Genomic DNA, 57,671 nt, shown 5'->3' on the forward strand with positions numbered 1-57,671 from the left:
GTGTCCTACTTGGTGTTTAATATTATCTTTTCCAACGAAAGCACCTAATTTTTCAAGTTCATGTATTATTAAAGCTCTTGCCTCTTTAACTGTTTTACCTTGATAATTAGAAGGTGTATTTTCATTGAATGTACCGTCTGCATTAAGTATATTTATTATTTCTAAATTATGTCTTTGAGCTATAGCAAAGTCATTAGGGTCATGTGCTGGAGTGATTTTTAAAGCTCCTGTACCAAACTCTTTATCAACATAAGTATCTTTTACAAGTCTTAATTTTCTGCCTACTATAGGAAGTATTAAAACATCTTGTTCTGTAAGATGTGCATATCTTTCATCATCTGGGTGAACAGCAATAGCAACGTCAGCCAAAATAGTTTCAGGTCTTGTAGTAGCTATTTCAATATATTCATCTTTTCCTTCTATTTGGTATTTAACATGGTATAAAGCACCGGCAACTTCTTCGTGTTCTACCTCATCATTAGCTAAAGCAGTACCGCAGCTAGGACAGTAGTTAATAAGATATTTTCCTCTATATATTAAACCTTGATTATAAAGCTCAACGAATACCTCTCTAACAGCATTACTAAGTCCTTCATCAAGAGTGAATCTCTCTCTATCCCAATCGCATGAGCATCCTATTTTCTCTAATTGTTTTACTATGATAGAGTGATGTTCATTAGCTACTTCCCAAGTTTTTTTAACGAATGCCTCTCTTCCTAAATCATGTTTATTTTTGCCTTCAGCCTTTAATCTTCTTTCTACAACGTTTTGAGTAGCAATACCGGCATGGTCAGTACCAGGCATCCATAAAGTACATTTTCCAAGCATTCTATGGAATCTTATAAGTATATCCTGAAGAGTATTATTAAGACCATGTCCCATATGAAGTACGCCTGTAACATTTGGAGGAGGTATGACTATAGAATATGGCTCTTTATTTTTATCCATAACAGCATGAAAAAATCCATTCTCTTTCCAGAAATTATATAATTTGTCCTCAATATTTTTAGGGGTGTATGACCCTTCTAAAGTGTGTTTCATATTCTTTTCCTCCAATCAGTCAATAATAATATTAAAAATTGATAGTATATTTTATACTATATAGAATATTTTTCAATTATTAATTTTTATTTGCATTGATTTATTAATGATAATAAAAAATATTGAAATTATAATTTTATTGATTTTTTGTTTGATAGATTTTATGGTTTTATATTGCAGTCTTTTTTAAAATATGATATTCTTATTTTTTTGAAACTATGTTAGATAATGGAAACAAATTATGAACAATATGAATGAAGCTTTAGACTATATATACTCATTTATGGGTAAGAAAACACTGCATAAAAATAGTTTTAATCATATAAACAATGTAAAAGGTATATTAAAAATTTTAGGATATAAACAGATTTTTAAAGTTATACATGTAACAGGAACAAAAGGAAAAGGTTCTACTACATTAGTATTATCTAAAATGCTTTCGTCTATAGGCTATAAGGCAGCAGCTTTCATATCGCCTCATATAATAAATGAAAGAGAAAGAATATCTATAAATGAAGAATGGATAAGCGAAGAAGATTTTATAAATATAACAAAGAAAATAAAGAATATTATAGATAATAATGAAATATATAGTAATGTAACTGTATTTGAAATATTTACAATAATGGGGCTATATTACTTCTTTATAAAAGGCGTTGATTATGCATGTATTGAAGTTGGCATAGGAGGAAAATTAGACTGCACTAATATAGTAGAATCTGATATAAGCATTCTCACATCAATATCTTATGATCATATGGAAATATTGGGATATACTATAGAAGAAATAACTACTCAAAAAGCTGGCATCATAAAACATAATTCTGTTGTAATATCAGCATGTCAGGAAGAAAATTCAATAAAGATAATAGAAGATATATCAAAAGAAAATAACTGTAAATTATATGTTTTTAAAAGAGATTTTGATGCAGAAATAATATTAAACAGCAATGAAAAATTAGAATTTAATTATTTGGATAATAATAAGAAATATAGTTTTTCAACTGTTTTGCTTGGAGAACATCAGGCAGAAAATATATCTCTTTCTTTTAAAGCATTAAATATACTTCTTAAAGCAGATAATAATCATACAGAAAAAAATATTAATAAGGCAGTAAAGTCTTTAAAAGATTTTCGTATAAATGCAAGACTTACCTTTATGCATAAAAATCCTGATATAATAGTAGACGGAGCACATAATTCAAAATCATTAGAAAGGATACTTAACACTATATATAAATGGTATGATGATATTATAATATTATTTGCACCTTTGAGTCAGAAAGATATAAAAAATATGGCTGAAGTATTAAAAAAACATGATTCATTAATAGTACTAAGTTCGCCTGATAATATAGCCCATAAAGAAACAGACAGCTATAAAACTTATAAATATTTTAATGATAATAGCAATGTTAAGCATATACCTAATTTTCATGAGGCAGTTGAAAATTTAAAATCAATTAATAAAACTGATAAGCCTGTACTTGTAATAGGTTCATTGTATGCAGCTAGTGAATTTATAAGTTTATATAAAAATAGGGATATATAAAAATATATCCCCATCTGCTATAAAACTTTTTCTATTATATAAATATGAGATCTTGTCTTTCTTTTTTTCCAAATTGGAATATATCTAAATGTATGCCGAACTGAACTCCTACATCAACAGAAAATAATTTACCAGGATATTTATATCCTTCTCCTAATGAACCTAAATTATCTTTTACTGCCATATTTGGAATATCAAAATTAACATATAATGATAAACTTAAAACAATTAAATTTATACCTGTATAAAGTTTTATATATGGTATAATTAGATTATTAAATCTTGATGATAAATCTTTGTAACCTAATGCTGTATAATTCTTTCCTGTCCAATATTTACCGGACAATGGAACTTTAACACCTCCTCCTATACCTAATTGAAATATTAAAGGCCTCCACTCAAAATTAAGCCCTGTCATAAGGCTGTCAAATTCATGTGTGAAATCTTTATAAGCATATTGAAATTTGAATGTATCTCTATACCAACCTATATCTAAACCTATAGAAATATGATGAATACCTTTTTTATCTACTTTAAAATTAATTCTAGGATGAAATATAACTCCTACTTCAAATGCACTTTGCGGAGATAATATTAAATTTGGATCTGCATTATTATTATTTTGATAAATACTAGGAATGCTTCCTCCTAATGGAATATAAAGACCTAATCCTAAAGAGTTAGAGTAGGCTAGTGATGATGCCATTATAAATATAGTAATTAGTATAATAATTTTTTTCATATTTTTCCTTAATCCTTAAACTAATAAAATGTTTAAAGATACAAAAAAACATAATATTTTAAAAAATACGAATAAATATTTTTTTTATATATATTTAAATACTTCATAAATTAACTATGCAAAATTTTTTATGATCCTATTTATTTATGCTATTTCTAAAATCATGATCATTATTTTTACCAAATTCTATAATAGGTAAATGTAAACCAATCTGAACACCTAGATCAACAGAAGTCAATTGAATAGGATATCTATACCCTCCGCCTAATGAAGCTAAATTATCTTTTATTTGTGATGTTGGCAGATCAAAATTAGCATAGAATGTTAAACTCACTAAAGCAAAATTTATACCAGTATAAAGTTTTATATAAGGTATAATTAGATTATTAAATCTTGATGATAAATCTTTGTAACCTAATGCTGTATAATTCTTTCCTGTCCAATATTTACCGGACAATGGAACTTTAACACCTCCACCTATACCTATTTGGAATATTGAAGGTTTCCATTCAAGACTAAGTCCTGTAATAATACTATCAAATTCATGTGTAAAGTCTTGAGAATTGTCATGAAATTTAAATGTATCTCTATACCATCCAAAATCTACTCCTAATACTATATAATGAAATTTATCTATCTTAAAATAAATTGACGGCTGAAATATAACTGCTACTTCAAATGCAGATTCGGCCTGATCCGTTAAATATTCTGATAAAATACCATTTTCATAAAAACTAGGACGGCTTCCTGCCAAAGGGACATATAAACTCATTACGAAATTATGTGAATATGCTAATGCTGATGTCATTAGAAATATAGTGATTATTATAATACTTTTTTTCATATTTTTTCCTTAAAACTAATAAAATGATTATACAATATATAATCATTTAGAATGTTTTTTTTTGATAAAGAAAATAGTAAAAGAATAAACGAATATTTTAAATTTGAGAATATAAAGATAGAATTTTTAGAATAGAAATTTAAATATTGCATAAATTAATTCCATAAATTTTCGTAAACCTATTTCTAATGTAAATGTTTTTCATATAAAAGTCAATATAAAAATATGTAATTTTGTTATACTGTATATTGGTATTTGTGTTTTTTTAAATTATATTTTGTATAATTAAACTATATTAGTTTATACAACAATAGGGATATATAAAAATATATCCCCATTGTTATAAAACTTTTTCTATACTGAATTATTTGATAGTTTGTTAATTAATAGGTTATTGATTTTCTCCGAATTTGAATATATCTAAATGTAAACCTACCTGAACGCCTATATCAACAGAAGCTAATTTTCCAGGATAGCTATATCCTTCACCTAATGAAGCTAAGTTGTCTTTTATCTGCATATTTGGTATATCGAAATTAACATATAATGCTAAACTTACAAGGAATAAATCTATACCTGTATAAAGTCTTACATAAGGTATAACAGCATTATTGAATCTTGATGAGAAATGTCCTCCGTTTAATGCTATATTATTGTTTCCTTCCCAATATTTACCTAAGAAAGGAAATTTAACACCTGCTCCTATACCTAATACAAATAGAGAAGGACTCCATTTAAAATTAATACCTGTCATAACAGTATCAAATTCATGTGTAAAATTTTGAGAACCTGTTTGAAATTTAAATGTGTCTCTGTACCAACCTACATCTATACCTATAGATACATTGTTATATTTATCTATATCAAAAGTAACTCTAGGGTTGAATATAACACCTACTTCAAATGCTGTTTTAGGACTCAATGAGGCAGTTGGATTTAAATTATCATTTTGATATAGGCTAGGAATACTTCCTCCTAATGGGATATAAAGTCCTACACCTAAAGAGTGAGAGTAGGCTAATACCGATGTAATCAGAAATGTACTGATTAATATAATACTTTTTTTCATATTTTTCTCCTTAAAACTAATAAAAATGTTTAGGGATATGATAGAAACATGAAATAATTTAGAATATTCTTTTTTGATAAAAAAAATTGTGAAAGAATAAACGAACGTTTTAATTTTGAGAATACAAACGTAGAATTTTTAAAATAGAAATTTAAATATTGCATAAATTAATTCCATAAAACTTTTCATAAACCTATTTCTAATGTAAATGTTTTTTATATAAAAGTCAATATAAAAATATCTATTTTTATTATACTATGTATTGGTATAGATCTTTTATAATATATTATGTTAATTTTTGTGTGATTAGATTATTGATTATATAAAAATGGGAATATATAAAAATATATCCCCAATATGTTATAAAACTTTTTCGATTATGATGATTTCTTAATAATATGTATATGCTTCTTCTTCCGCTTCTTCTCCGAATTTGAATATATCTAAATGAATACCTACCTGAACACCAACATCAACAGAGCCTAATTTTCCAGGATATTTATATCCTTCACCTAATGAAGCTAAGTTATCTTTTATCTGATAATATGGTATATCAAAATTAACATATAATGATAAGCTTACAAGGAATAAATCTATACCTGTATAAAGTCTTACATAAGGTATAATAGTATTATTAAATCTTGCTGAGAAATTTCCTCCGCTTAATGCTATATTATTATTTCCTTCCCAATATTTACCTGTGAAAGGAATTTTAACGCCTCCGCCTATACCTAATTGAAATAGCATAGGATTCCATCTGAAATTAAGGCCCATCATAACAGTATCAAATTCATGTGTGAAGTTTTTAGAATCAGTTTGAAATTTAAATGTATCTCTATACCAACCAACGTCTATACCTATAGATACATTATTATATTTATTTACTTTAAAAGTAACTCTAGGGTTAAATATAACGCCTACTTCAAATGCTGTTTGAGGACTTATTGAGGCAGTTGGATTTAAATTATCATTTTGATATAGGCTAGGAATGCTTCCTCCTAATGGTATATAAAGTCCTACACCTAAAGAGTGAGAGTAGGATAATGCCGATATCATCAGAAATAGACTGATTAGTATAATACTTTTTTTCATATTTTCTCCTTAAAACTATTATTTTTAATAATTATGATAGAAACATAAAATAATTTAGAATATTTATTTTAGATAAATAAAATGATAAAAGAATAAACGAATGTTTAAAATTTGAGAATACAAATATAGAATTTTTAAAATAGAAATTTAAATATTGCATAAATTAATTCCATGAAACTTTCATAAGCCTTATCTTAAGGTAAATGTTTTTTATATAAAAGTCAATATGAAAATATCTAATTTGTTATACTATACCCTGATATTTATTTATGATATCTATAGTTTTTTTGGAAGCACCGTTATTTTGTATGAGTAAATTATATGCTTTATCTGCTAAACTATTTCGAAGCTCTTCATTTTGATATGCTTCTTTTATTGTATCAGCTAATTTTTCTTTATCATTGCAAGTGAGTACAGCTTCTTTCATATACTCATATATTTCAATAAAATTATACATATACTTTCCAACTATAACCGGCTTTTTAAAATAAATAGCTTCTAATATATTATGTCCGCCCATAGTTCCCATAAAAGTACCGCCCATTATAACTAAGTCAGAAAGTTTATACCAATTCAATAATTCACCTATTGTATTTATTATTATTCCGTCTTCAGATGTTTTATCATAATCAGTATAAAGAGGCATTTCATAATCTAATTTATTAGCTAATTTTTGTATATCTTCGCCTCTTGTTATATCTCTTGGTACTATAACTATATATACTTTATCTTTAATTCCTAAATCATTTATAGCTTTTAATATAAGTTCTTCTTCTCCTGGATGTGTGCTTCCTGCTGTTATAACAAATTTATTTACAGGGATCATATTTTCTAAATCATCTATCTTTTTTTCATCTACATAATAATTGATATCATATTTTAAATTTCCTGTAACAGTTATAAGAGATTCAGGCATTCCTATGTATATCATATTTTTTTTATCAATATTGCTCTGTGCCAATATTTTAGTGTACATATTGAAATAAGGCTTGAAAAAGAATTTAAAGTTTTTATATCCTTTTATTTCCTTTTTACCTATCCTTCCATTAATCATATATAGGGGTATAAGTTTTTTATGAAGTGAATATATCAGAGTAGGCCATATTTCTATTTCTGCTATCATTACATATTCAGGTGAAATTAAATTTATAAGTTTATTAATCATATGAGGATAATCTAAAGTAAGATAAAATAGTTCTACTTTATCTCCATAATTCTTTTTAGCTATATCATATCCTCCGACTGTAGTGGTAGATAAATAAATTGTGTAGCCTTTTTCTATTAAAGTAAATACTATTTCTCTAACTGCTACTATTTCTCCAACACTTACAGCATGTATCCATACAGCATTCTTATTGTTTTCTTTTGGATATATGAAACCTAATCTTGATAAGGCCCCTTTTCTAATACTTTTATTGAAGATCATCATAATGGAAAAAACTATAAATATTACAGGATAAAAAATGTATCCGAATATTGTGTATACAGACATTAAAAATTTCTGCATATATTATTTCCTTTAAATTATAAAATAGCCGCTAAAGTCATTATAATAATAATTAAGTATACAATAAAAGAAATTCCTGCCTTTACTAAAGCATGATGTTTTCTTGTACCCCATTCACATTTGAAATATATTACTATAAATGAAATAAATAATAATATCTCAATAGCATTTACTATGATAAATATTGCTTCATATATTCCTGTTTTTATATTATTATGCTCTATTATATAGAAAGCTGCTATAGGGAAAAGCATAAATATAGACGCATTTACTATTCTATGTATTAAAATATATTTATTCATAGCTTAAATTATACTAAAATATATATAATTGTCAAAGTAAATTTTCAATTTTTAAATCTAATTAACTTTTTAATGTTATAATATTATAAAGTATTTGATTTGTTAATCTTTATTCTTATTAATATACCTGCAAATATTATCATAAACGTTGCAAATATTGCATAATATAAATTTAAGTTTAATTCATATTTTAGGAAATGTATATTGCTGAATTTATTTGCCAATTCTATTAAAGTATAAGAAAAAAATTCTGACGTTTTGGAAGGAAAAACTGATAATGGTTCATATATTTGATATGTTATTATTGTTATTAATGATGATGAGAGTATTATAAAAGATATAGGTACAGCAAATATATTTGATATTAGAGATGTAATATTTAATATTGAAAAATGATATATGCTTAGCGGAAGAACAGTTATTAGTGCAAATATATTTATAGATAAAAATGCTAATAGTTTTATAGAAATATTTTTTATTAAGTTTGTAATTTTATTATTTGTATTTATATTCTTTATGTTTTTAATTATATAAAAATTGAATATTGGATAATAAATAATTATTCCTAAAGTTGCTAAAAATGAAAATTGAAAACTTATATCTTTAATTGAATTTGGATTTAACAGTAATATAATTAAAGCAGATAAAAATAATGCATTAATAGAATTTCTGTTTCTGTCAAAATAATATGATATAAGCAGACAAAAAAACATTATGCTTGCTCTTATTATGGAAACTGAAAACAATGTTATAGGCGGATATATTATTATGGTTATGATTGTTGATATTAATATCCTTTTATAAAAGTTTATAGGAAAGAATGATAGTATTAAAAATAAAATTGAAAGTATCATCGAAATATGGAGACCTGATATAGAAAGTATATGAGATATTCCAGCATCTATAAAGTATTGTCTTATATGATATGGTATTATGTTTTTATCTCCTATCATTATTCCTTGTGCTATGGAGTAGGGTATAGCTTCCATATTCGAGCCTAATGATTTTTTTATTATGTTTCTTATTTTTGTAGAATGAGCATTTATATAATTAATAATAGAAAATCCGTTTTTTTGAATAACAAAATTATTATATCTGTATATACTTGCAGCGCCGTAAAGCATTCTGTCTGATAAAACTTCTATTATTATTTTAGAATTATAAATGTCATCGTTAGTTAATATATTTTTGTATAAATTTATTTTTGATGATACTGTTATTTCATCGTTAATGAATAATGTTTTTAATGAATCATTATAAAGTCTTATATTTCCTGCATAATCATACCAATTAGTACCGTCATAAACTTTATTCACATAAGCAATGTATCTTTCTCTAAAACCAACAACTCCGTCATAAGATAATATTTTTGCATTGTATGCTTCTATTGGCTTATCAAAATTATTAAGAGGATTTTTTAATATATTATAGTACCTAATAATTGTATAGCTATATCCTATAAATAAACATGAAAATATAAGCGACATTATAGAAATATTTAATTTATTTTTTAATGCTGATATTATTGATAAAATTATAAGTATCAAAGCTATTATAATAGAAATATGAAGAAATTTATTAGTTTTGAATGCTATTGCTGTACCAACTGCAAATGATAATGTAATGTATATTATATATGTGAGAGGATATAGGAAAAAAATTTTATTATAATTTTTAATCTCTTTTAACGATTCCATAGAAAATAATATTTATAATAGTATCTAAATCTTTTTCATAAAGCTCTGAATTTTTATTTTTAGCCCATTCTAATTCAAAACCTTTTATTATGGCGAGAATAGCTTCAGTGGCAAGTCTTAAATCTATATTGAATAAACCTTTTTTTACTCCGCTTCTTAATATCATTTTTATAGTATTATATTCTTCTTTATGATATTGTGCTCTCATATGTTCTATAAGAGTGAAGTCTTCAAATATTTCGCTGTGAAGTGCTTCATAAAGATTGGCAAGTTTTATATAACCTTTTTGTCTCGTGAGAATGTATGCTCTCAATTTTGCTTCTGCGGTATCTTCTTTTTTTATTGCTTCATATAATTCTTTTTTTAGGTCATTGGCTTCATTTTCTGCTATGGCAAAAAATATTTCTTCTTTACTTTTGAAATAATGATAAATACTGCTTTTGGATTTATGTACCATCAATGCTATATCACTCATAGATGCTTTTTTGAATCCGTACTTTTTAAATAGTCGTTTTCCAGCATTTACTATCTGTTCCCGAGGAGTCATTTTCTCAACCTTTAACCCATATTTAATTATATTATATACTCTATTTTTTATTTGTCAAAGTTTATTAAAAATTAAAGAACATTAATAGTATGTATATATGAAAAATATTTTTAATTATAGTATTTTATTAAATAAATTTTTATTATAAAATGTTATATTATTAATATAATTATAAAGTAATTTTTTTATTATATATATTAATGTTGATGTATAAAGATTTTTATGTTAATATAGAAATATGTGCAATAAGTTTGATACAAATATGTTTGATGATATTGATGTTTTAAAAGAACTTTCAAAAACTTGGCATGCTTATTATAATTTTAGAATGTCTTGTATTTCATTGAAAAATTCAGAATATCTTTTAAGTATATTATCATTGATATTAAATCCTGCAAATCATTATGAATATAAAGATATTGGTATGATATCATATGGTATTTTAGAAGAATATCATTCTAAACATAAAGAATTTAGTATATTAAAAGAATTTTTAAATAGCGAATATAATTCTGAAATTTTATCAAGAATAGTAAGTTTATTAGAAGGAACAGATATTGTTATTGATAAAACTTATGACGAAGATATTAATTATATAGATAGTTTAGATTTAGATCCTATTTTTAAATTATTAGTTTATCAAAAAGTATCTTATGAATATGTTAAAAATTATCAGAGCAGTTTTATAATATGCCGTGTTATATTTAATATATATTCATATAAATTAAAATTGTTGGATACTCCAATATTGTATCCATATCAATTTTTTGAAGCTAGTATGAATAGCACATCAGATAAAGAATCTATAATAAGATATTTAAAGTTTTTAAGAGGAATATGTTTATATGCGGTAGATACTATTAGTTTTGTACATAAGAATTTATTAGTATTAAAAAATAAATTACTGCTTAATAAAAATTTTAAGAAATTAACAGATTCTAATGTATTTTCTATTATATTTATTACTCCTTATGTAAGGATAGTTGATTTAATGGAGATGTTTGGATGGAAAAGAGATAAAGCTGCTAGATTATTATCAAAGTTAAGGGAAGAAGGATTATTTAGCGAAACTAAAGTAAAAAAAGAGAAAATATTTGTAAATAAATATATAATAGGGTTATTTGAGTCAGGAGAAAATGAAAAACCAGAAGAGTTTTTGGATAAGTTTATATAAAAGTGCTTGACATTTTTCTAAAAACATGTAAAATGCTTTAATATTTAATAATTAGACATCGCGGGGTGGAGCAGTTGGTAGCTCGTTGGGCTCATAACCCAAAGGCCGTAGGTTCAAGTCCTGCCCCCGCTAATAGCCAATAATAAAGGCTTATTTATTTTGGCGGCGTGGCTCAGGTGGTTAGAGCATGCGGCTCATATCCGCAGTGTCAGGGGTTCAAGTCCCTTCGCCGCTAATAATTTTATAAAAAGGCAGGTGAGTGAATTGGTAAGAGTATTCGCTAATGAAGGCGAACCAGTAGAAAGCGTTATTAAAAGATTCCGTAGAGCTTGTGAAAATGAAGGCATATTGCAGGATCTTAAAGAAAAACAATTCTATAAAAAACCTTCTCTTGAGAAAAAACTTCAGAGAGAGAAAGCTCTTAAGAGAATGAAAAGAAAAATCAAAAAAGAACGCAGACTTGGTTTGTTATAATTCATCTGTTTTTATTTAAAGCATTGATATCTAGTATCAGTGCTTTTTTTTAATCTAATTGACATATATACTTGAAAATATTTGTTATTTAATGTATAATTTTCACAATTTTAAAATGAAATAATTTTAAAAGTTCAATAATGATAATAATTTAATTTAATAATACTGAAAAGGAGAAAATGTATGGCAGCAAAACAGCTATTATTTGATGAAGAAGCTAGACGTGCCCTTATGAGAGGAGTAGATGCTTTAGCTAATGCCGTAAAGGTAACTTTAGGACCACGTGGACGTAACGTTGTAATAGACAAAAAATTCGGTCCTCCTACTATAATAAATGATGGTGTAACTATCGCTAAAGAAATAGAATTAGAAGATCCATTTGAGAATATGGGTGCTCAAATAGTTAAAGAAGTAGCTACTAAAACTAATGATGTTGCAGGTGATGGTACTACTACTGCTACAGTTTTAGCTCAGGCTATGGTAAAAGAAGGTTTGAAAAATGTAACTAGCGGTGCTAATCCTATGCTTATTAAAAGAGGTATAGAAAAAGCTGTTAGTGAAATAGTTGCTCATATTAAATCTGAAGCTAAACAAATTAAAGGTAAGGAAGAAATCGCTCAAGTTGCTACTATTTCTGCTAATAATGATAAAGAAATAGGTTCTTTAATCAGCGATGCTATGGAAAAAGTTGGTAAAGAAGGTGTTATAACTGTTGAAGAAGCTAAATCTTTAGAAACTAGTCTTTCTTTAGTTGAAGGTATGCAGTTTGATAGAGGTTATATTTCTCCATATTTCGTAACTAATGGAGACAGCATGACTGCTGAATTAGAAGATGCTTTACTTCTTATTTATGATAAAAAAATATCCAATATGAAAGAACTTCTTCCTATACTTGAGAAAATTGCTCAAACAGGAAAACCTTTCATTATTATTGCTGAAGATATTGAAAATGAAGCTTTAGCTACTTTAGTATTAAACAAAATGAGAGGAGTATTAAACGTATGTGCTGTTAAAGCTCCTGGTTTTGGCGACAGAAGAAAAGCTATGTTAGAAGATATAGCTATTTTAACTGGTGGACAAGTTATCAGCGAAGATTTAGGTATGAAACTTGAAAATGCTGCTATCGAACAATTGGGTAGAGCTAAAAAAATCACTGTAGATAAAGAAAACACTACTATAGTTGAAGGTGCTGGAAGCAAAGAAGATGTTAAAAACAGAGTAGCTACTATTAAAAAACAAATAGAAGAAACTGACAGCGACTATGACAGAGAAAAATTACAAGAAAGATTAGCTAAACTTTCTGGTGGTGTTGCTGTTATCAATATAGGTGCTGCTACTGAAGTAGAAATGAAAGAGAAAAAAGCTAGAGTAGAAGATGCTTTATCTGCTACTAGAGCTGCTGTTGAAGAAGGCGTAATTCCTGGCGGCGGTATTACTTACTTACATGCTCAGCATAAATTAGAATCTTTAACTGTAGAAAATCCTGATGAACAAGTTGGTGTTAATATAGTTAAAAGAGCTATAGAAGAGCCTATCAGAATGATAGCTACAAATGCTGGTTTAGACGGTTCTGTTGTTGCTATTGAAGCTAAAAAACAAAAAGGCAATATGGGTTTCAATGCTCTTACTAATGAATGGGTTGATATGTTAAAAGCTGGTATTATTGATCCTGCTAAAGTTTCAAGAAGTGCTTTACAAAATGCTGCTTCTATTGCTAGCCAAGTATTAACTGCTGAAGTTATTATTACAGATATACCTGAACCTGAAAAACCAATGCCTCCAATGCCTGGCGGCGGAATGGGCGGTATGTATTAATAAATAGCCTATATAGAGAAAATATAAATTATAGTAATTAAGTTTATATAAAAAAGCCTCAGTATTTTTACTGGGGCTTTATTTTTTATTAATTATTTATTTTATTCTAATGAAAAATACTCTAAATCTTTTACCATCGCCTCTGTTTTTTCTGATACATTTTTACTGAGATTAGCACTTTCCTGAGCCATATAAGAATTCTCTTGAGTAATATCATTTAAAGAGTTAACTGCCATTTTTATTTGAGTGATATTATCATCTTCTTCTATTATAGCATTTGTTATATTAGATAAATCTTCAGATACTTCAAATACAAAAGCTTCTATATCGCCTAATAGTTTAGCAGATAATTCTACAGCCTCATTTCCTACATTGATTTTATTTATTGTATCTGATGTGATATTGGTTATTTCATTGGCAGCATCATTAACATTTTGTGCTAATGTCCTTATTTCAGAAGCAACAACTGCAAATCCTCTTCCTTGCTCTCCGGCTCTTGCAGCTTCTACTGCTGCATTTAAAGCCAATATATTAGTTTGAAATGCTATGGATTGTATCATCTTTGTTATATCAGATATTTTTTTACTTGCTTCAGAAATATCTTGCATATCTTTTAATGTTCTATTAGATGCTTCTACTCCATTTCTTGTAGCTTCAGCAGCTTTTGTACTTACTTCTTTAGCTTTTGATGAGTTTATAGAAGTGTCTCTCAAAGAATTTGATAATGCCTCTATAGAACTTGCTAATTCTTCTAAAGATGCTGCTTGTGATGAAGTTCTGTCGGATAGATGTATGCTTCCATTTGATATTGTAGCTGCATCGCTATTTATATTATTGATTTCCTGTTTAAAATTGGATATGACTTCGGATATATGAGCCTGCATATCATTTATAGAATTAACAACTCTTCCCATTTCATCTTTCTTTTTGTTGTATTTATCATCAAATTTTATATGGAAATTACCTTCAGCCATTTTACTCATATTCAATGCAACTAAATTTAAACTATTTGATATAGGTCTTGCTATCACCATAACTAATATAGTTTCTAAAAGTATAAGAAGCAGTATAACTAATAATAATGAAATTTTAAAAAATGCTAATGACTTATTTAGTTTTGTATTATCTCCATAACTAGTACATATCCATGATACGGAAGGAATTTGCATACTTATTATCCAATTCTTATTGTCCAAATTATAAAAAATTTCTTTACTTGTAACATCATTAATATATTTTGAAAATAAATTGTTTTTTAATAATGTGTTTTGTTCACTAAGTAAATAATTTTTATCCTTATGATTCAAATATATTCCTTTATCTGTAATAATATTAATAGTAGCATTATTTTCACTGCCATATTTATCAGATATTGTTTCTAAATTTTTTAAAGATATGTCCATACCTATAACACCCTTTAAAGCATTATTAGTATAAACAGCTTTTGCAAATGTAACAACAACTTCTCCTGTAGTTGCTGCTATGTATGGTGCACTTACATAGAAATTTGTAGTTTTTAATGCTCCTTGAAACCATTCTCTAGTAGTTTGATCATAATCAAGAGGTAAACTTGCTTCTAAAAGATTTATGAATGAACCTCCATCTTTAAAAGGTATATCATTTGCAAAATACAAATCTACCATTCCTGGATCTTTTAATATTTCTCCAAATGCTATTAACATATCATCTTTTGATATTGGAGCAGTATTGTATGATTTTATAACTTCTATCTTTGAATTAAAATATAATAACCAATTTGATATGTCTATTCTTACATTATGCATAAAATTGATATTGTCTTTCATGAAATTTTTTTTGTATATAGGTTCATATATAAATAATATAATTATATATACTATAAATAAAAAAGCAGAAAATGGAAACAAAAATTTAAACATTAAATTATTAATGTATTTTATAATGCTTTTCATAGATTGACCTCTAAATATTATATTATAATTTAATTATAGTAATATAAATTATTCAAGTCAAATAATATCGTATTTTTTGTTATATATTTTTTATTTGCGATTTTTTTGATGTAATATATCTAAGAAATTGGTATTATAATCCTTTCTTGATATTTCTTTATTTTTATATAATAAATTTTTATATTTATCATCTGTTTTTATATTTTTATTTCTGAATCCTCCTTCCATTCTAAGAGCATATAAAATATCTCCTATACTGATAGATTCCGGAGGACATCCCAAAGAATATGATATATTTGCTCCATTAGATATTTTTATAACATACATTGATTTTTCTAATGGTTCTGATATTTCTGTAATAATTGTAGGAGCTGTTCTAAGTTCTTTTGCTAGTTCATACATAGTTATAGCTTTTTTTCTTTTTATAAATCTATAAGATATTATATCCATAAATTCTAATGCTATAAGTTCTTTTTCAGCAAATGATAATTTAATACTGTTTTTATCAACTCCATAAGATCTAAAATATTGTATAGAGTAGGTGAGTTCTGCTCCAAATAATATTATAAGCCATACTATATATAACAATAATAATAATACAGGTATTTGAGCAAATGAGCTGGCAGAAGATAATTCAGCAGGCATTATACTTGTAAGCATATTGTTTTCACTACTTATAGTAACTATATCATCTATTTGAAAATTATATTTCAATAATTGTTCTGATACATTTGGAGAAAAAGTTAAAAATTCAAGCATATTAGTTTCTAGAGGTTCTTTTTTATAAGTTGTAGCACCTATTCCTGTTCCAATATTCTGTATAATAGCATAGCTTATTCTTTCTATTTTTATACTTGATATGTTATCAACATCAATTTTTTGATTCTTTTGAAGCATATTTTTATTTGTATTTATCATTTCTTTATAATCATCATTAGTAATTGTTTCTATATTATTATTAGTATTGTTATTAATAATACCAACATCATTTGTTTCTATAATGTTATTTTGCTGGTCTGCAGTATTTATTTCTTTAACTAAATATTCTATTTTGTATTTATCATTATCAAATATTTGTTTATAATTTTTTACATCTATATTAAGTTTAAAATATACACTGAATAGAGTTATTATAGCAATTGCAACCAATACTGATGATATGGTGGCATTAGACCAATTTACTTTAGTCTGAGGTACTAATACATATAAAAATAATACTAATAATGAAGTAGATATTATAGGGGTAACCCAAGATAATAATATTTTAATTAATGCAGGAAGGCTATGAAGGCTTATAGAAGTATAAGTAATTAAAGTAAATGATATACCAATAAGTATAGGTATCAGAAATAATAATGCTATGTAATTAGCTGCTACTCTTGGTATAGAAGTTTTAATTTTTACACGCCATATTTTTATTAATGATCTTTGTATGCTATGAAGTATTAAAGCAACGCTGACTATAGTTGATATAATACCTATTATCCCAAAACTAGCTAAATCAGTATTATCAGCTATATTAAGTATTTGCCTAACCATAGGCTCATAGAATGGAGCATTTTTTTCCATCCAATCAAATATGAAAACAAATATATTTTGATATATATTGAATATTCTTAATATAAAAAGTCCTACTATTAATGTTGGTATAAAAGATAACGTTACAAGATATGTTAAAGCTGCCGCTCTTATTGTACAGTCATCTTTAAAGAAGTCTGTTACGGCAAATACTATTATTCTATAAGAATTGAGAAAAAACTTTTGTATAGGATTAAATAATTTAGGATCTGTATAATATATCTCTTCATTGAAAAAAATCTTCAATTTTTTGAAAAAATTTTTAATTTTTTGAATTTTAGTCATATAACACTTCTTGCAAAAAAAATTATATAATGTATAATATATAAACATTAAGCGAGGGTGGCGGAACTGGCAGACGCACTAGACTTAGGATCTAGCGCCCTAGGCATGAGGGTTCGATTCCCTCCCCTCGTAATCTTTTATATATATCATTATTTATTACCATCACTTTTATCATTATTTATTTCTACAGAAAATTTACATTTATTACAAACTTTCTTATATCCAGTTGATGTTTTTATTATTCTCATAGAATTTTTACAATTACAAAATGGACAATCCTCATGATTTCTAAATACTATCATTGATATAAAATCTACTATTTTACCTATACCTGATACAAAGAATAGTATTCCAAACATTAGTATAAATATAATTATAATAGCTATGAAAAATATAATAACTAATAAATCCACTTTATATATCCATTAGTAGTTTTGCATATTATATCTTAAATGTAAGATTTTTTAAAGAAGTCTGAGTATATTTTTATCGTATTTGTATTGATATATTTTATTGGAAAATCTGACCAACTATCAAGTTCATTATTCCATAATCTGTAATAATAGTTGTCGCCTTCCTTTTTCCATTCATAAGTATAAATCTTTTTTTCCTGACCATTACTGCTTGTATATTCTATTTTATTATTATTAAAAAAAGTGTATTTTTCATTTCCGTTTATTAATTGCCAGCTTCCAGTGAATCTATGGTCAACAACTCCTTTTTCTACACTTATAATTTCTTTTTTCTCGCAAGAACCTATAATTATTGAAAAAGATAATATAATCATAATAAATATTTTATACATTGACAGTCCTTTAATTTAATCTAGTATCATATATAGTATCGTAATAATTATCATAAAATAAAAATTGTATATTACTAATTATACATACCAATATTGATAAAATATTTTAAACATATATAATAATGATTCTGTAACAATATAGATATAATAATATTAGGATTATTTATGCAGAACTATTTAGAATTATTAAGAAAAGTTTTAGAAGAAGGTGAAGAAACTAAAGACAGAACAGGAGTAGGTACAAGAAGAATATTTGGTCCTCAATTAAGATTTAAATTTGAAGGAAATAAAATACCAATCATAACTACTAAAAGAGTTTTTATGAAAGGTGTTATTATAGAATTACTTTGGTTTTTGCAGGGATCTACCAATATAAAATTTTTATTGGAGAATAATGTTCATATATGGGATGAGTGGGCTGACGATATGGGAGAGCTTGGCCCTGTATATGGAAAACAATGGAGAGCTTGGGAGACCAAAGAAGGAAACAAAATAGATCAAATATCAAATATAGTAAATACATTAAGAAATAATCCAACAAGCAGAAGGATCATTTTAAATGCTTGGAATGTAGGAGAGATTGATCAGATGCATCTTCCACCATGTCATATGATGTGTCAGTTTTCAGTTAATAGCAAAGGCGGAATAATTACTCATTTATATCAAAGATCTGCTGATTTATTTTTGGGAGTTCCTTTTAATATAAGTTCTTATGCTATACTTACAAGACTTTTAGCTATGCATAGTGGACTTCATGCTTCAGAATTAATAATGACATTCGGAGATGCACATATTTATAATAATCATATAGAGCAAGTAAAGACTCAGCTTTCAAGAGAACCTTTTAATCAAACAACAGAATTATTTATAGAAAATCGTTCTAATATATTTAGTCATATTTATGAGGATTTTAGATTAGAAGGTTACAAATATTATCCTACTATAAAAGCGGAGGTGGCTGTTTGATAGTTTCATTAATTGCTGCAGTAGATTCTAAAAATGGTATAGGATTAAATGGTATTATGCCTTGGGGACACATAAAAGAAGATATGCAGTTTTTTAGAAGCACAACTACAGGATATGCAGTTGTTATGGGCAGAGTTACTTTTGAGTCTTTAGGTTCAAAACCTCTTCCTAATAGAAAAAATATTGTTATATCTTCTAATATTAATAATGAGCTTTCAAATAAATATGATAATCTTTTTTATGAGAAATCTTTTGAAGATACTATTTCTAAATTACTTTTGGAAAAAAATAATCAGATATTCATTATAGGCGGAGAATCAATTTATAAAAAGTCTTTAGACTATGCTGATATAATATATCTTACTCATATAGATAAAAATTATAATTGCGACAGATTCTTTCCTGAAATAGATACGAGTTTATTTAAATCCGATAAATTAAAAACATTTTTATATAATGATATAAATGTGAATATAATAAAATACACCAGATATTGTATGTAAATATAGTTAAATAAAATAGTTGAAAAATATGGAAACTATTATACAATTTTTTCAGATATATATCTATTAAAACAGTTCTTTCCGTCATTATATATCTTTCAATTGATGTGCTAAGTTATAAAATATTTTATAACTTTAATATTTGGGGTTATTATGAATAGTATAGATAATTTGTTGGAATTAGCCAATAAAGCTTTCGATAGTGCTGATTATAAAAAATCTTTAGAATATTTTGATCAATTAATTTTTTATTTTGGAGATAGTGTCGAACTTTATAATAATAGGGGACTAGCAAAAAGCAGTTTGGGAATGCATGAAGAAGCTATTTCCGATTTTGAAAAGGTTATTAGTATTGATTCTCAATATGTGAATGCTTATAATAATATAGGATTAGTTAAACATAATTTAGGAATGTATGAGGAAGCTATTAATTTTTATAAAAAGGCTTTGGATATAGATAATAACTGTATTCAGGCCTGCAATAATATAGGATTAGCTAATCATAATTTAGGAATGTATGAAGAAGCTATTAAATATTATATAAAGGCTATAGAAATTTCTCCTAATGTTCATACATATAATAATATAGGATTAATAAAGAATGACTTAGGAATGTATGAAGAAGCTATTGAATATTTCAATAAAGTTATACGATTGGATAATCATTATACGAAAGCATACTATAATATAGGATTATCAAAATATAATTTAAAAAACTATGATGAGGCATTAGAATATTTTAATAAGGTTATAGAATTAGATTCTAAAAATGTATATGCCTATAATAATATTGGAATAATAAAGCAGGATTTAAAATTACATAATGAAGCATTGGAATATTTTAATAAAGCTTTACTATTAGATAGAAATTATTCTAAGGCATATTATAATAGAGGTCTTTCAGAATTGGAATTGGAATTATATGAATGTGCTTTAGAGGATTTTAGCAGATGTTTAGAATTAGAGCCTAATTATTATCCTGCACATTGCAAAAGAGGTGAAGCAAAATTAAAATTAAAAAATTATAAAGAAGCAGTAGAGGATTTTAATCAATATATAGAACATAGTAATCCTGATAGTAAAATATATTTTTATAGAGGTTATGCTGAATATAAATTGAAAGATTATAATAATGCTTTGAAAGATTTTAATATGTCTGACAATAATATAAAAACATTTCTATTAAAAATTATATTAAAATTTAAACTTCTATTTGTAAAAAAATAGCTATAAATTATTTCTTATTATCATTATAAAAGTTTTATTATATTTTAATAAAATAGGTTTAAATTTATTATATATAATATATAATGTTTCAAATTATATTTATGTGAATTCTTTTAATTTTAAGGAGATAATTTGAGATTAGAATTAATGCTTGGCGTCAGGTATTTGAGAGCCAAAAAGAAATTTTCATTTGTTTCAATTATTACAATTATATGTGTACTTGGAATATTAGTTGGAGATATGGTAATGATTACTGTACTTTCCGTTATGAATGGTTTTCAGGACGATATAAGAGATAAAATACTTGGAATGAGAGCACATATAAATATCAGTGCTTACAGTGATCAGCCTCTTACAGATTATAAATATGTTGTTGATAATATAATGGATAATAAAGAAATAACAAGTGCTTATCCTTATATAGTTTTACCTTGTATAATGCGTTCTTATGGTTTTACTACTCTTATAACAGTTCGTTCATTTGAAGATAATATATTCACTACAGATAAAGACTTCATAAAATATTTTAATTTTATTGAAGGCAATAATAAAGATATGAATACTAATGATGCCTTAATAGGATCTGAAATGGCAAAGGACTATGCTTTATCTATTGGAGATACTATAGATATAATTTCAGCTTCAGGAAGTTTTGAGAGAGGATTTAAACCTCAAAAAACTACTTTTACTATTAAAGGTATTTATAAAACAGGCTACTATGAATATGACAGCAGAATGGTAATAGTTCCTCTTGCTACAGGTCAGAATATGGTTGGATATGATAATGCTGTTACAGGAGTTGCTGTAAAAGTAAGAAATTTTTTTGATGCGGATAAAGTTGCTAAAAAGATAGATACTGATTTGAAAGAATTTTATAATGTTATGCCTTGGATGCTATTTGATAGAAATTTCTTCCAGGCTTTGCATACAGAAAAATTAATGCTTGCTTTGATACTTTCTTTTATAATATTGATAGCAGCTTTAAATATTGCTTCAAGCCAGATAATATTTGTTAAAGATAAAAGGCGTGATATTGCTATAATAAAAACATTAGGTTTAAGACCCTCAAATGTAGCTAAAGTTTTCTTTTTGGAGGGAGCTATAATTGGTTTAATAGGTACTGTACTTGGTGTAATATTCGGTATATTACTTGCCAATTATGTTAATGAAGCTTTGGAAGGATTAAGAATAATAATGCAGTTTGTAGTTAATATTATTTGGTTTATTCCTTCAAAAATAAGCTCAGGAATATCAATACCTATAGTACCAGATTTCTTTCCATCAGATATATATTATGTAAGCGGAGGACTTCCTTCTATAATACATGCTTCTCAGGTAATAATGGTTGCTAGTATATCATTCTTACTTTCTGTTTTATTTGCTATAATACCTGCTTATATAGCAAGCAGATATAAACCTGCGGAGGTATTAAGATATGAGTGATAATAAAGAAGTTTTAATTAATATAGAAAATTTAAAAAAGACTTATGTTGGACCTCCTAAAGTAGAAGTGTTAAAATCTATAAGTTTAAAAGTTTATAAAAATGAAATACTTGCTATAACAGGAGAATCTGGAAGCGGAAAAACTACTCTTTTAAATTTAATAGGCGGAATAGATAATATTACTGAAGGCAGTATAGATATATTAGGCAATAATATTGGTAAAATGAATGAGGGACAATTAGCGCATTTTAGAAATAGTTCTCTTGGATATGTATTTCAATTCCATAATTTGCTTGGTGAGTTTAGTGCTTTAGAAAATGTTATGATACCGTCTTTAATGCTTAAATATAATAAAAAGGAAGCAAGACAAAAAGCAGAAAGTCTTCTTGAAACTGTAGGATTAAAAGATAGAATGGAGCATAGAATAGGCGAACTTTCAGGAGGTGAGGCACAGCGAGTTGCTATTGCAAGAGCTTTGATAAATAAACCTAGTGTTGTATTAGCCGATGAGCCTACAGGAAATTTGGATAAGAAAAATGCTGAAGTAGTAAGAGAATTATTATGGAATATGACAAAACAAAGTAATGCTTCTCTAATAATTGTTACGCATTCGGTTTCTATTGCAAATATGGCTGATAGAAAATTACGTTTGGAATATGGAGAAAATTTAATAGAATATTGAAATATACAATATTTTAATATAAAATATACAATATTTAATTATTAAAAATAAAATTATATTTAGGAATATAAGATTATGATTATAAAAAAATTGAAAGAATTTTTCAAAAAAGATAACAGACCATTTGATTATGGTGCTGTTACAGAAGAACATATACAAAAATATTATTCAAAAGTTGAAAAACATCCTTATAGAAGAATGTTTTCTTATGCTATGAGGCATAAAAAATTATTTATACCATCTTTTATTTTAAGTATAGGCTATACTATTATAAATATACTTCCTCCATTTTTTGGGCAGTTGGCAATATCTATTACAGGCGGAAAAAGGGTTGATCTTTTGGATAAAATTCCATTGGTAGCGGATTTAACAGCTAAATTTAGTAATTTAAGTACTAAAGATTTAACTCAGCAGCTTTTAAGCGGAGATTCTATTGGAAATCCAGTAATAATAGCACAATTTGCATTTATTATAATCATTGGATTTATATATGTTTTATTCAGAGTTGCATTTGATTATATAAAAACTTTTCTTTTTGCTTTCACTGCTCAAGAGATTGGAAAAGATGTACGTGCTGATATGATGAGAGGTCTTCTTAATACAGATATAGCATATTTTAAGCAGGAAAAAGAAGGTGATTTGATGAGCAGAGTTATCAATGAATCTGGATCAATAGAAGGCTTTCTATCTGGTACATTACCAAATATGATAACAGTGCCTTTAACATTAATACTTACTTTATGTGTATTACTTCTTTTAAATGTAAAACTTACAATAGCTTGTTTTTTAGCAGCTCCGCTAATAGGATTAGGTATAGATAAAGTTTCAAAATTAATAAGAACAAGAATTTCAGCTCAGCAAAACTTTTTAGGAAGTACAACATCGGTTATACAAGAAGATATAAGAGGAATAGAAGTTATTAAAATATTTTCTAAAGAAGATCAGGAAGTTAATAGATATAGAAGTTTATATAGTGAATTAATAAATATAATGAGAAAAATTAGTTTGCTTACTTCACTTAATAGACCTATGACGGAACTTGTAATGATAGCTGCTATGCTTGTAATACTTGCTTACGGCGGATTTTTGATATTTAAAGGGGAAATGCCTTTTGAATTTTTATGGGGATTTTTGCTTTATATGCTTAATATATCCACTCCTGTAAGAGATTTATCCGGTATATTTATTAATTTACAAATGACTAAAGCAGTTGCTATTAGGGTTTTCCAAATAATAGACTTACCTGCTGAGAATGTTGATGACCCTACTAAAAAAGAAATGAAGCCTTTAGAACATTCAATTACTTTTGAAAATATACATTTTGAATATCCAAGAAGAAATGATGCCCAGCCTTTCCATTTAGGACCTATAAATTTTAACGTTAAAAAAGGTGATGTAGTTGCTTTTGTAGGTAATTCAGGCGGTGGTAAAACTACTTTGATAAGTTTGATTCCAAAATTGTTTACCCCAAGTGAAGGTGTTATAAGATTTGATGGTATTGATATAAATGAATTAAATACTAGAAGTGTAAGAAATCAAATAGGTGTGGTATCTCAGGAGAATATTTTGTTTTACGGCACAGTAAGAGAAAATATTTTATATGCAAATCCTGATGCTACAGATGATGATTTGGTGAGAGCAGCAAAAATAGCACATGCTGATGAGTTTATTCTAAAATTACCTAATGGTTATGATACACATATAGGACCAAGAGGTGTAATGCTTTCTGGTGGTCAGCGTCAAAGAATAGCATTAGCAAGAGCTGTAGTGAAGAGACCTTCTATATTAATACTAGATGAAGCTACTAGTGCTTTGGATACTGAAAGCGAAATGTACGTACAAAAAGCATTAAATGAAATTATTAACCTCCAAACTACTTTCGTTATAGCTCATAGACTTTCTACTATAAAAAATGCTACATATATATGTGTTGTGGAAGATGGTAAAATAACAGAATCTGGTACTCATAATGAATTAATGAAAAGAGGCGGAAAATATCAATATCTGTATTCACTACAATTTAGAGATGAATAAAATTATAGTTTAATAAAAATAAAAATGCTGTTTTAATACTAAAGTTATTATTAAAACAGCATTTTTTATTATAAAATAAATTATTTAGTTTTTATTTTGTTCTTGAGTTGCTATGCTAAGTCTTGTAAAACCAGCATTTTTAACACTATCTATAACTGATATTAATGTTTGAGTTCTAACATCTTCATCAGAACGTATTTCTATAGGCTTTTCCAATTCTCCTTCTGTGTCTGCTAATTTTTTAAGATCAGCATCTATGTCTTCAGATAAATACCCGTTTATATATTTTTGTCCGTCTTTTGATATACTTATTACTACAGTTTCATTTTTTTCGGATCCCACTGCTGATGTAGATTTAGGCAAACTAATTTCTATTTGAGGTGTAACTATAATTGTTGAACCCACCATGAAAAATATAAGTAAATTAAATACTATATCTATCATGGGGGTTAAATCTATTCCGCTTTTTATATTGAATCTTCTTCTAAACTTCATATGCGCACACTGCATTATTAAAGTTATTCTACTGTTATAGTTCTTACATTACTTAAGAAATGCTGACCTTTATATAGAATAGAAATTTTATAATCGCCTTTTCCATATTCAGCCTTGAAAGTTCTTCCTAATATAGAGTTGCCCATATCTTTAACATCATATATTACTTTTCCTATATATGTTTTTCCATCATCTCCTGTGATTCTAGCTTCAGGATCAGCCATTTCTATAGCTAATTTAAAATCAGTAAAAGCAGCTCCATTTAGTATTCTATATTTTACAGTTATTTCATCACCTTCTTTAGCTTTAGGTGAGAAGTCAACAGATTCAGCAACTATGTTGGCAAATGTTACTGTAGTATAAACACCAACTCCTCTTTTTACAGCACCAACTCCTATAGCATTATATTCTTTACTTAATATATTCTTTTTGCTGTCAGGAGTTTTCATCAAATCTTTAACAATGCTTTCAGCTGCTTTTTTATCAGTGAATGGAATAACATCTAATTTATGCAAACTTTCACTTATATTTCCAACCATTTCAGGATATAATTTTATTTGTCTTGCTTTTGAATCTAAACCGTCTAAATCTGTATTACTAAAAAATTTATTTTGAGCCATATTATCAGCATGATATAATGCTAAAGAATGAAGTCTTTGATTATTTGGAAGAGGTGGCAAAGACACCTTACTTCTTTCTAAATTTATTAATCTTAGTACCTCATCTTCTATAGTATTAGCACTAACTATTAAAGTTGATAAAAATATAAATATTATTATGAAATTTAACTTTTTCATTTTTAATCTCCAAAAAAAATTTAAAATTGTATAATTATAAATCTAATTTTATAATGATTTTGTAAAAAATAAAAGAAAATAAATAAAAAATAATATTATTTTTTTATGTAAATATTGTTTGTATTTATTATTGACTTTTTTTATTTAATATACTAGATTATTAATTAGTATTAAATATTATTTATATGTTTTAGTATTATATATGTAAAATGGAGAATAATGGTTATGAAGAAAATATTTTTAATGATCGTTTTATTAATAGTTTTGTCATCTTGTAAAGAAGTAGCAAATATTTTAGGGGTAAATATCGATAGCTCATTGACATATTCTGATGGAAGTATGGGAAAGGCATCTTTTTATGCTAATTACAAAGAACGAGGAAATAGACGTTATAATTTTAATAAAATAGCAGAATATGATAAATTAATTATATATTTAAAAGATGGAGCAGGATATAAGCCAGAAAGTGTGGATTATATAGCTAAAGTATTTAATGATAATTATGATGAAGAAGTAAGAATATATGGAGAACATACAGATGTTGATAAGAATGGTAAAATTATAATTTTATTATTGGAATTGAATGCTAGTTATTCAGGTGGAGTAATTACTGGTTATTTTTATGGTGAAGATTTAATTTTGAATAAAAATAATAATGCTGAGATATTATATATGGATGTACAAGTTCTTAATGATGATCCTCAGTATATGGCTGGAACTATACAGCATGAATTCCAGCATTTAATTAATTATAATGTTAATTATATTAAAAATAATAGAGAAATGTCAACTTGGCTTAATGAAGCTCTTTCAGAATCTACATCTATATTATTCAGCCCAGCTACAGTTAATTCAAGAATAAATGAATTTAATAATATGAAAGGATATTATTGTTTTTATACTTGGAATCTTCCTTTAAATGTATTTGCTAATTATCCATCTGTTTCAGTATTTATGAATTGGCTTTATCAAAAAAATGGTAAAAATTCTTCTGTATTCCAAAATATAGCAAAATATTCATCATTAGATGATTATAATAGAGTTTTAAATAATGTAAGTTTTACAGGAGCATCTAGCTGGGATGATTTATTATTAAAATGGCTTGAAGGAGTCAAAAATAATGAAGTTGCAGGAGCTAAGTTACAAATTCAAAAAGGCGGATATCCTATTCCATTATTCCCAGGGGCAGCAGTAGTTTATAATGGTACTTTGAGTCCGTCAGGTAATTTAGTAACAAGAAAGTTATCAAGCGGTTTGGAATTAGCTTTGAATAAAGATACTTATGTAGGTGATAATCCAACTCCTATAAATATTACAACTCCTCAAGTATCATCAATACAGACATCAAAAATGTATAAGACAGTTAGTGAAGATGATAAGACTTATACACCTAAATACAGACATATATTGTTTGATAAAGACGGTAAAATTAAAGAATATTAATTTATAAAAGGAGAATTAATGAAAAGAATTTACAAAAACATTATAAAATATTCTTATGTTTTTATGATAGTTTTTTTCCTTTTAATTTTTGCTAAGAAACAGGAGATTACTGGTACTATTAGAATGGTAGGTACAGCTATATTTCCAGATATAGTTATAACTACAGAAGAGAGAGATTATTATTTCGATAAGCGATTTTTTGATGAATACGCTAAGTATGTAGGACAAAATATGACTATAAAAGCTAAAGTAAAGAAAGAGACTATATGGCTTGCCGACAGAAGCAAATCATTTGACAGATATACTATTATGTGGGTAGAAAAGAAATAATAATAAAAAATATAATTACAAGGCTTTAAATATATCTAAATATTTAAAGCCTTTATTTGTAATAAAGTAAAAATTCATTGATAAATATACGGAGTATGGTATAATAAGATAATAATAAAATAATCAAAACTATGGAGTCATTTTATGAATGTATTGGTAATAAATTCAGGAAGTTCAAGTATTAAATATCAATTATTCGCTATGCCTGAAGCAAAAGTTTTAGCTAAAGGACTTTTGGAAAAAATTGGCGAAGAAATAAGTGCTTTAAAACACACTGCAGTAGAGAAAGGAAAAGAGAAAAAAATAGAACAGAAGGTTGCTGATCATAAAGCAGGTATGTCTTTAATTTTCTCTCTTTTAACAGACAAAGAAGTTGGGGTTATAGCTGATATGAGCGAAATATCTGCTGTAGGTCATAGAGTTGTTCATGGTGGTGAAGCATTCAATAAAAGTACATTAATAACTGATGAAGCTATAAAAGCTATTGAGGCTTGCTGCGATATAGCTCCTTTACATAACCCAGCTGGTTTACAAGGTATAAGTGCTTGTAAAGAAATATTAAAAGATGTAAAAATGGTAGGTGTTTTTGATACTAGTTTCCACCAAACAATACCTGATTATGCTTATATGTATGCTGTTCCACATGAATGGTATGATAAATATAAAATACGTCGTTATGGTTTCCATGGTACTTCTCATAAATATGTTTATGGTGAGTTTTGTAAGGCAGCAAATAAACCTAATGCTAATGTTATAGTATGTCACTTAGGAAATGGTGCTAGTGTTACAGCTGTTAAAAATGGAGAATCTATTGATACTAGTATGGGTTTAACTCCATTAGAAGGTTTAGTAATGGGTACTAGATCAGGAGATATGGATCCTGCTGTTCCTACTTTTGTTATGGCTAAAGAAAATTTATCTGCAAAAGAAATGGATAATATTTTAAATAAAAAAAGCGGTCTTTTAGGTGTTTCTGGCGTAAGTAATGATATGAGAAACTTGGAAGAAGCTGCTAAAACTAACCCTAAAGCTGAACTTGCTATTACTATGTTCTGCTATAGAGTAAAAAAATACATAGGTGCTTATATGGCTGCTTTAGGACATCTTGACGGTATAGTATTCACAGGCGGTATAGGTGAAAATAGTGCTTATATTAGAGGAAGAATACTTGAAGGTTTAGATGAGCTTGGTATTAAATGCGATGCTGATAAAAACTCTAAAGCTAGAGGCTGTGCTAATTTTGAAAAAGATGGTGCTGCTATTAAACTTTATGTTATAGCTACTGATGAAGAAAAAGCAATAGCTATGGATACTTATAATCTTGCTTTAAAATAAAAATAATTGTTTATATAAACGTTTTTATATAGGGTGTCTTAATTAATTATTAAGATGCCCTATTTTTTTAATTTTTAAGTTAGATAATTATAATTTATTTCGATACTATAAAATATTAATACCATATTAGGAAGTATTATCTTATGAAAAAGAATATATTAATTAAATTATTTTGTTTATTTTATGCTGTTTTTATTTTATCATGCCATAAAGAGCCTAAAAATATTTTGAATGAATTAATGGTATCTGTTGGTCCTGAACCTCAAACTATAGACCCTACTAAAAATTCTGCAGTAGATGCTATGATATATACAACACATTTATTTGAGAATTTAACTATAAGAGATGAAAATAATAATATAATACCAGGTGCTGCTGAAAGCTGGACTTCATCTAATAACAATACAATATATATTTTTAATATTAGAAGCAATGCAAAATGGTCCGACGGAATGGATTTAAAAGCTAATGATTTTGCTTATGCTTGGAAACGTATAGTTGATCCTAAGAATGGGGCTTCATATTCTATACTTTTAGATGTTATAAAAAATGCAAGCGATATAATGATGGGGAAAAAAGATAAAGAAACATTAGGAGTTAAAGCATTAGATGATAAAACTTTATATGTAGAATTAGAATATCCTGTGCCTTATTTTGCAGAGATGGTAGCTCACACTGCTTATACGCCTTTGAGAGAAGATATAGTAAGTAAAAATGAAGACGGTTGGACTTTAGATGTTAATACTATGGTTGGAAACGGAGCTTTTCAAATTGTACGTTGGGATCATAATTCAAGATTAGTTGTTCGTAAAAATACTGACTATTGGAATTATAAAGAGATAAAACCTGATATTATTAATTTTGAGTTTATAGATAATGACAATACAGCAATGTCAGCGATAATTAATGAAGAAATATATTTTTATCATAATACGCCAATAAATGACAGAGAAAAACTTTTAAAAGAAGGCATAGCAAGACCAGTACCAAATATATCACTTTATTTTTATGAAGTTGATAATAGGAAAAAACCTTTTAATGATGCTAGAGTAAGAAAGGCTATTTCTTTAGCTATAGATAGGGAATATATAGTAAATAATATTATGAAAGGTGGAGAGAAGCCTGCTGCTGGTATTGTTCCTTATAATATAAAAGATGTTGACAGTACAAATGATTTCAGAAATAAAAGAGATGGATATTTTTCTACTAAAAGCGAGGATTATCAAAAGAATGTAGAAGAGGCTAGGGCTTTACTTGCAGAGGCTGGTTATCCTAATGGAGAAAATTTTCCAGTATTTGAATTTATAAGTAATCCGGGCTTTCATATCACTATTGCTGAAAGCATACAGGCTATGTTAAAAGAAGCATTAAATATAAATATGGTTATAAGGCAGGAAGAATGGGCTGTGCTTTTACAAACTAGAAGAGATGGAAATTTTGACATGGCTAGACAGGGCTGGATTGGCGGATATAATAGCCCTGCTGCATTCTTATCTTTAGTAAAAACAGGATATGTATTGAATGAGGGCAGATATAGTAATCCTGAATTTGATAAAGCTTTGTTAAATGCTTCCCTTGCTGAAAATGATTCAGATAGAAGTATGTATATGCATGAAGCTGAAAGTATTGCTATGAATGATATGGCTATTATTCCAATATATTATTATGCCGGAACTGTAATGCAAAATTCAAAATTAACAAATGTTATTTATGATATATTCGGTATATATAATTTTAGTAAGGCTGAGATTATAGAAGAAACTAATTAATATTTATATTCCTTTTCCTTCTATTGTTCTTAATTGATTTACAGGAATATCTGAATATTTATTAGATTCTTCTTTTGAGAGTCTTGTCCATTCTACGGTTGCTCCTACTATGCCTTTTTTATCTAATGACGCTTTTAGATATAATGTTTTCTTATCATCTGATAAGCTTATTTTGGCATAGTATGTGCTTCCTTGATCTGTATGATATATTCTTCCTGTTTGCCACTCACCATCTTTGAACTCTATATCATATATGAATATTAATCCTTTCAAATCTTTATCTCTTAGTGATTTGTTCGGATTATGTATATCTAATGTGCTTTTTATATCGTCATGCAATGCTATACCATAAGCATATACTTTATTATCAATAACTATTATTTTGGCTATTTTCATTCTACCTTTAGGTTTTTCAGGCATAGCCCAGAAACCTTCAACATCTTTTGCATTATTTTGCCCATACAATAAAGAGCTGAATATAATTATAAATATTATAGACAATATATTATTTTTCATTTTATAATCCAAATTTATTTTTTATAAATTATATATCTAAATAATATTTTTTCTATAGCGTTTTATTATTTATATATTGATTATTATTTTTTATTATGTAAAATTAATTAATCTAAAATAAATGAATTAAAATTATTAAGGAAACATTTTATGAAAGATTCTAGAATAGAAAAATTAGCTAAAAATATAGTTACTTATTCATGCAAATTAAAAAAAGGCGAAAAAATACTTATAAAATGCTATGGTGAGGGAGAGGAAAGAAATTTAGTAAATGCCATTATTAAAGAGGTTTATAAAGTAGGGGCTAGTCCTTTTGTTTGGAATCATGACCCTCATATACTTAGAGAATTATTGAAGCAATGTAATGAAGAGCAGATGAAAATTTGGGCTAAATCTGATTTAATGCTTATGAAAGAGATGGATGCTTATGTTGGTATATGGGGCGGATTAAATAGTTCAGAAAGTTCTTCTGTAAAAATGGAGAATCATGCTATATATGAAAAGTTTTATCTTGATCCTGTTCATATGAAGGAGAGAGTAAAAAATACTAAATGGGTTGTTATGAATTATCCTACACCAGCTATGGCACAGCAGGCTTCTATGAGTACAGATGAATTTGAAGATTTTTATTTTAAAGTTTGTAATTTGGATTATTCTAAAATGTCTAAGGCTATGGATAATTTAGTAAAACTTATGAATAAAACTGATAAAGTGAGAATAGTTGGAAAAGACACTGATTTAACTTTCTCTATTAAAGATATACCTGCTATAAAATGTGCTGGCGAACTCAATATACCTGACGGAGAAGTATACACTGCTCCTGTGAAAAATTCTGTTAATGGTGTTTTATCTTATAATACACCTTCTTTATATAGTGACGGATTTACTTATGAGAATATTAAATTCGAGTTCAAAAACGGAAAGATAATAAACGCAACTTGTAATGATACAAATAGAATAAATAAAATATTAGACAGTGATGCAGGTGCTAGATATATAGGAGAATTTGCTATAGGAGTTAATCCATATATTACAGAGCCTATGAAAGATATATTATTTGATGAAAAAATTATGGGAAGTTTCCATTTCACTCCTGGTGCTTGCTATGATGATGCTAGTAATGGAAATAGCTCTAAAATACATTGGGATTTGGTATGCATACAGACTAAAAAATACGGCGGCGGAGAAATTTATTTTGATGATAAATTGATAAGAAAAGACGGATTATTTGTTATTGATAGTCTTAAATGCTTGAATCCTAATAATTTAAAATAATATAAAAGGTTTGTAAATGAGTGATAAGAAATTTAATATTAGATTTGCTGCTGTAGAAGATTGTGCTTTAATACTGAAATTTATAAAAGAGCTTGCCCGTTATGAAAAATTAGAGCATGAGGTTACTGCAACTGAGGAGATACTTAAAGAGTGGATATTTGAAAAGAAGAAATGCGAGGTTTTAATAGCTTCAGAAAATAATATAGAAATAGGATATGCATTATTCTTTCATAATTTTTCTACATTTTTGGGAAAGGCAGGTGTATATTTAGAAGATTTATATATTAATCCTGATTATAGAGGATTAGGTTACGGAAAGAAGCTTTTAAAAGAGGTAGCAAAGATTGCAGTTGAAAGAGGATGCGAGAGATTGGATTGGCAGTGTTTGAATTGGAATAAATCTAGTATAGATTTTTATTTATCACTCAATGCAATTGAGATGTCAGATTGGAATTCTTACAGGCTAAGCCATGAAGTTTTAAAAATATTTGCTGAAGAATGATTTGTTAAATAATTATTATAAAATTTGAAGGTTTGTATAGATGAGTGATAAAAAATTTAGTATTAGATTTGCAGCTGTTGAAGATATACCAACTATAATGAGATTCATAAAAGAGCTTGCTGTTTATGAGAGCTTGGAGCATGAACTCAATCTTACAGAGGAAAGTTTAAAAGAAAATATTTTTGATAAGAAAAAGGCAGAGGTTGTTATTGCTTTTGAAGATGATATTCCAGTGGGGCATGCTGTATTTTTTGAAACTTTTTCTACTTTTGTAGGAAGGCATGGACTTTATTTAGATGATTTATATGTCAATGAAAAATACAGAGGCTTTGGATACGGTAAGAAACTATTTGAAGAAGTTGCAAAAATAGCTCTTAGCAGGAATTGCGGAAGACTTGAATGGCAATGTTTGGATTGGAATAAATCTAGTATAGATTTTTATTTATCTACAGGAGCTGAAATGGTTAAGGATGCCAGAGTTTACAGACTCACTAATGATGCTTTAAAAAAATTTTTAGATTTTTAATATATGAAAATATTTTATTTAATGATATGAACTATTAAATCTTGATTATATATGAAAAAAATAGTATAATTCAAAAAATTAACTTTATAAAGAGGTCAATAATGAAAAAAAGAGTATTGCTCAAAATATCAGGCGAAGCTTTACTTGGTCAAAAAGAATACGGTATAGATAATAATGTTGTTGATAGAATAGCATTAGAGATGAAAGAGGCTGGAAGTGATACAGAAATAGCTGTTGTTGTAGGCGGAGGAAATATTTTCAGAGGTATGCAGTTATCTGATAAAACAGGTATGGTGAGAGCTACTGCAGATTCTATGGGTATGCTTGCCACTATTATGAATGCTATAGCTTTGAAAGATAGATTTATGGCAGCCGGCACTCCTACTCAAATACTTTCTGCTTTTAATATTGAAGGTATGATAGAAGGTTTTGAAAGAGACAAAGCAATTCGTATATTAGAAAGAGGAAATGTGTTGATAATAGCAGGAGGTACTTCTAATCCTTATTTCACAACTGATAGTACAGCAATACTTAGAGCTTTAGAGATCGGTGCTTCTATAGTATTAAAAGGCACTAATGTTGATGGTGTTTATGATAAAGACCCTAAAAAGAATCCAGATGCTAAAATGTATAATGAAGTAACATTTAAAGAAGCTATTAATCAAAATTTAAGAGTTATGGATATGACAGCTTTCGCTATGGCTAATGATAATAATATGCCTATAAGAGTATTTAATATGCATACAAATGGAAACATTACAAAGGCTCTTTTAGGCGAGTCTATAGGAACTTATGTACATAATTAATTTATATAAAAAATAGGAGGTTTATTTTATGCTGTTAGATTTTGGCTATATTCCTGTTATTCCAATGTTTATTGGTATTATCATAATATTAATATTTATCATTATTTTCTTACGTTTCTTCCCAATAGGTTTATGGGTTACAGCTTTATTTTCCGGTGTAAGAATAAATATGATAACATTGATTACTATGCGTTTGAGGAGAGTTAATCCTTCACTTATAGTATTAAATCAGATAAAGTTATGGAAAGCAGGTTTAAAAATAGGAAGCAATGAGCTTGAGGCACATTATTTAGCAGGAGGAAATCCTACTGCAGTTGCTGATGCTTTGATTGCTGCTGATAAGGCTTCTTTGGATTTAAGTTTTGAAAGAGCTGCTGCTATAGATTTAGCTGGAAGGGATTTAGTTGATGCTATAAGAACTTCTGTTTCTCCTAGAGTTATTGCTACACCTTTAATTGCTGCCGTTGCTAAAGACGGTATACAAGTGAAGGCTACTGCAAGAGTTACTGTTAGAACTAATATTAACAGACTTGTTGGAGGTGCCGGAGAAGAAACAATAATCGCAAGAGTAGGTGAAGGTATTGTTACTACTATAGGTAGTGCTGCTTCTCATAAAGAAGTTTTGGAAAATCCTGATAGAATCTCTCAAGTTGTACTTGCTAAGGGGTTAGACTCTGGTACTGCTTTTGAAATACTTTCTATTGATATAGCTGATGTTGATGTTGGAAGCAATATTGGTGCTTTCTTACAGATTGACCAAGCTGAAGCTGATAAAAAAATTGCTCAGGCTAAAGCTGAAGAGAGAAGAGTTATGGCTATAGCTAGAGAACAGGAAATGCGTGCTCAGGTTGAGGAGATGAAAGCTAAAGTTGTTGAAGCTGAATCTCAATTACCTCTTGCCATTGCTGAGGCACTTAAAAAAGGAAATATCGGAGTATTAGATTATTATAATATGAAGAATGTTATGGCTGATACTGAAATGCGTTATAGTATATCCGGTATGGATTCAATGAGCAAAAATAATAATGCTTCAGGAAATGTGAAACAGTAAATTATTATTATAAATAAATTTTTTATAGGCTGTATATTTTTTATATGCAGCCTATTTTTTTGTAATTTTGAAAAATTAAAATTAATGTTATATTTATATATATTTATTTTTTATTTAGGATTATTTTATGACAATAGAACAATTTAATGATGAATATTTGGTGAGCAGAGAAGGCACAAATTCAGAAAAGTGGGAAACAAAAAAAGATAAAAGATTCAATACAGACGGATTGCTTCCTATGTGGGTTGCCGATATGGAGTTCAAAGCACCCAATGAAGTAATAGAGGCTATAAATAAAAGAGTTATTCATGGAGTTTTCGGATATACTGTTTTATGGGATAGTTATTTTGAGGCTTTTTTTAATTGGCAGAAAAGCAGATACAATATAGATTTAAAAAAAGAATGGATAAGTTTTTCTACAGGAGTTGTAACTTCTATATATTGGCTTGTGAATGCTTTTACTCAAAAGAATGATTCTGTTATTATACTTACTCCTGTATATTATCCTTTTCATAATGCTGTTAAAGATAATGGAAGAAATTTAATAGAATGCGTATTGAATAATGATAATGGTATTTTTTCTATAGATTTTGATAGATTAGAAAATGATATTGTAAAAAACAATGTTAAAATGATGATATTCTGTAATCCTCATAATCCTCTAGGAAGAGTATGGACTGATGAAGAAATAGATAGAGCTTTTGATATATGTAAAAGGCATAATGTTTATATAATTTCAGATGAGATACATCAGGATATAAATTTGGGAATTCGTCCTTTTATATCTGCACTTTCCATAAAAAATAAAGATAAGTATATGGATAAATTGATAGTAGTAACTTCTGCATCGAAGACTTTTAATTTAGCATGTCTTTTGAATTCACATATTATTATACCTAATGAAGACACTAGAAAGATATACAATGATTATGTTAATACTATAAGTAAAACTGAATTAAGCTTACTTGGTATGGTTGCTGCGGAGGCTGCTTATAAATATGGATCAGATTGGCTTGACGGATTATTAAAAACTATAAAAAGAAATTATGATTATATTAAAAATGAATTAAATGAAAAGGTACCTGATATAATAATAAGTCCTTTAGAAGGTACATATTTGCCTTTTATAGATTTAAGAAAAGTTGTTAATCCCGATAGAGTGAAAGAGTTTATACAAGACGATTGTAAAATAGCAGTTGATTTTGGAGAATGGTTTTCTAAAGATTATAAAGGTTTTATAAGATTGAATATTGCTACGAATTTTGAATATATAAGAATTTTTACTGATAATGTCATTTTGCAGCTTAAAACTAAAAATTATAAATAAGGCTTTTATTTTTTGTATAAATTAAAATTATGAAAAAATTATATTTTTTAGTAATTTTTACTAATATAGATACTTTTTTACTTGACAAAAACTATTATTTAATGTATTGTTAGAGTATACAAACAATAAATAAAAGGAGTTATAATATGAGTTTAATCAATAAAAAATTAATAGATTTCAAGGTTGAAGCTTATCAAGATGGTGAATTCAAAACAGTTGAAACTAAAGATGTTTTAGGAAAATGGAGTGTATTTTTCTTCTATCCAGCAGACTTTACATTTGTATGTCCTACAGAGTTAGCTGATTTAGGTACAGTATATGATGAATTAAAGAAAATTAATTGTGAAGTATATTCAGTTTCTGAAGATACTCATTTTGTACACAAAGCTTGGGCAGATGCTACACCAACTATTAAAAATCTTAAATATACAATGTTAGGTGACCCAACAGGTGTATTAGCTAAATTCTTTGAAGTATATGTAGAAGAAGAAGGTAAAGCATTACGCGGAAGCTTTATCGTAAACCCACAAGGCGAAATTAAAGCTTATGAAGTACATGATATGGGAATTGGTAGAGATGCTAATGAATTATTACGTAAAGTTCAAGCTGCTCAATATGTAGCTGAACATGGCGGTGAAGTTTGTCCTGCTAAATGGAAACCAGGTGCTAACACTTTAAAACCAGGAATCGATCTAGTTGGTAAGCTATAATCTATTAACTATATAAAATATTAGGACATATAATTAATTTTATATGTCCTTTTTTATTGCATGATTTTTCGCAATATAAAAGACAAGAAATATTTAATAAAATAAATCTTGTCTTTTTTATTTTCAATTAATTATATTATTGAATAGCAGCATTTAAAGAATCAATATCAAATACAGGCAATGCTGTTATGTCAGGAGTGATTTTTTTAGTCATTCCAACTAAAACTTTTCCAGGTCCGCATTCAAATATTTTTGTTATTCCTTGTTTTTGCATATTAAGCATGCTGTCATACCATCTTACAGTTGAGAACATTTGTTTATATAAATTTTCTTTTATAGAATTAAAATCATGAACTTCAGCTGTAACATTTGATAATACTTTATTATCATTGTTGTGTAATTCGATTTTTTCTAAGAATTCTTTTAAACTGTCTGCAGCAGGTTTCATAAATGGAGAATGGAAAGCTCCGGATACTTTTAAAGGAAGTACTCTTTTAGCACCAGCCTCCTGAAGTTTAGGAGTAACCGCTTCTATTGCACTAAGTAATCCTGATATAACTATCTGATCTTTTAAATTGTAATTAGCAGCAACAACCTCTTTATTTTCAGGCATACATTTAGAAACTGCATCATAATCTAATCCCATAACTGCAGCCATACCATAAGGTGCATCAGCCCCAGCTTTAGCCATTAATAAGCCTCTAGTTCTTGCAATTTTTACAGCATCTTCAAATGATATATATCCTGCAGCTGAAAGAGCAGTAATTTCACCCAAACTATGACCAGCAAATAAATTTCCTTTAACGCCTTTAGCTTTTAAAGCTTCATAAACAGCCATACCCACTGTAACCAAAGCAGGCTGAGTATTTTCTGTTTTTTTAAGATCGTCTTCGCTTCCTTCAAAACATAATGCTTTGATATCAACATCATCTAAAATATTAGCTGCCTTATCGAATATTGCTTTAGATTCAGCAACATTATCATACAAAGATTTTCCCATACCGGCACATTGAGAACCTTGACCTGGAAATAGAAATGCTATATTTGACATATTTTATTCTCCTTTTATTAAAAATATTTTATTTTCTTAAAATTAAATAATATAAAATATTAACAAAAAAATTAACTTTTATCAAGACATTAATTTGATTTTGATGATTCTTATATTAGTTATATTATTTTAATTAAAGTTAAAAGATTCTAATCTGTAAACAACAATTTATATTTGAATAATTGACATTTTATATTAAATTGATTATCTTTAATGCAATGTTTAAAATTAATTTGGGGTTATAAAAATGAATATGAGTAATGAGAAGAAATCTAAATATATGATAATAGAGGGTATAGTATCTGTAATCATCAATATATTATTATTTGCTTTCAAATATGCTGTAGGTTTACTTACAGGTTCGCTTTCGATTATGGCAGATGCATGGCATTCATTAAGCGATTGTATAAGCAGTATAATAGTCATAATAGGCGGAATATTTTCAAAAAGACCTCCAGACGAAGAACATCCTTTCGGACATGGAAGAATAGAGCTTATAACAAGTTTTATAGTTGGGATAATGCTTGTATTTATAGGGTATAGTTTTTTCTCTGAAGCTATTCAAAACATTATGAATAAAAAATCAGCTTCATTTACAACTATAGCTATAATTGCTATGGTTGTTTCAATACTTGTTAAGGAATTATTAGCACAGTATTCTTTTTGGGGATACAGAAAATCCGGTTCTAAATCATTATATGCTGATGCTTGGCATCATAGAAGCGATAGTGTTACTTCGATAATTATATTAGTTGGTATTTTGTTTGGTAAAAGTTTTTGGTGGTTAGATAGTGTATTAAGTATATTAGTTTCACTTGTAATATTTTATGCTGCTTTTGATGTTATTAAATCCAGTGTAAAACCTTTGATAGGAGAATACCCTTCTAAAGAAACTATAGAGAGCATTAAAAAAATAGCTGAAGAAATGAATATAGATAATGCCGATTTAAATCTTCATCATTTTCATATACATACTTATGGAGATCATAGCGAAATAACTTTTCATATGCGTTTTCCTAAAGATATGACCGTTTTTGATGCTCATTCAAAGGCTACATTATTTGAAAATGCTATAAGAGAAAGATTGAGTATAGAGCCTACTATACATATAGAAGCATATAAATAAAATGCTAATCTAATAAAAAATAGGGGCGGGTGGGCGGGCTGAGTAGATTTTCATTGATATTTTTCATTTTTATTTTATCATAAACACTATGATAGAGAATGCCATTTTAAATGATAAAAATTTAGAAGAATATTTTTTATTTACTGATGATTCTAAATTAATAAAGTATAATAAAAAATATAATTCATATAAATATTTAATAAAAATAGAAACTATAAATTCCAAAGAAGAAGTTATAGTTTTAAAATTAATGTATCCTTATATATCTATAACAGAGGAGAAAGGATTAAATTCTGCTGTTATCAATATAGAAACATTGGAAGTAATTTATTTAAAAATAGAAGATTATCATTCTGAAGTATCAAGCTATTCTAATGAATTTTGTATTATTAATGATGAAATACATCTTATCACTCAAACTAAATGGAATACTATTAATATAATGAAATTAAAAACTAAAGAGATGATAACAGATATTAACCGAGATGATGAAAAGTTTGGTATAGATTATTTTCACAGCAATTTATTAGTATCAAAAGATTATAAGCATTTTCTTTATTATTGCTAGCGATAAACTCGCTAAAATTCAGCTAACAACTAAAGTTATCAGCTGCTCGTTTATCGCTTTAAAAAATAAATAATAGAATTAATCTCTGATTTTTATTAGTAATATAAATAATAATTTTTAAATATTAGAATTAAAATATAAAAAGCGAGTCGTAGCCCTTCCCATAGGGACACAGGCGTGTAACTTAATTTATTAAGTTAAGCCTTTAGTCGTAGACGAGCATAGCAATAATAAAAGAATATGAGAAATGTCAAGTGGATGTTGTTAATGAATATATAAGCGGTTATAATTGGGACAGACCTCTTGCTTTTATAGATAATAATAGATTTGTTTTGGCTTGTGATAATACAAATTTTAATGATGAAGATTTTATTTATAATCAATTAAGATTATACAATATAGATGATATAAAAATAGATGATAGCGATAATAGTAAGTATAGATATTTAGAAAGCTATAATAGTATTAATATTAATTTATTTAGTTTAGATGAAAATCATGAAGTTCATGGTAAGCTATATTTTTATAAGGATAATTTAATTGCATTTGATTTCAATAAAGATTATATAAATATTAAAAGTTATAATATAAAATATGAATCCGCAAAAAATATTATTAGCATAAAGAATAGCAATTGTTTTTTCAATGATGATTTCGGTATTATATATTATATTGATAATGATACTATAAAAGAGATTGATGTAAATATATAGATTTATTATTATGTAAATATTAATTTTTATCTTTCAAGTGAGAAATTATTATAAATAAATCATTTAAATTTATCATTATTTTGTTATAATTAGTTTTTATAAAAATAATTGTTTGGTGTTAAAATGATTTTAGATTTGAATAAAACTTATATAAAAGTATTGAAAAAACAGAATATATTAATTTTAGGAGCTACTGTAAGAAGCGGAGTAAGTATTGCTAATACTCTATATGATATTAACAGAACTTTTAATGTTAATATCAAATATGCTTTAAGCGATAGTAAAACAGAAGAACAACTTAAAGATAGTATAGAAGCATTAAAAGATAAAGATGTTAAATTATTTTTCGGTAATCAGGATATATCTATTTTGGATAATATTACTTTGATAATAATTTCACCGGGTATTCCCCATACTATACCTATAGTTGAAGAAGCTAAAAGAAGAAATATAAAAATTATAGGTGAAATTGAATTTGCTTATAATTTTCTTCCTAATAGAAATTATATCGCAGTAACAGGAACAGATGGAAAAACTACTACTGTTACATTAGTGCATGATATAATAAAATCATATAAAAAAGCAAGACTTCTTGGTAATGTCGGCAACACTTTTTCAAAAGAGATTGAAACTATAGAGCCTGATGAAGATATTATATTAGAGCTTTCAAGTTTTCAATTAGAGACAGTTGAAAAATTTCATGCTCATATAGCTGCTGTATTAAATATAGCTGAAGATCATCTTGACAGATATAAAGATATTGAAGATTATTTCAATACAAAAAAGAATATAACTATTAATCAAAATAAAAATGATTTTTTAATACTCAATTATGATAATATATATACTAACATTTGGTATAATGAGCTTAATGGTAATTCTAAAATGAAGCTTCTTACATTTTCTTTAAAAAGTAAATTTGCTACAATATATTATAATGAAGAAGATGAATGTATATATTATGAAAATGAAAAATTATTTTCCATAGCTAATAGAAAAGTTATAGGTAAACATAATATAGCTAATATATTGGCGGCAGTTTTAATATGTTTAAAAGATGATATACCGGTAGATTATATAGAAAAAGCTGTGAATAATTTTAAAGGAATAGAACATAGAGTTGAGTTAGTTGCAACAATTAACGGAGTAAAATATGTTAACGATTCAAAAGCCACATCAATGAATTCTGTAATGAGTGCCTTAAAATCTTTTGATAAGGATATTATTCTCATAATGGGCGGAAGAAATAAAAATATAGATTTTACTCATCTAAATAATATTATAAATGCTAGAGTAAAAAAGCTTATACTTATGGGAGAAGCGGCAAATGCTCTTTCAGATATGCTTCATTTTGAAAATAAAATTATAGTTAAAGATTTGACAGATGCTTTCAATTATGCTTCAGCTATATCAATAAATGGAGATACTGTTTTATTATCACCAGGCTGTACTAGCTTTGATATGTTCAAAAATTATGAGGATAGAGGAAAATATTTCAAGAGTTTGGTGTATAAACTTAGTGAAATTTCTAAAGAATAATTTGATAATTTAATGTAATTATTTCATTTTTATATTTGAATATTTTTTAAAATTATTATAGAATTAATGTTTAATAATAAAGAAAAATATTTAAGTTAACAATAAAAATATGGCTAAAAGTATTATAAATATAGTTAATATATCAAAAAGATTTGTTCATAAAGTATTGCTTGATAACGTCAATCTTCTTATAGAGGAAAAATCTAAAATAGGAATGATTGGAAGAAATGGAGCAGGAAAGACTACACTTTTGAAGATTCTTATGGGACTTGAAGAGGCTGATGACGGAGAAGTAATATTTTCAGATGATGTAAGAATAGGATATCTTCGTCAGCAGGGTGATTTTGATGATAATGAAAAGGTAATAGATTATCTTACAAGAGTTACAGGAAGAGAATCTTGGAAATGCTCTAAAATAGCAAGCAGATTCGGAATAGATCATATAAAAGTTAATAATAATTTAGGAAGTTTATCTAGCGGATATAGAATGAGAGTTAAACTTTCTGAGATGATGCTTTATGATCCTAATTTTTTAATATTAGATGAACCTTCAAACTTTTTGGATTTAAATACATTAATAGATTTAGAAAATTTTTTAACAGATTATAATGGAGGTTTTTTAATAGTTTCGCATGATAGGGAATTCTTAAAAACAACATGCGAAAAAACTATTGAAATGGAAAATTCAAAAATAACATATTTTCCAGGAAATATAGAAGATTATTTTGAATACAAAGAAGAAAAAGAATATACAATAAAAAAATATAATAAAAATATAGAGGAGAGAAAGGCACATTTAGAGAGATTTGTAGAGAGATTCAGATATAAAGCCACTAAAGCAAAAGCTGTACAATCCCGTATAAAGCAAATAGAAAAATTAAAAACAATAGAAATTAATCACCCAGCAAAGAATGTAAGAATAAAACTTCCAGAAGTTCCTGAAAAGAAAGGTTTTGCTCTTATATCTGATGATTTGGCAGTTGGATATGGAGATAAAATAGTTGCTAAAAGCGGAAGAATAGAAATACCAAGAGGAAGCAGAGTAGCGGTGCTTGGACAAAATGGTGAAGGTAAAACTACATTTTTAAGAACTATAGCTGGGAGACTTAATCCTGTATCAGGTGCTTATAATTATTCTTATGGTATAAAGATAGCATATTTTGGTGAGGATACTTATAAAAATGTAACTTCTAATGATACAGTATTATCTTATTTAAAGAAGAATGCTAAGCAGGAATTATTAACTCAGGAACTTTTAACTCTTTTAGGAAGTTTCTTATTTTCAGGCGATGATGTTAATAAAGATGTAAAAGTATTAAGCGGAGGAGAGATGGCTAGACTATCACTTCTTGCTGCCATCACTCAATGTGCTGATGTACTTATATTGGATGAGCCTACTAACCATTTAGATTTTGAAACAGTTGAGGCACTTGCTAATTCTTTGAGAGATTATGGCGGAACGATATTCTTTACTTCGCATGATAGAACTTTTGCTAGTTTACTTGCTGATACAATTATAGAAGTTAAAGATAAAAAGCTTTCTCTTTATTCTGGAGATTATGAGGCTTATGTTTATAGGGTAAGGCTTGATGCTTTAGAAGAGGAAGAAAAAGAATTAGAGTATCAAAATAAAAATAATGCTAAAGAAAACATCAGTAATGATGATAAAAACAGTAACAATTATGAAGAGAGAAAAAAAATTAGAAACAGACTTTCAAGATGTGAGTCTTTGCTTAAAAAACATGAAAAACAAATAGAAGATTATAAAAAAGAAGAAGCTGAAATATTGAAGTTTTTTGAAACATCTGTAAATTATGATGATGAAAAAAGTAAAAGGCTTTTGGAAGTAAAAAAACTAATAGAAGAAACAGAGAATGAATGGCTTTTAGTTAATGAAGAGATAGATAATATAAAAACTTTGTTATAATATTTAATGGAGGATATAAATGAGGATTTTTAAAAATGCTAAAATTTATTCTATGGACAGAAATGATAGTATCTATGAATCTTTAGCAGTTGATAATGGAAGAATAGCTTTTGCCGGTACTAATGAAGAAGTAGCAAAAAAGTTTCCTAATGCTGATGATATAATCGATTTGGAAGGTAAAACAGTTGTTCCAGGATTTAATGATAGCTGTGTTAATTTTGTTGAATACGCTCGTTTTAATACGATGCTTGATTTAAGCAAATGTATGTCTATAAGAGAAGTATTAGATTTAGCTCAAAATGCACAAAAATATGAAGGCTGGATAATAGGATGGGGATGGAATCAGGATTATTTTGAAGAAAAAAGAATGCTCACCAAAAATGATTTGGATAATATATCAAAAGAATATCCTGTTGCATTCAGAAGATGCTGCGGTGAAATGATAGTTGCAAATAGCAAGGCTCTTGAAATCTGCGGTATTACAGAAGAAATGAAATCTGATAGTATAGATTTTGAAAACGGGCTTATAAGTTCTAAAGATATGATATTAATATTATCAAAAATAAAATCATTAGAAATAGATACTCTTAAATCAATAATATTAGATACTCAAGAGGCTTTTTTCAAAATGGGAATTACTTCAGTTCAAACAGATGATTTGAGAAGTTTGCCTGATTTTGATTATAGAAAAATTATAGATGCCTATCAAAAATTGCATAGAGAGAAAAAATTAAAAATAAGAGTATGCGAACAGGCCCAGTTTATTAATAAAAAAGATATAGATGCTTTTAGAGATTATTACTATTATCAATATATTAATGATGAGAGATTTAAAGTAGCCCGTATAAAGCTTGTTATAGACGGAGGTATAGGTTCAAGAACAGCATTGCTAAGAGAAGATTATAATGATGCTCAAGGTTTTAGAGGAGTTTCTCAGTATACTCAAGAAGATCTTGATGAATTGGTTTCTTATGCTAATAGTTTAGATTATTCTTTAGCTATACAGGCTACAGGAGACGGTGCTATAGATATGGCATTAAATTCAATAGAAAAAATCAAAAATACAAAAGATTTTAAATATAGAAGAAATGGTTTGATATATGCGCAGATAACTGATAAAAAATTATTTGAAAGAATGAAAGAATTAAATGTAGGTATATATTATCAGCCTATATTCCTTCACTATGATATGCATATAATTGAAGAGAGAGTAGGTAAAGAAAAAGCTTCTACTTGTTATGCATATAAAACAGCTAAGGATATGGGAGTTCATATTGGATTTGGATCATCTGGACCTGTTGATGGTATTAGTGTTATGGAAGGTATACATTGTGCTGTTAATAGAGAGGATTTAAACGGATGGCCTGAAAATGGATGGATTTCTCAAGAAAAACTTACAGTTAAAGAGGCAGTTTATTTGTATACTATGGGAAGTGCATATATGTCATCTGAAGATAATATAAAAGGCAGTATTGAAGAAGATAAATTAGCTGATTTTGTAGTTTTAGATAGAGATATATTTGAAATTGATACTAAAGAAATAAAAGATATTAAGATATTAAAAACTATAATTGACGGAGATATAGTTTATAGTGCCTGATATTGTTTAATGTCATATTGTTAATAAAAAGGATTTAACATTAATTGTTAAATCCTTTTTTATATGGTGTAAAATTTAATAATACAACAATAAAATGAGAAAATAAAATAAATTTATTTGCTCATTTTATGGGTAGGTAATAATAATAAAATACTTATATCATTGTAGTAGTAAAAATACATAATATGATATTGGGGCAGTAAGTATTACGCTGTCAAATATATCGAATACTCCGCCATGACCTGGAAACAATTTACTTGAATCTTTAGTGTCATACATTCTTTTTATAAGACTTTCACCCATATCACCTAGAAATCCTGTTAATGTGAATATTACAGTTAATAACATTAATTGAGGAAAAGAGAAATTAGGTATATTTTTTCCTAATAAATAAGTTAAATATCCATTTGAATATAGAAAATAATATAATATTGAAAGAGGTATTGTGAATATAAACATACCTACTAAACCTTCATAACTTTTATTAGGGGAAGCACTATTGGATAATTTATGCTTACCAAATTTTCTTCCTATGATATATCCTCCGGTATCACTAAACCAAGCGCATAGCATAATAAATACTATGTAATATTTTCCGCTAGGCATAAAACGCATAAGAGATATATGCCATACTCCTAAACCAACATATATAAAGCAGAAAACAGCGGTTAATATGGCTCTTCCTTTTTCTTCAAATGTTGATACATGAACTTTAAACATATTAATGATAAATAGTATAGCTATCAAAGCAAAAACCATTACCAATGATAAATCCATAGAAGGATGTTTAGTTTCTACTATTTTATATAGATTGGAGAAATCGCCTTTAAATACATTTACATCGCATATAGTTATGATATATCCTAATACCATAGCTATCATAGTTGCTACAACTGTTCTTAAATTCTTTTGTCTATGTACCTTGGCCATATAAAATATCTCTGAGGCACTTAGAATAGATATAGCCAATATTGCTATATGAAATAAAAATATAACTTTATCATAAAACATTACTATGAGAAATAATGGTAATGTTACGGCTACAGATATAAGCCTTTTCTTCATAATTTTTATAGACCTCCATATCTTCTATTTCTGTTTGAGTATTCTTCTATAGCTTTTTTGAAATTTTCTTTAGAAAAATCCGGCCATAATATATCTGTAAAATATAATTCACTATATGAAGCCTGATACATTAAGAAATTACTTAATCTATATTCTCCTGATGTTCTTATTAAGAAATCAGGGTCTGGTATGTTTTTGGTATATAAATAATTTTGAATAAAATTTTCATCAATACTTTCTATATCTATTTTGCTGTTTATTGCATCATAGCATATATTTTTTAAAGCATTTTTCAATTCATCTCTAAAACCATAATTCAAAGCTAAAATAACAGTAAGTATTGGATTTTTGCATTTTTCAAGAGTTTCTTTTTCTGTTTCTTCTATTGTTTCTATAGTATCTTTTGGAAATGCAGAAATATCGCCTATATGTTTAACTAAAATATTATTTGAAATAAGCCTTTTAATTTCTTTTTTATAGAATTCTTTTAAAAGTTTAAATAATGCTTTTTTCTCTTCTTCCGGTCTTTTCCAATTTTCTGTTGAAAATGCATATAAAGTTAAATATTTTATATTAAGTTCACAGCAGGCTTCTACTATATTAATAACATTTTCGCTTCCAGCTCTATGTCCAAAACTTCTGCTCTTATTATGTAATTTAGCCCATCTTCCATTGCCATCCATGATTATAGCAACATGTTCAGGTATATTCGGCTCATCAGTAATCATATAGTGTCTAATTCTTTTTCTTTTGTAGTGATCATTTCATCTATTTTTTTGATGTATGAATCTGTATCATTTTGTATTTTTTTCTCTTGAGATTTTGATTCATCTTCAGTTATAGTTTTATCTTTTAATTCTTTTTTGATTTTATCATTTTCATCTCTTCTTATGTTTCTCACGGCAATTTTTGCTTCTTCGCCTCTATGTCTAACACCTTTTTTTAGCTCTTCTCTTCTTTCTTTGGTAAGTTCTGGTACTACTATTCTTATGTTTCCGCCGTCATTAAAAGGATTGAAACCTAAATCAGCTTTTAATATAGCTTTTTCTATGTCACTAACTAAACCTTTATCGAATGGCTGTATCATGATAGTTCTTGAATCTGGTGTAGAAACGTTGCCTACTTGTTTCAATGGCATGCTGCTTCCATAAGCCTCTACTTTTACCCCGTCCAATATAGAAGCATTAGCTCTTCCTGTTCTTATACCTTTTAAATCATTTTGTAAACTTGAAACTGCTTTTTCCATTCTATCTTTATATGATTCTTTTGACATAGATAAAAACCTCTTTAATTTAAAATAATTTATTTAGTAGATTATAATTTAATATAATACTATTGTCAAGTTAATTCTTTATTTATAAATTCTGATAGCATTTGTTCACTTTATAATTGACAAAGATTGTAAAATATATACACTCAATATCATTAATTTTTTATATATAATGAGTGTATATGAAAAGTGTATTAGAGATCTATGAAGAATTTAAAAATAAAATGAATTTGTTTGATAAATTAAAGAATTGTAGATTATTATATCTAGGAAAAAAATATTTACTTAATTATAATTATAAAAAAGCAATAGAAGTTTTTATTAGATTAAAAGATTTATATATCAATTAAGTATTTATGCCTAGTATTTCTTATTATAAATAAGATGAATATAAAGAATTCATAAAAGCATTTTTTAAAAAAGAATTAAAAAAGAACATATTAATAATAATATCAAATTTATCAAACATTAATGCAATTTATTTTTTTAATAAAAAAATAATTTTCTATCTTCTATACAAATAAAATTATTTTTAGTATATAATATTAAGATAAACTATGAGAGAGAATTTATGAATGTGTTGGTCAGTGCATGTTTATTAGGATTGAAATGCCGATATGACAGCAATGATAATAAATCTAATGAACTTCTAAAAGTTATATCTATGGGGTATAACTTAATCCCTGTATGCCCCGAACAGCTCGGAGGTCTTTCTACTCCTAGAAAACCTGCTGAAATTATTGACGGCAGAGTCATCAATATTAATAATGAAGATGTAACAGAAAATTTTCTTAATGGAGCTAATGAAGTATTAAAACTAGCAAAACTATATAAAATAGAATTAGCTATATTAAAAGAGAGGAGTCCTTCTTGCGGTTTTGGTAAAATATATGATGGAACTTTTAGTAAAATGGTTATAAATGGTAATGGTATATGTGCTGATTTGCTTTATAATAATGGAGTAAAAATTATAGGAGAGAGTGGGATAAAAGAATATTTTGGATTATAATATATTGAATTATTTATTTTATCTTATATAATTATACTATGTATTTATTAGAATTTAATGAAATAATAAAAGAAGTTATTTGGGGCGGAAATTCTCTGGTTTCAGTATATTCGAAACCTTTTGATAAAAATAAAACTATAGGCGAAAGCTGGGAAATTTGCGATTTGCCTAATGATAATAATATAGTATCTAATGGTGAGCTTAAAGGAAAAACTTTGTCTTATTTAGTAAAAGAATATGGTTCTGAACTTTTAGGAACAAAGTGTAAAGATGATTATTTTCCTTTGCTTATAAAACTTATAGATGCAAAAGATAAATTATCAATACAAGTTCACCCAGATGAAGAATATGCTAATAAAAGACATAACAAACATGGTAAGAATGAAATGTGGTATGTTATGGAAACTTATGGTGATGCAAAACTTCTTATAGGTCTTAAAGAAAATATTTCAAAAGAAGATTTAAAAAATTCTTTGAATAACAATAAAAATATAGAAAATATGTTCAATTATTTTGACATAAAGAAAGGTGATGCTTTCTATATACCTAGCGGATGCATACATGCTATACTTGGCAATGCTGTTATAGCTGAGATACAGACACCTAGCGATGTAACTTATAGACTTTATGATTGGAATAGATTGGATAAAAATGGTAAATTTAGGGAGCTTCATATAGAAGATTCATTTAATGTTATAAAAGATATTAATGCTTTCAATTTAAAATCTGATAAAAAGAATAGTTTTAAAGATGAAAAACTAGAAATTAATACAGTGTTTTCTAATGAATATTTCACAGTAGAGGAATATACTATAAATAAAACCTATTCTTCAAAGACTAATGGGGAAAGTTTTGAAATAATTATTGTTTTAGAAGGAAAAGGTTATATAGAATCAAATATTACTGATAATATTATCGAACTTAATGCTGGTAAAACAGTTTTAATTCCAGCTAGTTTAGGTGATTATTACATTAAAACATATGATATTATAAAAATTTTGAGGGTAACTTTATAATATGAGCGATATTATAGAATTAAAAGATGTACATAAGAGTTTTGGAGCTCAAAAGGTACTTAACGGTGTTAATCTTAAAGTTAACAGAGGAGAGACGCTATCTGTTATAGGAAATTCAGGATGCGGTAAAAGTGTTCTTATAAAACATTTGATGGGATTGCTTCAGCCTGACAGCGGTACTATAATAGTGGATGGTCATGATATTAATAAAATTTCTGATAATGAACTTACAGAAGTTAGAAAAAAGTTTGCTATGGTGTTTCAAGGGGCTGCTTTATTCGATTCTTTGAATGTGTATGAAAATGTAAGTTTCGGTCTTAGAAGAATAAAGAAAGACATACCTGAAGAAAGAATAAAGGCAAAAGTAGCAGAAGTTCTTGAAATGGTAGGAATGCCTAATATAGAACATAAAATGCCTTCAGAACTTTCCGGAGGTATGAAAAAACGTGTCGGACTGGCTAGAGCTATAGCAATGGACCCGGAAATATTGCTTTATGATGAACCTACAACAGGTTTGGATCCAGTTATGTCTAGGGTTATAGATGATTTAATAGTAAAAATGCAGTCTATTCTTAATGTTACTAGTATAGTTATTACACATGATATGACTAGCGTATTTAGAATGTCTGACAGAGTTGTAATGCTCTATAAAGGTCAGATTATTGAAGGAGGAGATCCAGATCATTTAGCAGAAACAGAAAATCCTCATTTAAAATTCTTCTTTATGAGCAGTATAGCTAAAAAGGGCGAGGATATAGAGAGTATTAGACCAAAAGATTAATATATTTCATATATGAAAAATAAAATATAATTTTAGGATAAGGAAAAATCATGAAAAATAAAGTTAAATTAGGTATATTTTTTATTGCTACATTTGTTATATTTGTAGGGGCTATAATATTATTGGGTAAGATAAAACTCAAGGGTGATGGATACAGGATATATGTAGATTATGTATTTATAGGGGACTTACAAGAAAATGGTAAGGTTTCATATAGAGGAGGCGGAATTCAAATAGGTTTTATTGAAAAAATAGCTATAAATCCTGATGGTACTATTAGAGTGACTTTATTTATTACTGATAAAAATGTTATAATCCCAGTAGGAACTAAATTCTCCATACAAACTGTAGGATTGGGACTTGGAGAAAAATATATAATGGTATCACCTCCTGCTATAAATACTACAGGTATGACAAGTATGGCTCCTAATACTATAGTAAAAGGTGTTGAACCGTTTAGTATAGAAACTACATTAGGTTCTATAGGAGATATAGGTAAAGATTTAAATTTCCAAGAATTATCAGCAGTAGTAAGTAATCTTTCTCAAACTATAAATTTGATATCTGGTGTTATAATTAGTAATGAAGCTAACATAAATAATTCTATATCAAATGCAAGTGCAACTTTAGGATATATTAATAATATTGCTAGAGATTTATCTTATGTTATAAATGATGTAGAAAAAGGACAAGGTACAATAGGTGCTATAATGAAAGATCCTCAAGTACATACTAATTTTAATGAAATAGTTAATAATTTAAGGATATTTAGCGAAAAAATAAAAGATAATCCTTCTCTTTTGCTTTTCAGAGAGACAGAAGCTAAAAAATAAATTTAATATTTATTATTGGAGGATAATATGTTAAATGATATCATAGGTATATTTACAAATGGTTTTTCCAAAAAAAATAAAAATTCAAATTCTTCTGAATATGATGGTATATTAGATGAAATAAAAGATTTTCCTAAATCTAAATTAAATAAATGTCTTAAAGATGCTGAACGTATAGCTATTAAAGCAGGTAAGTACTCTTTAAAATATTTCGGATGTCCAAGAAAAGTATCAAAGAAGGGTAAAGCCGATTTATTTACAGAAGTTGATTTAAAAAATGAGAAAAAGATAAAAGAATATCTATTAAAATGTTACCCTAAATTTGGATTTTATGGAGAGGAATCTAAAGATAATACAAATAAAAAATTTACTTGGATAGTTGATCCTATAGATGGCACTAGTAATTTTGTACATGGTTATCCTTTTTACTGTGTATCTATAGGTCTTGCTTATAAAGGAATACCTATATTAGGTGTTGTATATGCTCCTTTAACAGATACTGTTTATAAAGCTCATATTAAGTCAAAAGCTTATAAAAATAATAAAGTTATAAAGGTAAGCAGTAGTAATAAACTTATAGAATCTATTATAATAACAGGATTTTATTATAATGCTAATGTAGACGATGATTTTCTTCATGACAGAATGGTTGATTTTGCCAATATGGTAAAAAGTACTTTAGCTTTAAGAAGAGATGGTTCAGCTGCTCTTGATATATGTATGGTAGCAGAAGGGGTTGCTGACGGATTTTTTGAATATGGACTTTCCCCTTGGGATATATGTGCCAGTACTATTATATTAAAACAGGCAGGTGGCAGAGTTACTGATATAAATATGCAAGAATATGATATTTTCTCTAAAGAACAGTATATAGCAAGTAATAAAAAAATTCACAAAGAAATGGCTAAAGTACTTGAATAAGTTTTCAATCGGTAATAAAATATATAAAAAAATTAAGGAATGTTTTATGGTAGAAGGAAAAAGAGGAAAAGTTATTCAGGTTGTAGGTTCTACCTTAGATGCTGAGTTTGAAGAGGGACATCTTCCAGCTATATTGAATGCACTTTATATAGATAAAGAAATAGAAGGTGTTCAAAGACATATTATTTGTGAAGTACAGCAGCATTTAGGCGGTGGCAGGGTAAGAGCTATAGCCTTGGAATCTACGGATGGTATATCAAGAGGAGATGATATATTTGATACAGGTAATCATATAATGGTGCCTGTTGGTACAGAAACTATAGGAAGAATATTTAATGTATTGGGTCAGACTGTAGATAAAGGCGAACCTATAGAAGCCAAAGAATACAGATCAATACATGCATCACCTCCAAAGTTTGAAAATTTAGAGCCTAAACTTGAAATATTTGAAACAGGTATTAAAGTTATAGACTTGTTAGCTCCTTATATTAAAGGCGGTAAAACAGGGCTTTTTGGAGGGGCAGGAGTAGGTAAAACAGTTCTCATAATGGAGCTTATACATAATATAGCAAGCGAGCATGGCGGTTATTCTGTATTTGCTGGTGTAGGTGAGAGAACTAGAGAAGGTAATGATTTATGGTCAGAGATGAAAGAGTCTGGAGTTATTAATAAGACTTGTCTTGTTTATGGTCAAATGAATGAACCTCCTGGAGCAAGGCTTAGAGTAGCTTTATCTGCTTTGACTATGGCTGAATATTTTAGAGATTCTGCTGGTTTAGATGTATTATTATTTATAGATAATATATTCAGATTTACTCAGGCAGGAAGTGAGGTATCAGCATTACTTGGACGTATGCCTTCAGCAGTTGGATATCAGCCTACTTTGGCAACAGAAATGGGTGCTTTGCAAGAGAGGATAACATCCACTAAAAATGGATCTATTACTTCTATACAGGCAGTTTATGTACCTGCAGACGACCTTACAGACCCAGCACCTGCTACAGCATTTACTCACCTTGATGCTACTACTGTATTATCAAGAGAAGTTAGTGAAAAAGGTATTTATCCTGCAGTTGATCCTTTAGCTTCAACAAGCAGAATATTAGATCCTAATATATTAGGACAAGAGCATTATGATGTTGCAAGAAAGGTTCAGCATATATTGCAGAGATATAAAGATTTACAGGATATTATTGCTATACTTGGTGCTGATGAGCTTTCAGAAGATGATAAATTAATAGTATCACGTGCAAGAAAAATAGAGCAATTCTTAAGTCAGCCTTTCTTTGTAGGTGAGCAATTTACAGGATTGCAAGGAAGATACGTAAAATTAGAAGATACTATAAGAAGTTTTAAAGGTATTTGTAATGGTGATTATGATGATTTACCAGATCAGGCATTTAGATTTGTAGGCTCCATAGAAGAGGCTGTAGCTAAAGCAAAAACTGTATCGAGTTAATTATTATTGTTGCTAAATAAATAATAATATTTACCGACTATATTCTAGTAGTATATAAAATTGTAGGTTTCAAGGTATGATTTTTAAAGTTGATGAGGATGTACTAAAAAGAAGATTAAAATTTTATATGCCTGCTTTTTTTATTTTGGCAGGAGTTGTTTCGGTAGGTATTTTTTCTATTTTATTGAAAACAGTTTATCAATTATCAAGTTCTATAATAAGCTATTTATATATATTTATTTTTATTTTAATTGCTGTTTTTTGTATAAGTATTTATTTTGATTGTTTAAAATTAGAAAAAGGGAAATCTATTGCTATAGGTAAAATTTATGTAATAAAAGCTGGAATAGCAGTAGTTTTAGTTGCTATTTTTTCATACAGCCTTCATATATATCTTGGAAGAATTTCAATATTTGAAATGCTTAATATACGTTTAATAATGGTTGTATTTTTAATTAGTGTAGCTATGTCTATTGCTTCCAGTAGTTTTAATATATTAGTAAGACCATTGTATAAAAAGACAGGTAAGAAAGAATATCATTTGCCTATAGCATATAATTTCCTTCCAATTTCTATAGCCACAGTAATATTTATAGTTACTTTGGTTAATGGTATGCATTACAGATCTGAAATAATTTATGATAGACAATATGATATTATAATAAAAAAAGGTTATGCTAATGACTTTATTAATAAAATTTCAGATTCTTTAGGAAAATATATTACAGTATCTGATAATATCATAGGATATATGAATATGATATATAGAAATAATTATACTTTGGATAATTATACTGATATATTATCAAGATATTTAAGTACAAGATATGCCAATGATAATAATATATCATCTGTATCTGTATTGTTTTCGGAAATAGAAGATATTAATCTGAATATTAATACTAATGGTGTTGATAATTTATCAATAAATTGGAGATATAATGATATTAATAATTTAGCTAGTATTAATACAAATTCAAGGCTTAATATAGCAGGTAATTATTTTACTAGATTAGCTACAGAAACTAATTCTTTGATAGATATAAGACCAAATGCTGATACTTTTTATATATATAGTCCTATTGTATTAAATAATAGAAATGTAGGTTTTATTACTTTAGAGGTTAAAAGCTCAGTATATTTAGAAGTATTATCAGATAGTCTGTTTAAGGCTAATTTAAATATATTTTTAACAGATGATACATATAATATAAAAGCATCAAATAATCCTTCATTGATAGGTAATACTCAAAAAGATTTGGACAGCAGTGCTATAGGTATAGAAATAAAAAAGAATCAACATAGCAATTATAGAAATAATATTACTGATGTAAATGTAATTTCTTTTAAGGACTCTGATATATTAGCTATAAAGTATTCTTTATTTAATAATTTATATGTTATAAATGTATGGCAACACAATAGTGCATATAAAAATGAATTATTTAGAAATACTATAATAAAATCTTCTGTAGCAATATATTTAGGTTTATTAGCATTTTTATTAGTTATATTGGCTTTGATACTTTCTTTGAGAAAGACTTTAGTATTTGCGAAGAATGTATCAGAATCATTGAGTGAAGGAGAAGGTGATTTAACAATCAGACTTCCAGTTATTAGTAATAATGAATCAGGAGAATTAGTACATTCTTTTAATAAGTTCTTAGAAAAGGTAAAAAATATCATTGTTAGTGTAAAAAACAATGCTTATACTTTGACAGGTAATATTCAGAACATGAGAGCATCTATTAGTATAAGTATTAGTGATTTTAATACCATTTATAAAGAATTTGAGACAGAGCTTGCTAATTCTAATAAGATAGCAGAATCATCAGCAAATGCTGCTAGAGTAAGCTTTATGCAGCGTACAAGATTTACGGCAGTAAATGAGACAGTTCAGTTGTTATTAGAAAATATTAATGATATTAATGATAAGATGAAGCAGCAGTCAGAAGCGGTATCTAAGACTAGTAGTTCAGTACAGCAGATGATGGCGAATATAGTAACAGTAAGCCATGGAGCAACTAAAGCTAATGATTATGCTAAGATTCTATACACTGAAGCTCAAGATGGAAGTAATATAGGAGAGTCAGTAGTAGATTCTATACAAAGTATTAAAGAATATTCTAAACAGATTACTAATATTACACAGGTAATTCATAATATAGCGGAACAGACTAACCTCTTAGCTATGAACGCAGCGATAGAGGCAGCGCATGCCGGAGAACATGGCCGCGGATTTACAGTAGTAGCGGATAAGATTAGAAAGTTGGCAGAGGATACAGGTGAGAACTCTAAGATTATTAATGAGATAATTGAAGAGACAACACAGGCAATAGATCATACAGTATCTTTAGCATTCAAGAGTTCTGAATCAATGGAGAAGATATTGGAAGGTTCTAATACTTTAGCGGATTTGATATCAACAATATCCGGTGCGAATGATGAATTAGATATAGGTCGCCGAGAGATCTTGATGAATATTAGCAATTTGAATAGTATTACAGAAGATGTACAGGAATTATCTTTAAAGCAGATGCAGATGAGTTCTGCGGTTAGTCAGAATATTTCTAGTGTAGATAAGTTAGCAGAAGATGTAGT

The 57,671-nt window shown here is 27.3% G+C and carries 55 protein-coding genes and 3 tRNA genes (2 of these 58 only partly in view); 38 read left to right on the forward strand and 20 right to left on the reverse strand.

Going from position 1 to position 57,671, the window contains the following annotated elements:
• Positions 1-1,041: the 5' end (the start) of a valine--tRNA ligase gene (locus tag BRSU_RS04335; protein ID WP_048594025.1), read on the reverse strand. 1,614 nt of this gene lie to the left of the window's left edge; 1,041 of the gene's 2,655 nt are visible here — the first part of the coding sequence; the start codon lies at positions 1,039-1,041; the stop codon falls past the left edge of the window.
• A gap of 241 nt (positions 1,042-1,282) precedes the next feature.
• Between BRSU_RS04335 and BRSU_RS04340 the strand changes: the two genes are divergently transcribed.
• Positions 1,283-2,593, forward strand: coding sequence for a bifunctional folylpolyglutamate synthase/dihydrofolate synthase (locus BRSU_RS04340; protein WP_048594027.1), 1,311 nt, complete (start codon positions 1,283-1,285; stop codon positions 2,591-2,593).
• 34 nt (positions 2,594-2,627) lie between these two features.
• Here the strand turns inward: BRSU_RS04340 and BRSU_RS04345 are convergent, their stop codons facing one another.
• The 8 genes from BRSU_RS04345 to BRSU_RS04380 all read right to left on the reverse strand — a co-directional run bounded on the left by BRSU_RS04345 (position 2,628) and on the right by BRSU_RS04380 (position 10,393).
• Positions 2,628-3,335, reverse strand: coding sequence for a hypothetical protein (locus BRSU_RS04345; protein WP_048594028.1), 708 nt, complete (start codon positions 3,333-3,335; stop codon positions 2,628-2,630).
• A 136-nt stretch (positions 3,336-3,471) separates the two neighbouring features.
• Positions 3,472-4,179: a hypothetical protein gene (locus tag BRSU_RS04350; RefSeq protein WP_048594030.1), complete on the reverse strand. Its 708-nt coding sequence runs from the start codon at positions 4,177-4,179 to the stop codon at positions 3,472-3,474.
• Between the two features lie 391 nt (positions 4,180-4,570).
• Positions 4,571-5,248, reverse strand: a complete 678-nt coding sequence (locus BRSU_RS04355) for a hypothetical protein (protein WP_048594032.1) — start codon at positions 5,246-5,248, stop codon at positions 4,571-4,573.
• Positions 5,249-5,638: 390 nt separating this feature from the next.
• On the reverse strand, positions 5,639-6,340 hold the full coding sequence (locus tag BRSU_RS04360) for a hypothetical protein (protein ID WP_048594034.1): 702 nt from the start codon (positions 6,338-6,340) through the stop codon (positions 5,639-5,641).
• Positions 6,341-6,584: 244 nt separating this feature from the next.
• The gene (locus tag BRSU_RS04365) at positions 6,585-7,847 is read right to left on the reverse strand and encodes a 3-deoxy-D-manno-octulosonic acid transferase (RefSeq protein ID WP_048594036.1); all 1,263 of its coding nucleotides are present in this window, start codon (positions 7,845-7,847) and stop codon (positions 6,585-6,587) included.
• A 17-nt stretch (positions 7,848-7,864) separates the two neighbouring features.
• Positions 7,865-8,149, reverse strand: coding sequence for a hypothetical protein (locus BRSU_RS04370; protein ID WP_048594038.1), 285 nt, complete (start codon positions 8,147-8,149; stop codon positions 7,865-7,867).
• An 83-nt stretch (positions 8,150-8,232) separates the two neighbouring features.
• On the reverse strand, positions 8,233-9,846 hold the full coding sequence (locus BRSU_RS04375; protein WP_048594039.1) for a ComEC/Rec2 family competence protein: 1,614 nt from the start codon (positions 9,844-9,846) through the stop codon (positions 8,233-8,235).
• Complete coding sequence (locus tag BRSU_RS04380) at positions 9,824-10,393, reverse strand: TetR/AcrR family transcriptional regulator (RefSeq protein WP_014488181.1); 570 nt, start codon at positions 10,391-10,393, stop codon at positions 9,824-9,826. Before BRSU_RS04380 ends, BRSU_RS04375 begins: the two co-directional genes overlap by 23 nt.
• A 238-nt stretch (positions 10,394-10,631) precedes the next feature.
• On the opposite strand from BRSU_RS04380, the gene BRSU_RS04385 reads away from it, so the two are divergent.
• The 5 genes from BRSU_RS04385 to groL all read left to right on the forward strand — a co-directional run bounded on the left by BRSU_RS04385 (position 10,632) and on the right by groL (position 13,856).
• On the forward strand, positions 10,632-11,567 hold the full coding sequence (locus BRSU_RS04385) for a hypothetical protein (RefSeq protein ID WP_048594041.1): 936 nt from the start codon (positions 10,632-10,634) through the stop codon (positions 11,565-11,567).
• A gap of 59 nt (positions 11,568-11,626) precedes the next feature.
• Positions 11,627-11,699: transfer RNA gene (locus tag BRSU_RS04390), tRNA-Met, on the forward strand.
• A gap of 29 nt (positions 11,700-11,728) precedes the next feature.
• A tRNA-Met gene (locus BRSU_RS04395) sits at positions 11,729-11,802 on the forward strand.
• 20 nt (positions 11,803-11,822) lie between these two features.
• Positions 11,823-12,041, forward strand: coding sequence for a 30S ribosomal protein S21 (gene rpsU / locus BRSU_RS04400; protein ID WP_012669718.1), 219 nt, complete (start codon positions 11,823-11,825; stop codon positions 12,039-12,041).
• Between the two features lie 183 nt (positions 12,042-12,224).
• Positions 12,225-13,856: a chaperonin GroEL gene (groL, locus tag BRSU_RS04405; protein WP_012669719.1), complete on the forward strand. Its 1,632-nt coding sequence runs from the start codon at positions 12,225-12,227 to the stop codon at positions 13,854-13,856.
• 101 nt (positions 13,857-13,957) lie between these two features.
• Here the strand turns inward: groL and BRSU_RS04410 are convergent, their stop codons facing one another.
• Together BRSU_RS04410 and BRSU_RS04415 are read right to left on the reverse strand one after the other, a co-directional pair.
• Complete coding sequence (locus BRSU_RS04410) at positions 13,958-15,787, reverse strand: methyl-accepting chemotaxis protein (RefSeq protein WP_048594043.1); 1,830 nt, start codon at positions 15,785-15,787, stop codon at positions 13,958-13,960.
• A gap of 90 nt (positions 15,788-15,877) precedes the next feature.
• A complete protein-coding gene (locus tag BRSU_RS04415; protein ID WP_083997862.1) occupies positions 15,878-17,650 on the reverse strand; it encodes a YhjD/YihY/BrkB family envelope integrity protein in 1,773 nt (590 codons plus the stop codon).
• Positions 17,651-17,701: 51 nt separating this feature from the next.
• Here BRSU_RS04415 and BRSU_RS04420 point away from each other — a divergent pair.
• A tRNA-Leu gene (locus BRSU_RS04420) sits at positions 17,702-17,782 on the forward strand.
• Positions 17,783-17,799: 17 nt separating this feature from the next.
• Here BRSU_RS04420 and BRSU_RS04425 read toward each other — a convergent pair.
• Together BRSU_RS04425 and BRSU_RS04430 are read right to left on the reverse strand one after the other, a co-directional pair.
• Complete coding sequence (locus tag BRSU_RS04425; RefSeq protein ID WP_048594045.1) at positions 17,800-18,063, reverse strand: hypothetical protein; 264 nt, start codon at positions 18,061-18,063, stop codon at positions 17,800-17,802.
• Positions 18,064-18,098: 35 nt separating this feature from the next.
• On the reverse strand, positions 18,099-18,455 hold the full coding sequence (locus tag BRSU_RS04430; RefSeq protein WP_048594047.1) for a hypothetical protein: 357 nt from the start codon (positions 18,453-18,455) through the stop codon (positions 18,099-18,101).
• A gap of 165 nt (positions 18,456-18,620) precedes the next feature.
• On the opposite strand from BRSU_RS04430, the gene BRSU_RS04435 reads away from it, so the two are divergent.
• From BRSU_RS04435 to BRSU_RS04460, 6 genes are all read left to right on the forward strand, one after another.
• Complete coding sequence (locus tag BRSU_RS04435) at positions 18,621-19,421, forward strand: thymidylate synthase (RefSeq protein WP_048594049.1); 801 nt, start codon at positions 18,621-18,623, stop codon at positions 19,419-19,421.
• On the forward strand, positions 19,418-19,924 hold the full coding sequence (locus tag BRSU_RS04440) for a dihydrofolate reductase (protein WP_048594051.1): 507 nt from the start codon (positions 19,418-19,420) through the stop codon (positions 19,922-19,924). The genes BRSU_RS04435 and BRSU_RS04440 overlap by 4 nt, the downstream gene beginning before the upstream one ends.
• Before the next feature lie 153 nt (positions 19,925-20,077).
• On the forward strand, positions 20,078-21,151 hold the full coding sequence (locus BRSU_RS04445) for a tetratricopeptide repeat protein (RefSeq protein ID WP_048594053.1): 1,074 nt from the start codon (positions 20,078-20,080) through the stop codon (positions 21,149-21,151).
• Between the two features lie 147 nt (positions 21,152-21,298).
• Entirely contained in the window at positions 21,299-22,594 is a 1,296-nt protein-coding gene (locus BRSU_RS04450) for an ABC transporter permease (protein ID WP_048595134.1), read from the forward strand.
• Positions 22,587-23,276, forward strand: a complete 690-nt coding sequence (locus BRSU_RS04455; protein ID WP_048594055.1) for an ABC transporter ATP-binding protein — start codon at positions 22,587-22,589, stop codon at positions 23,274-23,276. The genes BRSU_RS04450 and BRSU_RS04455 overlap by 8 nt, the downstream gene beginning before the upstream one ends.
• A 75-nt stretch (positions 23,277-23,351) precedes the next feature.
• Positions 23,352-25,310: an ABC transporter ATP-binding protein gene (locus tag BRSU_RS04460; protein WP_048594057.1), complete on the forward strand. Its 1,959-nt coding sequence runs from the start codon at positions 23,352-23,354 to the stop codon at positions 25,308-25,310.
• An 84-nt stretch (positions 25,311-25,394) separates the two neighbouring features.
• On the opposite strand, the gene BRSU_RS04465 is transcribed toward BRSU_RS04460, so the two are convergent.
• Positions 25,395-25,805, reverse strand: coding sequence for an ExbD/TolR family protein (locus tag BRSU_RS04465; protein WP_048594059.1), 411 nt, complete (start codon positions 25,803-25,805; stop codon positions 25,395-25,397).
• Between the two features lie 23 nt (positions 25,806-25,828).
• On the reverse strand, positions 25,829-26,602 hold the full coding sequence (locus BRSU_RS04470; RefSeq protein ID WP_048594061.1) for a CAP domain-containing protein: 774 nt from the start codon (positions 26,600-26,602) through the stop codon (positions 25,829-25,831).
• A 225-nt stretch (positions 26,603-26,827) separates the two neighbouring features.
• Here BRSU_RS04470 and BRSU_RS04475 point away from each other — a divergent pair, with 225 nt between their 5' ends.
• The 4 genes from BRSU_RS04475 (at position 26,828) to BRSU_RS04490 (ending at position 31,479) form a co-directional block, all read left to right on the forward strand.
• Positions 26,828-28,045: a peptidase M30 gene (locus tag BRSU_RS04475; protein WP_048595135.1), complete on the forward strand. Its 1,218-nt coding sequence runs from the start codon at positions 26,828-26,830 to the stop codon at positions 28,043-28,045.
• Between the two features lie 18 nt (positions 28,046-28,063).
• Positions 28,064-28,375, forward strand: coding sequence for a hypothetical protein (locus BRSU_RS04480; protein WP_048594063.1), 312 nt, complete (start codon positions 28,064-28,066; stop codon positions 28,373-28,375).
• 144 nt (positions 28,376-28,519) lie between these two features.
• The gene (locus tag BRSU_RS04485; protein WP_014488159.1) at positions 28,520-29,710 is read left to right on the forward strand and encodes an acetate/propionate family kinase; all 1,191 of its coding nucleotides are present in this window, start codon (positions 28,520-28,522) and stop codon (positions 29,708-29,710) included.
• A gap of 143 nt (positions 29,711-29,853) precedes the next feature.
• Positions 29,854-31,479: a peptide ABC transporter substrate-binding protein gene (locus tag BRSU_RS04490; protein WP_048594064.1), complete on the forward strand. Its 1,626-nt coding sequence runs from the start codon at positions 29,854-29,856 to the stop codon at positions 31,477-31,479.
• A gap of 3 nt (positions 31,480-31,482) precedes the next feature.
• Here the strand turns inward: BRSU_RS04490 and BRSU_RS04495 are convergent, their stop codons facing one another.
• Complete coding sequence (locus tag BRSU_RS04495; protein ID WP_048594066.1) at positions 31,483-31,995, reverse strand: DUF2147 domain-containing protein; 513 nt, start codon at positions 31,993-31,995, stop codon at positions 31,483-31,485.
• A gap of 150 nt (positions 31,996-32,145) precedes the next feature.
• On the opposite strand from BRSU_RS04495, the gene BRSU_RS04500 reads away from it, so the two are divergent.
• The 7 genes from BRSU_RS04500 (at position 32,146) to ahpC (ending at position 38,192) form a co-directional block, all read left to right on the forward strand.
• Positions 32,146-33,270 carry an aminopeptidase gene (locus BRSU_RS04500; RefSeq protein ID WP_014488156.1) on the forward strand — a complete coding sequence of 375 codons (1,125 nt, stop codon included), beginning with the start codon at positions 32,146-32,148 and terminating at the stop codon, positions 33,268-33,270.
• 16 nt (positions 33,271-33,286) lie between these two features.
• The gene (locus BRSU_RS04505; RefSeq protein WP_048594067.1) at positions 33,287-33,772 is read left to right on the forward strand and encodes a GNAT family N-acetyltransferase; all 486 of its coding nucleotides are present in this window, start codon (positions 33,287-33,289) and stop codon (positions 33,770-33,772) included.
• 40 nt (positions 33,773-33,812) lie between these two features.
• Entirely contained in the window at positions 33,813-34,298 is a 486-nt protein-coding gene (locus BRSU_RS04510) for a GNAT family N-acetyltransferase (protein ID WP_048594069.1), read from the forward strand.
• Between the two features lie 101 nt (positions 34,299-34,399).
• Positions 34,400-35,104: a UMP kinase gene (gene pyrH / locus BRSU_RS04515; protein ID WP_012669739.1), complete on the forward strand. Its 705-nt coding sequence runs from the start codon at positions 34,400-34,402 to the stop codon at positions 35,102-35,104.
• Positions 35,105-35,135: 31 nt separating this feature from the next.
• A complete protein-coding gene (floA, locus tag BRSU_RS04520; protein WP_280642065.1) occupies positions 35,136-36,155 on the forward strand; it encodes a flotillin-like protein FloA in 1,020 nt (339 codons plus the stop codon).
• Positions 36,156-36,282: 127 nt separating this feature from the next.
• On the forward strand, positions 36,283-37,482 hold the full coding sequence (locus BRSU_RS04525; protein ID WP_048594072.1) for a MalY/PatB family protein: 1,200 nt from the start codon (positions 36,283-36,285) through the stop codon (positions 37,480-37,482).
• Positions 37,483-37,628: 146 nt separating this feature from the next.
• The gene (gene ahpC / locus BRSU_RS04530; RefSeq protein ID WP_048594074.1) at positions 37,629-38,192 is read left to right on the forward strand and encodes an alkyl hydroperoxide reductase subunit C; all 564 of its coding nucleotides are present in this window, start codon (positions 37,629-37,631) and stop codon (positions 38,190-38,192) included.
• A gap of 136 nt (positions 38,193-38,328) precedes the next feature.
• Here the strand turns inward: ahpC and fabD are convergent, their stop codons facing one another.
• Positions 38,329-39,243 carry an ACP S-malonyltransferase gene (gene fabD / locus BRSU_RS04535; protein ID WP_012669742.1) on the reverse strand — a complete coding sequence of 305 codons (915 nt, stop codon included), beginning with the start codon at positions 39,241-39,243 and terminating at the stop codon, positions 38,329-38,331.
• Positions 39,244-39,490: 247 nt separating this feature from the next.
• On the opposite strand from fabD, the gene BRSU_RS04540 reads away from it, so the two are divergent.
• The 6 genes from BRSU_RS04540 (at position 39,491) to BRSU_RS04565 (ending at position 46,716) form a co-directional block, all read left to right on the forward strand.
• Complete coding sequence (locus tag BRSU_RS04540; protein ID WP_048594076.1) at positions 39,491-40,369, forward strand: cation diffusion facilitator family transporter; 879 nt, start codon at positions 39,491-39,493, stop codon at positions 40,367-40,369.
• 88 nt (positions 40,370-40,457) lie between these two features.
• Positions 40,458-40,937 carry a hypothetical protein gene (locus BRSU_RS04545; protein ID WP_245158050.1) on the forward strand — a complete coding sequence of 160 codons (480 nt, stop codon included), beginning with the start codon at positions 40,458-40,460 and terminating at the stop codon, positions 40,935-40,937.
• 254 nt (positions 40,938-41,191) lie between these two features.
• A complete protein-coding gene (locus BRSU_RS04550) occupies positions 41,192-41,650 on the forward strand; it encodes a hypothetical protein (RefSeq protein WP_245158051.1) in 459 nt (152 codons plus the stop codon).
• A gap of 123 nt (positions 41,651-41,773) precedes the next feature.
• Positions 41,774-43,189 (forward strand): UDP-N-acetylmuramoyl-L-alanine--D-glutamate ligase, encoded by a 1,416-nt coding sequence (gene murD / locus BRSU_RS04555; RefSeq protein ID WP_048594078.1) that lies wholly within the window; start codon positions 41,774-41,776, stop codon positions 43,187-43,189.
• A gap of 109 nt (positions 43,190-43,298) precedes the next feature.
• Positions 43,299-45,116, forward strand: coding sequence for an ABC-F family ATP-binding cassette domain-containing protein (locus BRSU_RS04560; RefSeq protein ID WP_048594080.1), 1,818 nt, complete (start codon positions 43,299-43,301; stop codon positions 45,114-45,116).
• Between the two features lie 19 nt (positions 45,117-45,135).
• Complete coding sequence (locus BRSU_RS04565) at positions 45,136-46,716, forward strand: amidohydrolase (RefSeq protein ID WP_048594082.1); 1,581 nt, start codon at positions 45,136-45,138, stop codon at positions 46,714-46,716.
• A 159-nt stretch (positions 46,717-46,875) separates the two neighbouring features.
• On the opposite strand, the gene BRSU_RS04570 is transcribed toward BRSU_RS04565, so the two are convergent.
• The 3 genes from BRSU_RS04570 to frr are packed head-to-tail and all read right to left on the reverse strand — an operon-like array spanning position 46,876 to position 49,054.
• A complete protein-coding gene (locus BRSU_RS04570) occupies positions 46,876-47,781 on the reverse strand; it encodes a phosphatidate cytidylyltransferase (protein ID WP_048594084.1) in 906 nt (301 codons plus the stop codon).
• A gap of 5 nt (positions 47,782-47,786) precedes the next feature.
• A complete protein-coding gene (locus tag BRSU_RS04575; RefSeq protein WP_048594086.1) occupies positions 47,787-48,509 on the reverse strand; it encodes an undecaprenyl pyrophosphate synthase in 723 nt (240 codons plus the stop codon).
• Positions 48,506-49,054 (reverse strand): ribosome recycling factor, encoded by a 549-nt coding sequence (frr, locus tag BRSU_RS04580; RefSeq protein ID WP_048594088.1) that lies wholly within the window; start codon positions 49,052-49,054, stop codon positions 48,506-48,508. The genes BRSU_RS04575 and frr overlap by 4 nt, the downstream gene beginning before the upstream one ends.
• A gap of 179 nt (positions 49,055-49,233) precedes the next feature.
• Between frr and BRSU_RS14460 the strand changes: the two genes are divergently transcribed.
• The 8 genes from BRSU_RS14460 to BRSU_RS04615 form a co-directional block, all read left to right on the forward strand.
• On the forward strand, positions 49,234-49,401 hold the full coding sequence (locus tag BRSU_RS14460) for a hypothetical protein (protein WP_157031449.1): 168 nt from the start codon (positions 49,234-49,236) through the stop codon (positions 49,399-49,401).
• Between the two features lie 221 nt (positions 49,402-49,622).
• Positions 49,623-50,060, forward strand: coding sequence for a 2-thiouracil desulfurase family protein (locus BRSU_RS04585; protein ID WP_048594090.1), 438 nt, complete (start codon positions 49,623-49,625; stop codon positions 50,058-50,060).
• A 38-nt stretch (positions 50,061-50,098) separates the two neighbouring features.
• Positions 50,099-51,076 (forward strand): type I phosphomannose isomerase catalytic subunit, encoded by a 978-nt coding sequence (locus tag BRSU_RS04590; RefSeq protein WP_048594092.1) that lies wholly within the window; start codon positions 50,099-50,101, stop codon positions 51,074-51,076.
• Position 51,077: 1 nt separating this feature from the next.
• The gene (locus BRSU_RS04595) at positions 51,078-51,857 is read left to right on the forward strand and encodes an ABC transporter ATP-binding protein (RefSeq protein WP_048594093.1); all 780 of its coding nucleotides are present in this window, start codon (positions 51,078-51,080) and stop codon (positions 51,855-51,857) included.
• A gap of 50 nt (positions 51,858-51,907) precedes the next feature.
• Complete coding sequence (locus BRSU_RS04600; protein WP_048594096.1) at positions 51,908-52,690, forward strand: MlaD family protein; 783 nt, start codon at positions 51,908-51,910, stop codon at positions 52,688-52,690.
• A 27-nt stretch (positions 52,691-52,717) separates the two neighbouring features.
• Complete coding sequence (locus BRSU_RS04605) at positions 52,718-53,611, forward strand: inositol monophosphatase family protein (RefSeq protein WP_048594098.1); 894 nt, start codon at positions 52,718-52,720, stop codon at positions 53,609-53,611.
• A gap of 46 nt (positions 53,612-53,657) precedes the next feature.
• On the forward strand, positions 53,658-55,070 hold the full coding sequence (gene atpD, locus BRSU_RS04610) for a F0F1 ATP synthase subunit beta (RefSeq protein WP_048594099.1): 1,413 nt from the start codon (positions 53,658-53,660) through the stop codon (positions 55,068-55,070).
• A gap of 76 nt (positions 55,071-55,146) precedes the next feature.
• Positions 55,147-57,671, forward strand: the 5' portion of a protein-coding gene (locus BRSU_RS04615) for a methyl-accepting chemotaxis protein (protein ID WP_048594101.1). 331 nt of this gene lie beyond the right edge of the window; only the first 2,525 of its 2,856 coding nucleotides appear in the window; its start codon is at positions 55,147-55,149; its stop codon lies off the right edge, out of view.

This window comes from Brachyspira suanatina (genome assembly GCF_001049755.1).
Taxonomy (GTDB): domain Bacteria; phylum Spirochaetota; class Brachyspiria; order Brachyspirales; family Brachyspiraceae; genus Brachyspira; species Brachyspira suanatina.

Coding starts and splice junctions, on each gene's coding strand:
- BRSU_RS04560 (WP_048594080.1), top strand. CDS start 43,299: ATGGCTAAAAGTATTATAAATATAGTTAATATATCAAAAAGATTTGTT.
- BRSU_RS04340 (WP_048594027.1), top strand. CDS start 1,283: ATGAACAATATGAATGAAGCTTTAGACTATATATACTCATTTATGGGT.
- BRSU_RS04365 (WP_048594036.1), bottom strand. CDS start 7,847: ATGCAGAAATTTTTAATGTCTGTATACACAATATTCGGATACATTTTT.
- BRSU_RS04480 (WP_048594063.1), top strand. CDS start 28,064: ATGAAAAGAATTTACAAAAACATTATAAAATATTCTTATGTTTTTATG.
- BRSU_RS04370 (WP_048594038.1), bottom strand. CDS start 8,149: ATGAATAAATATATTTTAATACATAGAATAGTAAATGCGTCTATATTT.
- BRSU_RS04605 (WP_048594098.1), top strand. CDS start 52,718: ATGTTAAATGATATCATAGGTATATTTACAAATGGTTTTTCCAAAAAA.
- BRSU_RS04545 (WP_245158050.1), top strand. CDS start 40,458: ATGATAGAGAATGCCATTTTAAATGATAAAAATTTAGAAGAATATTTT.
- groL (WP_012669719.1), top strand. CDS start 12,225: ATGGCAGCAAAACAGCTATTATTTGATGAAGAAGCTAGACGTGCCCTT.
- BRSU_RS04510 (WP_048594069.1), top strand. CDS start 33,813: ATGAGTGATAAAAAATTTAGTATTAGATTTGCAGCTGTTGAAGATATA.
- BRSU_RS04450 (WP_048595134.1), top strand. CDS start 21,299: ATGCTTGGCGTCAGGTATTTGAGAGCCAAAAAGAAATTTTCATTTGTT.
- BRSU_RS04460 (WP_048594057.1), top strand. CDS start 23,352: ATGATTATAAAAAAATTGAAAGAATTTTTCAAAAAAGATAACAGACCA.
- BRSU_RS04490 (WP_048594064.1), top strand. CDS start 29,854: ATGAAAAAGAATATATTAATTAAATTATTTTGTTTATTTTATGCTGTT.
- BRSU_RS04455 (WP_048594055.1), top strand. CDS start 22,587: ATGAGTGATAATAAAGAAGTTTTAATTAATATAGAAAATTTAAAAAAG.
- BRSU_RS04565 (WP_048594082.1), top strand. CDS start 45,136: ATGAGGATTTTTAAAAATGCTAAAATTTATTCTATGGACAGAAATGAT.
- BRSU_RS04595 (WP_048594093.1), top strand. CDS start 51,078: ATGAGCGATATTATAGAATTAAAAGATGTACATAAGAGTTTTGGAGCT.
- BRSU_RS04570 (WP_048594084.1), bottom strand. CDS start 47,781: ATGAAGAAAAGGCTTATATCTGTAGCCGTAACATTACCATTATTTCTC.
- BRSU_RS04495 (WP_048594066.1), bottom strand. CDS start 31,995: ATGAAAAATAATATATTGTCTATAATATTTATAATTATATTCAGCTCT.
- BRSU_RS04500 (WP_014488156.1), top strand. CDS start 32,146: ATGAAAGATTCTAGAATAGAAAAATTAGCTAAAAATATAGTTACTTAT.
- BRSU_RS04505 (WP_048594067.1), top strand. CDS start 33,287: ATGAGTGATAAGAAATTTAATATTAGATTTGCTGCTGTAGAAGATTGT.
- BRSU_RS04525 (WP_048594072.1), top strand. CDS start 36,283: ATGACAATAGAACAATTTAATGATGAATATTTGGTGAGCAGAGAAGGC.
- BRSU_RS04435 (WP_048594049.1), top strand. CDS start 18,621: ATGCAGAACTATTTAGAATTATTAAGAAAAGTTTTAGAAGAAGGTGAA.
- BRSU_RS04350 (WP_048594030.1), bottom strand. CDS start 4,179: ATGAAAAAAAGTATTATAATAATCACTATATTTCTAATGACATCAGCA.
- frr (WP_048594088.1), bottom strand. CDS start 49,054: ATGTCAAAAGAATCATATAAAGATAGAATGGAAAAAGCAGTTTCAAGT.
- BRSU_RS04465 (WP_048594059.1), bottom strand. CDS start 25,805: ATGAAGTTTAGAAGAAGATTCAATATAAAAAGCGGAATAGATTTAACC.
- BRSU_RS04360 (WP_048594034.1), bottom strand. CDS start 6,340: ATGAAAAAAAGTATTATACTAATCAGTCTATTTCTGATGATATCGGCA.
- BRSU_RS04470 (WP_048594061.1), bottom strand. CDS start 26,602: ATGAAAAAGTTAAATTTCATAATAATATTTATATTTTTATCAACTTTA.
- ahpC (WP_048594074.1), top strand. CDS start 37,629: ATGAGTTTAATCAATAAAAAATTAATAGATTTCAAGGTTGAAGCTTAT.
- BRSU_RS04475 (WP_048595135.1), top strand. CDS start 26,828: ATGAAGAAAATATTTTTAATGATCGTTTTATTAATAGTTTTGTCATCT.
- BRSU_RS04485 (WP_014488159.1), top strand. CDS start 28,520: ATGAATGTATTGGTAATAAATTCAGGAAGTTCAAGTATTAAATATCAA.
- BRSU_RS04385 (WP_048594041.1), top strand. CDS start 10,632: ATGTGCAATAAGTTTGATACAAATATGTTTGATGATATTGATGTTTTA.
- atpD (WP_048594099.1), top strand. CDS start 53,658: ATGGTAGAAGGAAAAAGAGGAAAAGTTATTCAGGTTGTAGGTTCTACC.
- BRSU_RS04375 (WP_048594039.1), bottom strand. CDS start 9,846: ATGGAATCGTTAAAAGAGATTAAAAATTATAATAAAATTTTTTTCCTA.
- BRSU_RS14460 (WP_157031449.1), top strand. CDS start 49,234: ATGAAAAGTGTATTAGAGATCTATGAAGAATTTAAAAATAAAATGAAT.
- BRSU_RS04430 (WP_048594047.1), bottom strand. CDS start 18,455: ATGTATAAAATATTTATTATGATTATATTATCTTTTTCAATAATTATA.
- BRSU_RS04415 (WP_083997862.1), bottom strand. CDS start 17,650: ATGACTAAAATTCAAAAAATTAAAAATTTTTTCAAAAAATTGAAGATT.
- BRSU_RS04345 (WP_048594028.1), bottom strand. CDS start 3,335: ATGAAAAAAATTATTATACTAATTACTATATTTATAATGGCATCATCA.
- murD (WP_048594078.1), top strand. CDS start 41,774: ATGATTTTAGATTTGAATAAAACTTATATAAAAGTATTGAAAAAACAG.
- BRSU_RS04380 (WP_014488181.1), bottom strand. CDS start 10,393: ATGACTCCTCGGGAACAGATAGTAAATGCTGGAAAACGACTATTTAAA.
- BRSU_RS04590 (WP_048594092.1), top strand. CDS start 50,099: ATGTATTTATTAGAATTTAATGAAATAATAAAAGAAGTTATTTGGGGC.
- BRSU_RS04355 (WP_048594032.1), bottom strand. CDS start 5,248: ATGAAAAAAAGTATTATATTAATCAGTACATTTCTGATTACATCGGTA.
- pyrH (WP_012669739.1), top strand. CDS start 34,400: ATGAAAAAAAGAGTATTGCTCAAAATATCAGGCGAAGCTTTACTTGGT.
- BRSU_RS04600 (WP_048594096.1), top strand. CDS start 51,908: ATGAAAAATAAAGTTAAATTAGGTATATTTTTTATTGCTACATTTGTT.
- BRSU_RS04410 (WP_048594043.1), bottom strand. CDS start 15,787: ATGAAAAGCATTATAAAATACATTAATAATTTAATGTTTAAATTTTTG.
- BRSU_RS04575 (WP_048594086.1), bottom strand. CDS start 48,509: ATGATTACTGATGAGCCGAATATACCTGAACATGTTGCTATAATCATG.
- BRSU_RS04540 (WP_048594076.1), top strand. CDS start 39,491: ATGAATATGAGTAATGAGAAGAAATCTAAATATATGATAATAGAGGGT.
- BRSU_RS04585 (WP_048594090.1), top strand. CDS start 49,623: ATGAATGTGTTGGTCAGTGCATGTTTATTAGGATTGAAATGCCGATAT.
- BRSU_RS04445 (WP_048594053.1), top strand. CDS start 20,078: ATGAATAGTATAGATAATTTGTTGGAATTAGCCAATAAAGCTTTCGAT.
- fabD (WP_012669742.1), bottom strand. CDS start 39,243: ATGTCAAATATAGCATTTCTATTTCCAGGTCAAGGTTCTCAATGTGCC.